The organism is Streptomyces sp. NBC_00210, from assembly GCF_045160975.1.
Taxonomy (GTDB): Bacteria; Actinomycetota; Actinomycetes; order Streptomycetales; family Streptomycetaceae; genus Streptomyces.
Genome location: NZ_CP108120.1, coordinates 5,228,484 through 5,282,500, shown reverse-complemented (window position 1 = coordinate 5,282,500; position 54,017 = coordinate 5,228,484). Strand labels below are relative to the sequence as shown.

Genomic DNA, 54,017 nt, shown 5'->3' with positions numbered 1-54,017 from the left:
CTTGTGGGGCGGTTCTCCGAGCTTGATCTGTCGGGGGTGCCGGACGATCTGTGGCTCGCGATACGTCAGTACCTGACGCGGATGAGGCAGCTGGATCCGGCGGTGAGCTGGTCGATGGCGGGGCGGCTGTCCGGTGATCTGGCGGCGTGCACGGGGGCTCCTGCACCTGCGGGAGTACCGCCGGCCGCGTATCTGGCGGCCGTGGTGAATGAGCGGCAGGCACGCGATGCGCGGAAGGCATTCGGGGCGGGGCACCGCACTCCGCAGGACCGCACTCCGGACGAGCGCACTCAGCAGGACCACACTCAACAGGACCGCGCTCGGCAGGACGGAGCGACTCCGCAGCGCGTGGCTCCGGGCGGAGATGTTCCGGGTGCGTGGGAGGGCGCGGGGGTTACGGGAGTCGGGGTGCCGGGGGCGGCGGTTCAGGGCGCGGCTCAGACACCGCACGCCACGGGGTTCGCGCCTCCCGCGTAGTCGGGCGGACAGACGGCCACCGGGCGATGGCGGGGACAACTGGCGATGGGGGCGCCCGACGGCCGCCCGCCGATGGACTGTCGCCGGGCGATGGACTGTCAGGGGAAGACGGAGGGCGGGGACTCCAGGTCTTCGAGTTCGATGCCGGGTGCTGCCAGGACCACGTCGCCGGCGATGTGCACGATGTGCTGCTCACCCGTGTCCAGGGCGCTGACCTGGTATTCGTCCACCATCAGCGGGCCATTGTCAGTGGCATGCGCTTCACTCTTCATCAGGGCCCAGGACTGATCGAGAGTGCGGGGGGCGAGGACTGGATCCGTGAAGGCGACGAGGCGGACCCGCGTCGCGGGGGAACCGGGGGTGAGACGCAGGAGACGTGCGGTGGCGACGAGGAAAGCGGGGGATGTGCCGGTGAAGGCGTGGGCGCGGACATTGCCTTCGGTGGCATGGGTGCCGGTGGGGTCGGTACGGACCCAGGTGACGCCGTCGAGGGCGGCACCGCGGACCTGCCAGCTCGCGGCGTGAAGTTCGAGACGGATGGGGCGGCCGAGTTCGTCGATGGCCAGGTCGACGGAGCCGGCATGGTCGCCGGAGGGGGCGGTGATCTGCGAGACATAGCGCCAGCCGGAGGGGCCGGGGGCGCACTGGAAGTGTTCTTCGCCGAGGGGGGTGTGATCGTGCGGATCGTGGAGCGAATAGCGGCCGCGTGGCATGGGGGCGTAGGTGTCCTTGTGCGGTGAGGCTCTTGCCGTGGAGCCGGAGCCGTTCGGGGAGGGTATGGGGCAGGCCCCCGACACGGGGGTGCGGGGGCCTGCCTTGTACCGCTGATACCTGTCGCCGAGTGGTTGCCCAGCTGTGTCAGTAGCCGATCAGTAGCGGTAGTGGTCGGACTTGTACGGGCCCTCGACCTCGACGCCGATGTAGGAGGCCTGCTCCGGGCGCAGGGTCGTCAGCTTCACGCCGAGCGAGTCGAGGTGGAGCCGGGCGACCTTCTCGTCCAGGTGCTTGGGCAGCACATAGACGTCGGTCGGGTACTCCTCGGGCTTGGTGAACAGCTCGATCTGGGCCAGCGTCTGGTCCGCGAAGCTGTTCGACATCACGAACGAGGGGTGACCGGTCGCGTTGCCCAGGTTCAGCAGACGGCCCTCGGAGAGCACGATCAGGACCTTGCCGTCGGGGAAGGTCCAGGTGTGCACCTGCGGCTTGACCTCGTCCTTGACGATGCCCGGGATCTGCGCCAGGCCGGCCATGTCGATCTCGTTGTCGAAGTGGCCGATGTTGCCCACGATCGCCTGGTGCTTCATCTTGGCCATGTCCGCGGCCATGATGATGTCCTTGTTGCCGGTGGTCGTGACGAAGATGTCGGCCTTGTCGACGATCTCGTCGAGCGTGGTGACCTGGTAGCCGTCCATCGCCGCCTGCAGCGCGCAGATCGGGTCGATCTCGGTGACGATCACCCGTGCGCCCTGGCCGCGCAGGGACTCCGCGCAGCCCTTGCCCACATCGCCGTAGCCGCAGACGACGGCGGTCTTGCCACCGATCAGCACGTCGGTGGCACGGTTGATGCCGTCGATCAGCGAGTGGCGGCAGCCGTACTTGTTGTCGAACTTCGACTTGGTGACAGCGTCGTTCACGTTGATCGCCGGGAACAGGAGCGTGCCGTCACGGTGCATCTCGTACAGCCGGTGCACACCCGTCGTGGTCTCCTCGGTGACGCCGCGGATCTCGGACGCCAGCTGGGTCCACTTCTGCGGGGACTCACCCAGGGTGCGGTTCAGCAGGGTGAGGATGTGGCCGTACTCCTCGCTGTCCGCCGTCGAGGGGTCCGGGGCCGCGCCCGCCTTCTCGAACTCCACGCCCTTGTGGACGAGGAGGGTGGCGTCGCCACCGTCGTCGAGGATCATGTTCGGGCCGCCGGTGGGGGTGTTGGGCCAGGTCAGCGCCTGCTCCGTGCACCACCAGTACTCCTCCAGCGTCTCGCCCTTCCAGGCGAAGACCGGGACGCCCTGGGGCGCCTCGGGCGTGCCGTTGGGGCCGACGGCGATGGCGGCCGCGGCGTGGTCCTGGGTGGAGAAGATGTTGCAGGACGCCCAGCGCACCTCGGCGCCGAGGGCGACCAGGGTCTCGATCAGCACGGCCGTCTGCACGGTCATGTGCAGCGAACCGGTGATCCGGGCGCCGGCCAGCGGCTTGGTGGCGGCGTACTCCTTGCGGATCGACATCAGGCCGGGCATCTCGTGCTCGGCGAGGGTGATCTCCTTGCGCCCGAAGGCGGCGAGGGAAAGGTCGGAGACCTTGAAGTCCTGTCCAGTGGCGACAGTCGACATTGCGAGCTGCTCCTCGTGGTGTGGGTCGAGGGTGGGTACGGCTGGCTCTGCGGCGGCGGACACAGGAATGCCCGGGCGCTCGCAGTGCAGTCCGTCGGAGGCCCTCTCTCCCTCGGCCGGTCCCGGATAGGGAACCGCCCGACCGCCATCAGCAGCGACGTCTGGCTCTGGTCACGAATCTACACCGGCGGACGGGGTGGGCCCCAGCCCGCCTGTGGCTGGGATCCGGCCACATCCCGTGTCACGGGGAGACCCTGTGAAGTTGGGTCACCTGGGCTATTGATGTCGCATCCCCGTGCTGCACCATGCTCGGGGATCGGGAACATCAGCACGATCTGCGCCACAAGCGTTAGGAGACCCACGTGACAAATCCGGCGAGTGAGCAGCGGCCATTGAAGCTGCTCGCAGTGACCGCCTGTCCCACCGGCATCGCCCACACCTATATGGCGGCGGAGAAGCTGGCGCAGGCTGCACAGTCCCTCGGCATCGAGATGAAGGTGGAGACTCAAGGCTCCATCGGCGCCGAAAATGTGCTCTCTGACAACGATGTCAAAAACGCCGACGGCATCATCATCGCCGCCGACAAGGACGTCGACCGCAGTCGGTTCGTGGGGAAGAAGGTGCTGGCTGTCGGCGTCGCCGAGGGCATCCACCACCCGGAGCGGCTGATCGAGCAGGTGCAGAGCGCGCCGGTGCACGGTGCGGGCGGCGTGGGCGGAGGCGGGGGCGGCGGCGCCACGTCGCTGACCACCGGGGGTGGCGGCAAGGAGCGCAGCGTCGTGTACAAGGCGCTGATGAACGGCGTCTCGTACATGATCCCGTTCGTGGTCGTCGGCGGGTTGCTGATCGCCATCTCGCTCGCGCTGGGCGGCGATGCCACGTCCAAGGGCTATGCGATCCCGGAGGGAACGTTCTGGGCGCGCATCTTTGCCATCGGTGTTGTCGGCTTCACCTTGATGATCCCGATCCTGTCCGGCTATATCGCCTATGCGATAGGCGACCGGCCCGCGCTGGTGCCGGGCATGATCGGTGGCTGGATCGCCAACACCGGTGAGCTGTACGACTCAAAGGCGGGCGCCGGGTTCATCGGAGCCATCGTCACCGGGTTCCTGGCCGGGTATCTGGTGTTGTGGATCAAGAAGGTCAAGGTCCCCAAGTTCGCCCGGCCGATCATGCCGATCATCGTGATCCCGATCGTCGCGACGACCACGCTGGGACTGTTCTTCATCTACGTCATCGGCAAGCCGATCTCGTGGGTCTTCACGCATCTCACCGACTGGCTCAGCGGGATGACCGGGACGAGCGCGATCCTGCTGGGCGCGATTCTCGGGTTGATGATCGCGTTCGACATGGGCGGGCCGGTCAACAAGACCGCCTTCCTCTTCGGCGCCGGGCTCATAGCCACCGGCAACCAGACCGTCATGGGTATGTGCGCGGCCGCGATTCCGGTCATGCCGCTCGGGCAGGGACTCGCCACGCTGCTGAGGCGGCGGCTCTACTCGGAGCAGGAGCGGGAGACCGGTATGGCCGCGCTGTTCATGGGGATGTTCGGCATCTCGGAGGGCGCGATTCCGTTCGCGGCGGCCAGGCCCGCGCAGGTCATTCCGGCGAACATGCTCGGTGGTGCGGTGGCCGGCGCGTGCGCCGGTCTGGCCGGTGTGCAGGACGCGGTTCCGCACGGTGGGCCGATCGTGGCCGTACTCGGTGCGGTGGGCGGCGTGCCGACGTTCTTCCTCGCGGTTGTCATCGGCACCGTCGTCACCGCGATCACCACGAATGCGCTGATCGACATCAAGGAGCGGAGGGAACGCGGGGCGGCCGCGCTTGTGCCTGCGGCCGCCGGCGCGGGTGCGGTGGTTGCCGAGCCGGTGCTCGCTGGAGTCGGGTCCGGGGCCGGTGCCGGTAGCTTCGGGGCCGGTACTGACGTTGCGGGCTCCGGTGCCGTACGTACCGAGACGTCGCCCACTCCCCCGCCTGCGGTGGCCGAGGGCGATGTGCTGTCCGGGTACCTCACCGCGCAGACCGTGAAGGTCCAGCTCGCCGCCGACAGCAAGGACGCCGCCATCCGCGAGATGGCCGCGATGCTCGCCACGACCGGCAAGGTCGCCGACCCCGACGCGCTCGTGGCAGCCGCGTTCGCCCGCGAGGACCAGGGCACCACCGGGCTCGGCGAGGAGATCGCCATCCCGCACGCCAAGACCGACGCCGTCACCGCGCCGATCGTCGGGTTCGCGCGGTCGGCGGAGGGCGTCGAGTGGGGCTCGCTCGACGGTACGAAGGCCAAGTTGATCTTCATGATCACAGTGCCGGAAGTGGCCGCTGGAGATGAGCACCTGCGGATCCTGGCGCTGCTCTCGCGCAAGCTCATGGACACCGGCTTCCGGGAGCGGATCTCGGCCGCGCCGGACGAGGCGGCGATTCTCCAGGTGCTGGGCGAGATTCAGTAGGGAGTACGCGACAGACGGGGGCAGCTGCACCGCTGCCCCCGTTCTCGTACGCGTAGGGCGTCTCGTACGCGTAGGGCGTCTCGTACGCGTAGGGCATGAAAAGAGCCCCCTGCCAGGTGGCGGGGGGCCTTCTTCATGCGGGTCTTCGTGCCGGATACGGGCGGAGGTCAGTGCGCCGCGCTCGGGCCCGGGCCGCCCGGGGACTTTGCCGGGTCGCTGCCTGCCGCGGCCGCCGACTCGCTGTAGATGTCCGGCTCCAGGTAGATCACGCGCGCAATGGGAACGGCGTTACGGATGCGGTCCTCGGCGGCGTTGATCGCATCCGCGACCTCGCTCGCCGTGTTGTCGTGCTTGACCGCGATCTTGGCCGCGACCAGCAGTTCCTCCGGGCCCAGGTGGAGCGTACGCATGTGGATGATGCCGGTGACGGTGTCGCTGTCGACGACCGCCGCCTTGATCTTCTCGACCTCGTCCGGGCCGGCCGACTCGCCCAAGAGCAGCGACTTCGTCTCGGCCGCCAGGATGAGTGCGATCAGGATCAGCAGTACGCCGATGCAGAGCGTGCCGATGCCGTCCCACACTCCGTTGCCCGTGGCCAGGGCGGTGCCCACACCGGCGAGCGCCAGGACCAGACCGATCAGCGCGCCCAGGTCCTCCAGCAGGACGACGGGGAGTTCGGGGGCCTTCGCGCGGCGGACGAACTCCGTCCAGGAGAGACTGCCGCGCGTCTCGTTCGACTCCTTGATGGCCGTACGGAACGAGAAGGACTCGGCGATGATCGCGAAGGCGAGGACGCCGACCGGCCAGTACCAGGCCTCGATCTCGTGCGGGTGCTTGATCTTCTCGTAGCCCTCGTAGATCGCGAACATGCCGCCGACCGAGAAGAGCACGATGGAGACGAGGAAGGCGTAGATGTAGCGCTCGCGGCCGTAGCCGAAGGGGTGCTGAGGGGTCGCCTCGCGCTTGGCCTTCTTGCCGCCGAGGAGCAGCAGCCCCTGGTTGCCGGAGTCGGCGACCGAGTGGACGCTCTCCGCGAGCATCGACGACGAGCCGCTGAACAGGAACGCGACGAACTTCGCTGCCGCGATTGCGAGATTGGCGGCGAGTGCCGCCACGATCGCCTTGGTTCCGCCTGACGCGCTCATGAGTGCCGGATGTCCCTTCGTACCTACGTCGGTCGCCGCTGCCCGGGCTTTGCCCGGTCTTTGCGATGCGCCATTGTTGCAGCCGCCCTTGGTGGCGCTGCGTCAGGCCACCTTCAACGCCTTCGCCAAGCCACCACCACCGCCGCCACCGTCACCGTCAGGCCACCACGGTGGCGCGGAAGACCGTGCCGGGGCCGCCGCTCGCGCCCGAGATCTCCGCCTTGTCCCCTGCCGGTACGAACGCCGACTCGCCGGGAGCGAGCGTCAGGCCGCCCGCCGTCACACTGCCCGCCGTGCAGAGCAGGATCTGCGGGGTGGGTGCGGTCAGGTCGAGGGGAGCCGCGCCGGGGGCCAGGTCATAGCGGGAGAGGCGGAATTCGTCGATCGGGGTGTCGTAGACCTCTTCACCGGAGGGCGAGGCCTCGGGGCGCAGAACGCCCGGGTCGCCCGCCTCGAAGCGGACGATACGCAGCAACTCGGGGACGTCCACATGCTTGGGGGTCAGTCCGCAGCGCAGCACGTTGTCGGAGTTGGCCATGATCTCCACGCCGAGGCCGTTCAGATAGGCGTGCGGGACACCGGCGCCGAGGAACAGGGCCTCGCCGGGCTGCAGTTGGACGTAGTTGAGCAGCATCGCGGCGATGACGCCGGGGTCGCCGGGGAAGTGGTGCGCGACCGAGGCATACGGGCCGTAGGCGCCGCCGAGCCGTTCGCAGGCGGCCGCGGCCTCGGTGACGGTGGCCGCCATCTCCTCGGGGTCGGCCGTCAGCACCGCGGTCAGCACCTCGCGGAGGGCGGCCTCCTCCGGGTGGGCGTGCAGCAGGTCGACGTACGGCTTGAGCGAGTTCACGTTGAGACCCGCGAGGAGATCGGCGGCTTCGAGGGGCGTACGGAAACCGCACAGGCCGTCGAAGGGCGTGAGCGCACAGATCAGTTCGGGCTTGTGGTTGGCGTCCTTGTAGTTGCGGTGCGGGGCGTCGATGGGGACACCCGCGCGCTCCTCCGCTTCGTAACCCTCTTGCGCCTGTGCGAGGTTCGGGTGGACCTGGAGGGAGAGAGGGGCGCCGGCCGCGAGAATCTTGAGGAGGAAGGGGAGGCGGGGGCCGAACTTCTCGACGGTCGCGGGGCCGAGTTCGCGTACGGGGTCGGCGGCAATGAGGTCGGAGAGCGGCTGTGAGTCGGTGTCACGGGTGACACGGGAGGGAGCTCCCGGGTGGGCGCCCATCCACATCTCGGCCTGGGGCTCGCCGGTGGGGGCGATGCCCAGCAGTTCCGGGATGGCGGTCGTGGAGCCCCAGGCGTAGGGGCGCAAGGTGTTGGAGAGGCGGTCCATTGCTCCCTGTTTTCTTCCTGGTCCGTTCTGGTTCTTCCGGTTGCGGCCGGGCCCTTGCCGACTCTTTTCGCGCCGGTTGTGCTTCGCGCCGGGGCTCTGTGCTTCGCCGGGTCTTTGCGTCCCGTGCCGGTGCTTTTGTTACGTCGGGATGCCGGAGGCCGCCAGGGCCAGATAGATGGTCGCGAAGTCGGTCACGGCGAGGAGTTCGGCGATCGACTCCAGCTCGGTGCCGTCCTCCGGTTCGAGCTCGCTGATCGCTGTGTCGTGACTGAGCGCCAGTTCGCGGGCGGCGGGCGCGGCGGTCAGACTGCCGGCAGTCCGGTCACGCAGCAGTACGACACGGGCCCGGAGCGCCTGCTGCTCCTCCACGCGGTCGCGGAAGAAGTCCTCGGGGTCGGCGCCGGCCGCGAAGTCGCCCGCGAGGAGCACGCCGTGGGCGGGGAGCGCCTCGGGGAGCGTGGCGGCGAGGGCGGGGAGGCCGGCCAGCTCGGCCAGTACGGCGGCGAAGCGGCGGCCTGCCGGGGCGGCACCGTCCCCCTCCGTCCAGATGAGCGGAAGGCTGTCGGCGAGCTCGGCGGCGAGGGTCTTGGCCGGATTGCTGTACGTCGCGATGGCCGGGCCGCACCGTTCGGCGGCGAGGTCGAGGCGGTCGGCGACCTTGGCGAGGGCCTCCGGGGGTGCTTCGAGCAGGCCGACCCGGTCGAGGAGGACCAGGAGCGGCGTGAGCAGGGCCCACAGCGCGCCCGGGCTCGCCGACTGCGTCTCCTCGTACATCTCGTGCGGAGCAGCGGCCATGGGGACGACCAGGCCGTGTGTGCCGTCGACGGCCTCGGAGAGCGGGGAGCGTTGGGGGGCGACGGCGACGACGGTGCAGCCGCGGCGGTACGCCTGCTCGGCGAGGAGCGCGAGGCCCGCTTCGCTGCCGTCGATGGTCGCGATGAGGAGGAGGTCCACGGAGCCCGCCCAGCCGGGGAGCGCCCAGCGCAGGGCGCCGGCGGCGGGGGCGACGCCGGTCGGGTGGAGCCGGGTCACCGGGGCGGAGGCGCCGGCCAGGGCGCCGATCAGGTCGGCGACGCCGGTGGCTGCGGTGCCGGGGCCCGCGACGAGGACGGCGCGGGGGCGACCCTCGGGTTTGAGCTCGGCGATACCGGCCTCGGCGGCGTGCCGGGCGGCGGTGCGTACACGCGCCCCGGCCTCGGCGGCGCCTCGGAGCAGTCCTCGGCGATCGGCGCGGGCGAGGGCTTCCGGGGCGTCGAGGAGCGACTCGTCGAGCATGGGGTTTGGCCTCCGATGCCGTGCGGTGGTGGGTCAGGCGGGACGGCGTGCCTCGTCGACGAGGAGGACGGGGATACCGTCCCGTACCGGGTAGGCCAGGCCGCAGTCCTTGCCGGTGCAGATCAGCTCGGGCGTGTCGGCTGCCGTGCGGTCGGTGAGAGGGGCGTGGCAGGCCGGGCAGGCGAGGATCTCGAGGAGGCCGGCTTCGAGCGGCATGTGCGGGGTGTCCCTTCGGGGGCGTGGCGCGTCGTACGTCGCGTGTCGAACGAGGGGTCGCGGCGTGGTGGATTGGGCCACGTCAGCGTACCGCTGGGGGGCGGGGTGCGGCGCGTTCTGGGGGTACGGGGGCGGTTCCCCCACCCCCGTCCCTCCCCGAAACCGTGGCTCCGTCCCGGACCCCGGGAGCTGTGCGGCTCCGCGCCGGGCACCGCGCCGCTCGCCGGCCCGGACCGTCCGGCCGGGTGCCCCGCGCGGCACCCGGATGGCGGCCCCTCACGCTCCCCGTACCAACCCCAGCACCTCGTCCCGCGCCTTCGCCATCGTCGGCTCGTCCCGTGCCTCCACATTCAGGCGCAGCAGCGGTTCCGTGTTCGACGGGCGGAGGTTGAACCACCAGTCCTCGGTCGAGACCGTCAGGCCGTCCAGTTCGTCGATCGTCACGCCCTCGCGCGACGCGAACGCCGCCTTCACCGCCGCCATGCGGCCCGCCTGGTCGTCGACCGTGGAGTTGATCTCGCCCGAGGCCTTGTACCGGTCGTACTGCGCGACCAGCGCCGACAACGGGCCGTCCTGCGAGCCCAGGGCCGCCAGGACGTGGAGGGCCGCGAGCATGCCCGTGTCCGCGTTCCAGAAGTCGCGGAAGTAGTAGTGCGCCGAGTGCTCGCCGCCGAAGATCGCTCCCGTACGGGCCATCTCCTCCTTGATGAAGGAGTGGCCGACCCGGGTACGGACCGGGGTGCCGCCGTTCTCGCGTACGACCTCCGGAACCGACCATGACGTGATCAGGTTGTGGATCACCGTGCCGCCGGGGTGCTTCGCCAGTTCGCGCGCCGCGACCAGCGCCGTGATCGCCGACGGCGAGATGCCCTCGCCCCGCTCGTCCACGACGAAGCAGCGGTCCGCGTCCCCGTCGAACGCCAGGCCCAGGTCCGCGCCCTCGGACCGGACGCGGGCCTGCAGGTCGACGATGTTCGCCGGGTCCAGCGGGTTCGCCTCGTGGTTGGGGAAGGTGCCGTCCAGCTCGAAGTACATCGGTACGAGCGTGACGGGGAGGGACTGGATGACGGTAGGGACGGTGTGGCCGCCCATGCCGTTGCCCGCGTCCACCACGACCTTCAGCGGACGCATCCGCGACAGATCCACCAGGGACAGCAGGTACGCGGCGTAGTCCGTCAGCGTGTCGCGCTCGGTCACCGTGCCCCGCTCGGCCGCGGGCTCCGGCGCCCCCTGCCCGGACCAGGACTCGACCAGCGCGCGGATGTCGGCGAGGCCCGTGTCCTGGCCCACCGGCGCCGCGCCCGCCCGGCACATCTTGATGCCGTTGTACTGCGCCGGGTTGTGCGAGGCCGTGAACATCGCGCCCGGCAGGCCGAAGTGGCCCGACGCGAAGTACAGCTGGTCGGTCGAGCACAGCCCGATCAGCGTCACATCCGCGCCCCTGGCCGCCGCCCCGCGAGCGAACGCGCCCGAGAGCCCCGGCGACGAAGGCCTCATGTCATGGCCGACGACGATCGCCTCGGCCCCCGTCACCTGGACGAACGCCGCCCCGAAAAGCTCGGCCAGCGCCTCGTCCCACTGATCCGGCACCACCCCGCGGACGTCGTACGCCTTCACGATCTGCGACAGATCAGCAGTCACGGGCCCAACCCTCCTGAAGTCTCCTGAGGTCACTGCGGTCACCTCAAAGTACCCGCCCGAACCAAGCGAGCATCACGACCGGTGCCGCTTGTACGGAGTGCGCTGCGGCCACCGCCGACAGCTCGGGCGACAGGCCCACGTCCACCGTGGCCACGAAAGGGCCGATGACTGCCGCCTGGCCGGTCAACGCCGCCCCGATGTCCGCAAGTTGGGCCGAGACATGGTTGGCCGGGAACGCGGTCAGGAGTCCGGGGAACGCAGCACCCGCAGATGGCCGCGGCGCGCGACCTCCCTCGGGTCCGCCCGGCGGCCGTTCTGCGCACCGGCCTCGGCGGTCCGGCCCTGGGGGCGCGCCGCCTCACGTACCGCATTGGCGAGCGCCTCGAGGTCGTCACCACTGGGGCGGGCCGGGGCGGAGCCGTCGGTGAGCCGCACGACCTCCCAGCCGCGCGGGGCGGTCAGCCGCTCACCGTGCTCGGCGCACAGGTCGTAGCAGTGGGGCTCGGCATAGGTGGCGAGGGGGCCGAGGACCGCGGTCGAATCGGCATAGACGTACGTCAGTGTCGCGACGGCAGGGCGGCCGCACGCGGTGCGCGAACAGCGACGTACAGGGCTCACGACGTTGGACGGTACCGCACTCTTGAGCGGGCTGCGACGACTCTCCACCAGGTCACTCCACCGTGTCGTGGTGCGAGGTCCTCTCCGACCGCTCCCCGAGCAACTGCCCTGACCTGCACGGAAAGAGAAGCCCGCAAGCGACGACCGCCAGCGATTCGGTCATGACTTGGCGTAAATGAGGTCATTCACAATGAGATCGGCGATCGCAGTGAGATATGCAATCGGGCCCAAGCTTGGCCGGAATGTTCAATTAACGACAACCTTTCGACCCGGCGCGCGCAGTCGATCGCCACGCCCCCCGGAGAGCTACGCTGCGTCAGTGATGGACAGTCCTGTACCGCCCCCGCCGTCGGGGCCGCGACCCCGCCGCCGAGACCGCCACGGCCGCGGCATGCGCGGGCCCGTCGCGCCTCCCCAGGTACCCCTTGCCGCGAGCCGCGCCGAGTCCTTCCGCGACCTCGTGCAGGACTCGGTGGAGCGACTGGAACGGCGCTGGCCGCAACTGGCAGACGTGGACTTTCTCGTACTGGACGTGCCGGGCGCGCCGGAGGAGACGGTGCCGCTGGGCACCTCGCTCGCCGCGAACAAGGGACGGCCCGCCCAGATCGTGGTCTACCGGCGGCCTGTGGAGATTCGCACGAAGACCCGCGACGAGCGGGCGATGCTGGTGCACGAGGTGGTCGTGGAACAGGTCGCGGAGCTGCTGGGGCTGGCGCCGGAGTCGGTGGATCCGCGGTACGGCCAGGACTGATCGCAGGCCGCAGACCGCAGACCGCACTGAACGACCGACCGGTTACGGCTACGCCTACGGCTGGTGACAGATTGCGGCTGACAGATTTCGGCATCTGTCAGCCGGACGACCACCGCCGTGAGTCGGTCAGGTGGTCAGGCGGTCAGTCGTCCAGTACCGACAGATCCTGCTCGGCCTCCGGCACCGCCACCGTCCCCCGGTCGTCCGGCAGCGTCTGCACCGTGAACATCTGGATGCCGTCCTGCGGCAGCGCCAGCATCCGCGACGCGTGCACCGGGCCGCCCGACTGCGTTTCGACGGTCAGCGCGTACGAACCCTTGAGCCCGGCCGGCACCGGCGGGGTGACGGCCAGCGTCGTACCTGCCTTGACCGTGTACGTCTTGACGACCGGGGTGCCGCCCTCGGTGCCCGCCGACGCCGTGACCTTCACCTGGGCGGCCGCACCCGGCGCCGTCAGCGCGAGCGTCGAGCCCTTGGCCCGGTTGTCGGCCGCGGTCGCCCGCTCCCCCACCGGTGCGGTCGCCGGGATGAAGGCCACCTCCTGCTTGTCGCCCTTGCCGCGTACGACGCGCAGCGCCGCGACCACCGGGGTGGCCCGGCCGCTCTGGGACGGGCTGAGGATCAGGGATCCGGCCTCGCCCTTGGTGACGTCCAGGAGGTCGACGCTCGTGGTCATCCCCGACTTGACGTGCACCGTCTCGTGTCCGGCCGGGGTGATCCTGCCGGTGGCGCCCGCGAGTTGCACCTTCAGATCGGCGTCGTCGTCACCGGGCGCGAAGACCACCAGGCGTACCGAGGTGGCGTCCGCCGGGATGCCCGGCAGCACCGCCGTGCCCGACGGGTCGGCCGATGCGGTCAGCCAGTCGCTGCCCGTCTTGTCCTCGGCGGCCCGCACCACCGCGCCCACGCGGCCCGTACGGGTGGTGACATGGACCGTCACATCCGCGGTCGTCTCGGAGGTCAGCGTGGACAGCAGAACCGGGACGCTGGATCCGGCCGGGACCGGGATGCCCTCGGTCAGCGTGGTCTTGAGGGCCCCGTCCTTGCCGTAGAGCTCGATGTCGGCGACGGCCGCGGTGGCGTCCGGGTTGGTGAGGTGGACATAGTCCTGGCGGTTCTCGGCCGTGGACACGCCGGGGAACCAGAAGTCGGTGTCCGGGCCGGTGCAGCCGACTCCCAGCACGCCGCGCGCGCTGCCCGCGGTCACCGTGGTGGTCTGCTGGGCGGTCCAGCCCGGCGCGAGGCGCCCGGTGGCGGTGCCGACGAGGGCGGGGGCGTCGCCGCCGCCGGCCTCGGCGCCGACGGGCTTGCCGGGCTCCTTCAGCGCGAGCACCGCCTTGTCCGGCGCCGGCTTCTTCGCCCCCTTCGCCGCGTCACCCTTCGCTGCGGCGGTGCCCTTCTTGGCCCCGTCCTTCTTCTTGGTCTCGTCCTTCTTGGGCGTCGCAGAGCCGGGGTCGGTCAACACCGCCGTGGACGCCTTCAGTTCGGCCGTTCCGCCCTTCGCGTCGGCCGACTTCCCGGCCGGGGTGAAGGAGGTGTACTGCGTCTGAGCGAGCTCGGAGCTGCTCGGCGCGGGGCAGAGCAGGCTGGAGCGTTCGACAGGCAGCCGCGCCGGGGCCTTCGCCTCCGTCGCCGCGCCGCCGTCGGGAGCGGTCAGCGCGGCGAGTCCGGTCACGGCGGCGAGTGCGGTGGTGGCGGCGAGCAGGGAGATGGTGGTGCGGTTCACTCTGACTCGCCTCGCGTTGCGTTGCCGGGGTTGCCGTTCGGGTCGGGGTGCTGGTTGGTCTCACCGTAGGCGTAGGGGTCGTACTGCCCGTCCGCGTACGGCGCCGTCTGGTACGGGTCCTGGTACTGGCCGGCCTGATACGGCTGTTGCTGGTACTGCTCACCGCTGTACTGCTCACCGCCGTACTGCTCGGCGCCATGCTGCTCGCCTGCGTACTGCCCATTGCCGTACTGGTACTGCTCGTTGGCGTACGGGGCGGCATATCCGGCATCCGTGTACGACTGTGCGTCCCACTCGCCGTACTGCTGCTGGGGCACAGCCGCGTACGGCGACGCCGGTTCCTGCGGTTGTTGTTGCTGCTGCTGCACGAAGACGTCCTGTTCGGCGGAGAATTGGGCGTACGCATCGGCAGCCACGGCAGCGTCCGCAGCACCCGCCTCCGTTTCCAGCTCCGCCTCCGCCTCCGCCTGAGCGCGCAGCCTGCGTGCCCGGCGCCCCTCGCCCGCCACGGGCTGCGCCGGTACCGCGATCTCCTCTTCCGGCAGGTCGTCGTCGAACTCCCGCCGCCTGCCCGGCAGTGCGAGCACCACCAGCACCAGCGCGAGCCCGCCCTGCGCCCAGATCCAGCCGGTGTGGGTGGCGGGGTCCTCGTACGTCAGGTCCAGCCGGCCGCCCCCGGCGGGGAGTTCGAAGCCCTGGGCCCAGCCGTCGACGACCGTCTTGTTCAGCTCGCGGCCGTCGAGAGTGGCCTGCCAGCCCTCGTCCGCGCGGTCCGCGATGCGCAGCACCCGCCCGGATTCGCCGGCCGGGATCTTGGCGTGCGCCTCGACGGCGTCGGACGCGACGGGCAGCGGATCCCCCTTGCCGGTGACGATGGTGGCCCGGGCGACCTGGCGGTCGACCCGCCACAGTGCGCTGCCGTCGAGCTGACTGAGGCGGCTCAGGCCGGGCGTCGCGTCCAGGACGCGGCTGGTCTGGCGGGGTGCTCCGTCGCGTACGAGTACGTAGCGGATGGCAAAGCCGCTGAGCTGGCTGGTCTGGTCGGCGCCGGAGCCCGCGACGAGGTTCGCGACGATCTTGTCGAGCCGGGCGTCGCTGCCGCCCGCTTCGGCGAGCTCGGCGTCACCGAGGCGGCCGCCGGAGCCGCGTACGAGGGTGTACGAGACCTTGGCCGGGGAGGTGCCGCCGAGCACGAGGGTGCGCGGCTGGTCACGGGTGTCGCTCTCCTCGGCGACGAAGGCGGGGACCTGAACGGGGTCGCGCCGCGACAGGGGGCCCGTCGCACCGTTGAGCATCCAGTTGCCCGCGGCGAGGAGGGGGGCGAGGCCGGCCGCGAGCGCGATGAGCCCGGCGACCGGCTGGCGCCAGCCGAAGCTCTGGGCGGCGACGCGTTCCCGGCCGCCTTCGGCGCCGAGGACGGCCGCGGTGAGGAGGGCGATTCCGTAGACGAGGGTGGCGGGTCCCGCCCATGCCGAGCCGTTCGCGATCACCGCGAAGATCAGCGCGATGAGGGCGACGGCCCAGGCTGCGCGGATCGCGAACTGCCGCTCTCCGCGCAGCAGGGCGGCGAGTGCCGCGAGCACGATGCCGATGAGCAGGATGCCGCCCGCGGCCTTGGGTCCGCCCGGGCTGATGCCGAGGAGGTCGAGCGCGCTCGCCGACCCGGTGCCGAATTCGAGTCCGGCCTCGCGGAAGAAGGCGGACGGACTGGTCAGCAGGGTGAGCGACCAGGGTGCGAGGACGAGCAGCGGGGTGCCGACGGCGGCAACGAAGCGCAGCCCGTACGCCGTGATGTCGTCGCGGCGCAGTACGAGGACGGCGATGCCCAGCACGAGCGCGAGCGGCCACACGATGGGCGTGAACGCCATGGTGAAGGTGAGCAGGAGTGCGTATGCCCAGGTGGCCCGCCAGCTCGGGCGTCCACTGCCGGTGCTGCGCAGACCGTGGGCCGCGGCGCCCGCGCGGGCGATGAGCGGCAGCAGGATCGCGAGGACGGCCGTGCCGAGCCGGCCGCCGGCGAGTGCGCCGGTCGCGGCGGGCAGGAAGGCGTACGCGATGCTCGCCCAGGCCCGCAGCAGCCGGGATTCCACGAGGGGGCGGGATGCGAAGTAGGCGGTGAGCCCGGCGAGCGGCACCGAGCAGACGAGCAGCACAGTGAGCGCGAAGCCGGTGGAGCCGAGGAAGAGCGTGGCCAGGATCGCGAGCACCGCGAGATAGGGGGGTGCGGTCTGGGTGCCGCCGGTGCCGAGGGGGTGCCAGTTGTCGGCGTAGCGGGACCAGAGGTCAAAGACGTCGGCGGGGGCTGGCAGCAGTGCGCCGCCGGCCAGCGATCCGCCGCCGAAGAGGCCACGGCAGGCGACGAGCGAGACGAGGAGCAGTACGGCGAAGAGAAGAGGACCCGGCTTGCGGGCGATCTTCTTCAGCCGTGCGAACTGCTCGATCTCCAGGAAGTCCGCGTCGTCCCCGCCGGGTCCCGATTCCACGGCGCCGTGCCGGGAGCCGCCCGAGTCGGAGTCGGAACCGCCGCCGATGTGGCCGGCGACCTGTTCGACGGTGGCGCGGACGGTCGCGCCGGGCGGCGGGAAGAGCGGTCGCAGTTCGCTCGCCTCGACGGCTCGCTGCGATCGTCTGCGGCGCCCCGCGATGATCCGCTCGGGCCTCAATAGGACGCCGAAGAGCCCCATGACTTCATCGACGGCCTGGCCGGGTGCCTTGCCGACGAGATACGCGAGCGTGCGCAGCAGGGTGCCGAACACGATGCGCAGCAGTACGTAGGGGAAGACGGCGCCACGTGCGTTGGTCAGGAGGGTGTAGACGGCGCCCGCCTTGTCGACGCGGTGCGGGCTGGCGACGGAACGGCCTGCGCAGTCGACTGTGCGGCGTTCGCGGGCGGCGGCCTCGGCGTGCCGCATGACGGCGTCGGGGGCGATGAGGACGCGGTGTCCCGCGGAGTGGGCGCGCCAGCACAGGTCGACGTCGTCGCGCATGAGGGGCAGTCGCCGGTCGAAGCCGCCGAGCTGGTCGAAGACGTCGCGGCGGATGAGCATGCCGGCGGAGGACACGGACAGTACGGAGCGGATCTGGTCGTGCTGTCCCTGGTCCTGTTCGCGGCGGTCGAGTCCGGTCCAGCGGCGTCCGCTGTTGGCGATGGAGACGCCTGCTTCGAGGAGCTGCTTGCGGTCGTACCAGCCGCGGAGTTTGGGTCCGACGATGGCGGCGTACTCGTCGGAGTCGGCGACGCGCAGCAGCTCGGCGAGAGCGTCGGGGGCGGGCGCGCAGTCGTCGTGGAGCAGCCACAGCCACTGGACGGGTTCGCCGTAGGGGAGTTCGGGCATGTCGTACGCGTCGTCGCGCCATGTCCTGCTGACCGGGTCCCAGCCGCTGGGCCGCTTCAGATAGGGCAGGTCGTCGGGGGTGAGGACGCCGGCCGTGCGGGCCGCCTCGTCGACGGCGGCGCCGAAACCGGTGCGGCGGGCGAGGTGCAGTACGCGCTCGGCGCCGAGTGCCTCGGTGATCAGCCGCGCGGAGTCGTCGGCGCTGCCGGTGTCGGCGGCGATGACGTTCTGGACGGGGCGTTCCTGGCCGAGAAGTCCGGCGAGGGCGTCGGGGAGCCAGCGCGCGCCGTCGTGGGAGACGAGCACGGCGGTGACGACATGCCGCGGGAACTCGGGCGGCTGTGCGGGGGCGAACGCGGCTGTGGTGGCGGACATTGAGGTACGGGCCCTCCGGCCGGGGGTCGCCCCGTAGGGGCGTTGGAGCGTCTTTGACGGGGCCCCACACTAACGGCTGGCACGAGAGCGGTCCGCCGACTGCGGTGAGGATGCAGTCGGCGGACCGTGGTTTACGTACGTGGTTGTGGTGTTTGGTCGGGCCGCGGGTGCCGGGTCGGGTTTCAGACGGCGGCCTTCTTCAGCCGGCGGCGTTCGCGCTCGGACAGGCCGCCCCAGATGCCGAATCGCTCGTCGTTGGCGAGGGCGTACTCAAGGCATTCGGAGCGGACTTCGCAGGCGAGGCAGACCTTCTTGGCCTCGCGGGTGGATCCGCCCTTCTCGGGGAAGAAGGACTCGGGATCGGTCTGGGCGCACAACGCGCGCTCCTGCCAGCCGAGTTCCTCGTCCGCGTCCTCGACCAGCAGTTGTTCGAACAGCTCGGTCATGTGCGCCCCTCGTCTGTCTTTTTGCGTCCCCGTGATGTCGCAGCTATCGATTTCGGCCGAACGACACGAGTGAAATTACAAGTGCGTGGATCCGGGCCAGTCAAGCCGAGATCTGCTATTGGGCCCGGTATTCACTCTGTGGAACCAAGGCTATGCGGAAAGTGTTCAAATCACCAAAAACCTGACACATGCCAGCGGCCTGCCCGCGCTCCCTCCCCACCAGCCACTCATGGGCGGCTCACGAGGAAGGACGCCGCAGGGTTCGATCTTGTTGCGATCTGGCCACTGAAGCGATCCGGATCACAATCCGATCACGGGAGCGCGGCGGCGTTTACGAGCGCGGTTGCAGCGCCATGTCTCCGCGACCACCGCCGCACAAACCTTTCTCCGGACGCCGTAACCGGATGAGGTGAAACATTGCCACCAAATCGGTCATTGAGTTGACAAGCAAAGAGGCCAACCGTCACCTTTGATGACATGCCAGCGACCTCAGTGCACTCCGCGACCCCCCTCCGTGGGTTCCGCAGCGCTGTCCAGGCCCGCTGTTGCTGTTCCAGCTGTTGATGCGCCGTAGCGCTCCAGCATCTCTTCGCATGTAGCTCAGCCCGCGAGTCCTGCGACACCCCAGCACTGCACGTTCTCTGCCGAGGAACCACCGCACCCATGAACAGCGACAGCGACCTCCAGATTGCCGGCGACATCCTCGCCGTACAGCACCTTCTCCAGCCCGCCCGCGAGCACCCGGCGACCGTCGCCGACTTCGTCGGGCTGGCCCGCTCCATCGCCGACGACCGTGCGCAGTGGGCCCACCTCGTCCAGTACGACAGCACCACCCGCTGGTACCACCGGCTGCACACCGGCCCCGGCTACGAGGTGTGGCTGCTGTCCTGGGTCCCGGGGCAGGGCAGCGGACTGCACGACCACGGCCTCTCCTCCGGAGTGCTGACCGTCCTCGACGGCGAGCTCACCGAGCGCACCGAGCGGACGTCACGGTCACTCGCGGCAGGCTCGCAGCGCGTGTTCGCGCCGGGCTATGTGCACGAAGTGGTCAACGATTCGCTCGAGCCCGCGGTCAGCCTGCACATCTACTACCCGGGTCTGACCGATATGCCGATGCACAGCTCCCAGTGCTCCCCGGCCGACCGGGACGTCGTACCCGCCTGACAAGCCCGTCGCCGGGCCACCACCCCTCAAACGATCAGGCTGCGCCTGACAGACTGTCTGCATGCGCATTGTGGTTCTGGCCGGCGGCATCGGCGGCGCCCGTTTTCTCCGCGGTCTCAAGCAGGCCGCACCCGAAGCGGACGTCACGGTGATCGGCAACACCGGTGACGACATCCATCTGTTCGGACTCAAGGTCTGCCCCGACCTCGACACCGTGATGTACACCCTCGGCGGTGGCATCAACGAGGATCAGGGCTGGGGACGCACGGACGAGAGCTTCCGCGTCAAGGAGGAGCTCGCGGCGTACGGCGTGGGCCCCGAGTGGTTCGGGCTCGGCGACCGCGACTTCGCCACCCACATCGTCCGAACGCAGATGATCGCCGCGGGCTATCCGCTCAGCGCCGTCACCGAGGCGCTCTGCGCCCGCTGGAACCCGGGCGTGCGGCTGCTGCCGATGTCCGACGACCGCGTCGAGACGCATGTGGCCGTCGAGATCGAGGGCGAGAAGAAGGTCATCCACTTCCAGGAGTACTGGGTGAAGCTTCGGGCGTCGGTGGCCGCCGAGGCCGTCGTGCCCGTAGGCGCGGACCAGGCGAAGCCGGCGCCCGGTGTGCTGGAGGCGATCGCCGCCGCGGACGTCATCCTCTTCCCGCCGTCCAACCCCGTCGTCAGCGTCGGCACGATCCTGGCGGTGCCGGGGATCCGCGAGGCCATCGCCGACGCGGGCGTGCCCGTCGTGGGTCTGTCCCCCATCGTCGGGGACGCTCCCGTGCGCGGCATGGCGGACAAGGTGCTCGCGGCGGTGGGCGTGGAGTCGACGGCCGCGGCCGTCGCCCAGCACTACGGCTCCGGACTGCTGGACGGCTGGCTCGTCGACACCGTCGACGAGGGCGCGGTGGCCGAGGTCGAGGCGGCGGGGATCCGCTGCCGGGCCGTGCCGCTGCTGATGACGGACGTGGACGCGGCCGCCGAGATGGCGCGGCAGGCACTGGCACTGGCCGAAGAGGTACGGGCGTGAGCTCGCCGTCGGCCGTGAACGCGCCCGGCTACCGGGTCTGGGCGCTGCCCGGCCTCGGCGAGGTGCGCCCCGGCGACGACATCGCCAAGCTGATCGCCGCCACCGAGCCGGGCCTGGTCGACGGGGACGTCCTGCTCGTCACCTCGAAGATCGTGAGCAAGGCGGAGGGGCGGGTCGTCGCCGCGACGGACCGTGAGGCGGCCATCGACGCGGAGACGGTACGGGTGGTGGCGCGGCGCGGCGCCCTTCGTATCGTCGAGAACCGGCAGGGCCTGGTGATGGCGGCCGCCGGCGTCGATGCCTCCAACACCCCTGCCGGGACAGTGCTGTTGCTGCCCGCCGACCCCGACGCCTCGGCGCAGGCGATCCGTACGGGGCTGCGGGAGACGCTCGGCGTGGACGTCGGCGTGATCGTCACGGACACCTTCGGGCGGCCCTGGCGCAACGGTCTGACCGATGTGGCGATCGGCGCGGCGGGGGTGCGGGTCCTGGACGATCTGCGCGGCGGCGTCGACGCACACGGCAATCCGCTGAGCGCGACGGTCGTGGCCGTCGCCGACGAACTCGCCGCGGCGGGCGACCTGGTGAAGGGCAAGGCCGAAGGGCTGCCGGTCGCGGTGGTGCGCGGGCTGCCGCAGCTGGTCGGCTCCGGTGACGGCGCCCGGGCGATCGTGCGGGTCGCGGCCGACGACATGTTCCGACTGGGGACCTCCGAGGCGGTACGGGAGGCGGTCACCCAGCGCCGTACCGTGCGGGAGTTCACCGACGAGCCGGTGGATCCGGGCGCTGTGCGGCGTGCGGTCGCGGCCGCCGTGACGGCTCCGGCGCCGCATCACACGACGCCGTGGCGGTTCGTACTGCTCGAATCCGCGGCTTCGCGCACCGGGTTGCTGGACGCGATGCGGGACGCATGGATCTCGGATCTGCGGCGCGACGGCAAGAGCGAGGAGTCCATCGCGAAGCGGGTGCGGCGCGGCGAGGTGCTGCGGCGCGCGCCCTATCTCGTCGTGCCCTGCATGGTGATGGAGGGCTCGCACAGCTACGGCGATCCGCGGCGCGACGGCGCCGAACGCGAGATGTTCGTGGTCGCGGCGGGCGCCGCCGTGCAGAACTTCCTGGTGGCGCTGGCCGGCGAGCGGCTGGGTTCGGCGTGGGTGTCGTCCACGATGTTCTGCCGCGATGTCGTACGGGACGTGCTGGGGCTGCCGGCCGAGTGGGAGCCGATGGGAGCGGTGGCGGTGGGGCATGCGGCCGAGGCGCCGCGGCCGAGGCCGGCGCGGGAGGCTTCCGCGTTCATCGAGGTCCGCTGACGCCTGCGCGCTCAGAGCTTGCCGATGTCGCCGCGAGGCATCTTCGGCTTGCGGCGGGCCGGGGCGTGGCCGCTGAGCAGGATGAAGCGGGCGGCGCGGTGGCGCTGGCCGGCGTAGGGGGCGAGGAGTTCGAGCATCGCCGCGTCGTCGGCGTTGCGGTCGCCCGCGAGGGCGTAGCCGACGATGCCGGGCAGATGGAGGTCGCCGACGGTGATGGCGTCGGGCGCGCCATTGCTGCGCTGGATCGTCTCGGCGGAGGTCCACGGGCCGATGCCGGGGATCAACTCGAGCCGTTTCTGCGCCTGTTCGGGCTCCATGGCCGCGGCCTCCTCCAGCCGGCGGGCGACGCGTACGGCGCGCAGGATGGTGGAGGCGCGCTTGTTGTCGACGCCGGCCCGGTGCCATTCCCAGGAGGGGATCAGGGCCCAGGTGCGGGGGTCGGGCATCACATGCAGGCGGGTGTCCGGCCCCGGGGCGGGCTCTCCGTACTTCCGTACGAGGAGCCGCCAGGCGCGGTATGCCTCATCCGTGGTGACCTTCTGCTCCAGGACCGAGGGGATCAGGGACTCGAGGACGAGTGCGCTACGGGTCAGCCGCAGGCCGGGGCGGCGGTGCTGGGAGGCGGCGACGAGGCGGTGGCGGGGGGTGAAGGCGGCGGGGTCGTCGCCCGCACCGAGCAGCGCGGGGAGCTGCTCCAGCAGCCACTCCGCGCCGGGTCCCCAGGCCTCGGCCTCTGCGGCGCCGCCGCGCATCGCTACGCGAAGGGTGCCGGGGCCGGCGGGGGTGCGGCTGGCGCGCCAGACGGAGCCGTCGGGGGTGATACGGAAGGTGGGATCGGCGGGGCCGCGGCGGAGTGGGCCGAGGACGAGGCCGAGGTCGAGGGGGCCGGGGGGCGTCCACCGCCGCGTCTGGGTGGCGGGCTCGGCGGTGGGCCGGGCGCCGGTCGGAGCGCTGGTCCCGGCGCCGGTCCTCGCGGCGGTGGCCTGCCGTGGGACGCCTGCGGGCACGACGGTCTCGCCGCCGCGGATGGTGGTCCCGGTGGGGCGGGGGGCGAAGCGTGCTGACACGGCGGGGGTCCTTGGGGGTCGGGGTGCGCACTCTGAGGGTAGGCGGTGTTGTTTCCCCTTAAATTCCCGCCGGTCGAGCTGTATTTTTCACGCGGCCGAAGGCCGCGTTCGGGGGAAAGGGGGCGCAGCCCCGCCACGTGGTGAGGGCAACTACTGGTCCGAGGAGAAGCGCACCGACGAGCCCGGCAGTACCGCGTCGCACCACACCCTCGCCCCGTCGCGCAGTTCGTTGTCCGAGCCCACCACCGCGCCGTCGCCGACCACCACCCCCGACAGCACCGTGCGGGCTCCGATCCGTGCGCCCGCGCCGATCAGGGAGGAGGAGATCACCGCGCCCTCCTCCACGATCGCGCCGTCGAGGAGCGCGCTGCCGTCGATACGGGCGCCCGAGGAGACCACCGCGTTCGCGCCGACGACCGTGCCGCCCGAGAGTTTGGCGTCGGCGGCCACCGAGGCCGACGGGAGGATCAGGCGGTCGCCGCAGCGGCCCGGGACTGCCGGGGAGGGCGCGCGGCCCAGCACCAGGTCCGCCGAGCCGCGGACGAAGGCCTGGGGGGTGCCCAGGTCCAGCCAGTAGGTGGAGTCGACCATGCCCTGGAGATGGGCGCCGCAGGCCAGCAGATCGGGAAACGTCTCGCGCTCGACCGAGACCGGGCGGCCCGTCGGGATCGTGTCGATGACCGAGCGGCGGAACACATACGCCCCCGCGTTGATCTGGTCGGTGACGATCTCCTCAGGGGTCTGGGGCTTCTCCAGGAAGGCCCGCACCCGGCCCGTCGCGTCCGTCGGCACCAGGCCGAAGGCCCGCGGGTCCTCGACCCGGGTCAGATGGAGCGACACATCCGCGCCCGACGACCGGTGTGTGGCGACCAGCGCTTCGATGTCCAGGCCGGTCAGGATGTCCCCGTTGAAGATCAGCACCGGGTCCTCGGGGCCCGACCGCAGCCGTGACGCGACGTTGCGGATCGCGCCGCCCGTGCCGAGCGGCTCCTCCTCGGTGACGTACTCCAGGTGCAGGCCGAGCTCGGAACCGTTGCCGAAGTACGGCTCGAAGACCTCGGCCAGATACGACGTCGCGAGCACGATGTGCTCGACCCCCGCCGCCCTGGCCCGCGCCAGTTGATGTGTGAGGAACGGGACGCCCGCCGCCGGGACCATCGGCTTCGGCGTGTTGACGGTGAGCGGACGCAGCCGGGTGCCCTTGCCGCCGACCAGGAGGATCGCTTCTGTCACCTTGTCGTCTCTGCTTCCTGCTGGGGCCGGCGTGGTCGCTCGTCGGGGTCAAGTCGTACGAGACCGGCAGTGTAGGCAGTGGGTCGGTGCATTCCCGGCCACCGGCATCAGCCACGTCCCTGGTACGTGGCCGCGGCGCTCCGGACGGTGCCGAGCTTGCTGTAGAGGCGGCCTCCCGGACAGTCGGTGATATATCCGTCCCGGTGTCCGGAAATGACATTGAAGGAAACCTTCACGCCCTTCGCGTACTTGCCGCTCCCTCCTGACGTCAGCACCACCTTGCCGCTCGGATCGGCTCCGAACAGCCCGAGCTTCCAGGCGGTGAGCTTGGCAATGGCGGTCACAGCTGCCGCCGGCGGGGTGGAGAGACTGTACGTGCCGAGTACTGCGATGCCCATGCTGTCCGTGTTAAATCCCAGCGTGTGTGCGCCGAGCACCGCCTTATCCACGCCTCCTGCGCGCCCTTCGTAGATGTTTCCGCACTTGTCGATGGCGAAGTTGTAGCCGATGTCGCGCCAGCCACTGCTCACGACGTGGTAGCGGTAAATACTGCGCAGGACGGAGGGCGCCTGCGCGCAGGTATAGCTGTTGCCGGTGGCGGTGTGGTGCACGAAGGCGGCCTTCACGGTCGTCGTGTAGGCGAATTCCTTCTCACGCAACGACTCGTCGGCGCCCCATCCCTTGCGCGTGATGATGCTCGGGCGCGGGCCGATGTAGGGCTTCTCGGCCATCTCCGGGTCAGCTGCCTGTGCCTTGGTCTCCTCCTCGGAGAGGGCCGGGAGTACGTCAGGCTCCTCCTCGGAGAGGGCCGGGAGTACGTCAGGCTCCTCCTCGGACAGGCCCGGAAATTCGTCAGGCTCCTCCTCGGACAGGGCCGGAAGTACGTCCCACTCCTCAGGCTCCCCCTCGGGCGTGTCCGCGGCCGTCCGGTTGGCCACGCCCGGCTCATGCCCCTCGGTCGGTTCGGGCGCGGCGCCCGGGTCGACGAGTTCGAGGCGCAAGCCCTTCGGCAGCGGGGCGCGTTCGGCCCGGCCCCCCTTTACCCGTACCTCCACACCGTCCGACTCCCCCACCCACAGTGGCGCCGTCGACCCACGCACCTTCCCCGAGTCGCTCTCCTCGGTGCCGCGGTCGGCCCGGTGCTCATCGTTGTGCGTCTCCACGTCCTGCCAGCCCGACCACCGTGCAGATCCGAGTGCCCGAGTGCGGACCTGGACCGTGCCGTGCAGTTCGGCGTCCACGTCGTCCCAGACGACGCCGACGAGCGAGAAGGGTCTGACGTCACGCTCCGTCAACCCCTGTTCCGCCGACCGCCCGAGGGGCCCGTCCGTGGCTCTCGGCCCGATCGCCTCCAGTGGCAGCGACTGAGTGGAGCCGGGTACATCCGGCACTTGTGAGGACGCGGCGTGCGCGCCGGAGGAAAACGAAAGCGGAAGAACCAGCGCGGCTGTGCACGCGACGCCGGTCGAGTAAGCAAGAAATCCACGCATGAACAAGATCCTGGGCCCCGTCCGTCGACTCTGCTCGACGGAAAACTGACTGCCCATCGGTCCGACCGGTGGAACCCGTCACCGGTACGGACGTAGCGTCCCCACCCCCGCCGCGTACGCTTGCGCGAGTGAACGCCAGCGACCGCACCCCTGCCGACCTGCTGCGATCCGCGCTCGCCGCGGACCCCGCCCGCCCCTTGGTCACTTTCTACGACGACGCCACCGGTGAGCGCGTCGAATTGTCCGTCGCCACCTTCGCCAATTGGGTGGCCAAGACGGCGAATCTGCTCCAGGGCGACCTCGCCGCCGGGCCCGGCGACCGGCTCGCGCTGCTGCTTCCGGCGCACTGGCAGAGCGCGGTCTGGCTGCTCGCCTGCGCCTCGGTCGGGGTGACGGCGGAGGTGGGCGGCGATCCGGCCGATGCGGATCTGGTCGTCGCCGGACCCGGGCAGTTCGACGCCGGGCTCGCCTGCGGCGGCGAGCGGATCGCCCTGTCCCTGGCGCCGCTCGGCCGCCGCTTCCCCGTCCCGCCCGCCGGGTACGCCGACTACGCGGTCGAGGTGCCGAGCCAGGGCGACCGTTTCGCTCCGTACGCGCCGGTGGATCCGGACGCGCCCGCGCTCAGTGTCGGCGGCAACGAACTGACCGGCGCCCAGCTCGTCGAGCGGGCCCGCGCCGACGCCGCCGGACTGGGCCTCACGCCCGGCTCCCGGCTGCTCACGGGGCGCGGATACGACACGTGGGACGGGTTGTCCACCGGTCTGTACGCGCCGCTCGCGGCGGGCGGGTCCGTCGTCCTGTGCCGACATCTCGACAAGCTGTCCCAGGAGGGCCTCGAGAAGCGGATCGAGAGCGAGCGCGTCACCAACACCGCGGTATGACAAGCCTCTGAGGTCCACCCGCTTGGCGCACACCCGGGCCGAGCCCCCCGCCTCCAGCCTCAACTCCGGTGGATGATCGGCGATACGCGTGCTTCAACGCACAACCAAGCGCGAGGTTCAGCCGTCTAGTCCTGCGATCGGCGACCCAGCGCGCCGCCGACGCCATAAGGATGGACGCAAACGTGACGGAAAGTGCCGGGGCCGGCGAAGCCGGCAAGGACGCCGCCGGTACGGATGGTGCCGGGGGCACCGACGCCAGTACGGGCGCGCTCCGGGGCGCCGACGATGCCGCGCCCGCGCCCGCGGACACCGGTACGGGGTCGCGTACGGAGACCGGTACGGCATCGGACACGGATCGCGGTGCGGACTCTTGCGCGGACGCCGGAACGGAGTCGGACACGGAAGTCGGTGCGGGCTCCCGCACGGAGTCGGACCCAGCCTCCTCCGCACCTGACGCGGACACGAAGTCGCGTCCGGTCGCCGAGGCGGACTCCGGCACCGACGCGGACACCGGCGGCGGCCACAACGGCGAAGACGGTAGCGGCGACGGCGACGGCGACGGCGACGGCGACGGCGACGAGGGCAACGGCGACGGTCGGAGCGAGGAGGGCGGCGACGGAGTCAACCGCAAGCACCACTGGCTTCGTTGGGCCGCCCTCGGTACCTCCGTCGTCGTGCTCGCCGCCGCCGGCGTCGGCTGGTGGTTCTACCGCAAGCTCGACGCCAACATCACCACCGACACCACCGCCGCCGCCGAGCTCGAGACGTACGAGAAGGAGCGCCCCACGCCCGTCGCGCTCGGCGCGCAGAACATCCTGCTCCTCGGCTCCGACACCCGCTCCGGCGCGGGCAACAGCAAGTACGGCCGCGACGACGGCGGCAGCCAGCGCTCCGACACCACGATCCTGCTGCATATCGCGGCCAACCGGCAGAGCGCGACGGCGATGTCCATTCCGCGCGATCTGATGGTCGACATCCCGAGCTGCCGCAAGCCCGACCGCACCCGTACGAGAGAGCAGTTCGCGCAGTTCAACTGGGCGTTCGAATTCGGCGGCGCGGCCTGCACGATCCGTACCGTCGAGCGCTTCACCGGCGTCCGCATCGACCACCACATGGTGGTGGACTTCAGCGGCTTCAAGGGCATGGTCGACGCCGTGCACGGGGTCGAGATCTGCCTCAAGGAACCGATCGACGACGCCGACGCGCATCTCAAGCTGCGCGCGGGCAAGCAGACGCTGAGCGGCGAGGAGGCGCTCGGTTACGTTCGGGCCCGGAAGTCCATCGGCAACGGCAGCGACACCGAGCGTATGGAACGCCAGCAACAGTTCCTCGGCGCGCTCGTCAAGAAGGTGCAGAGCAATGGCGTACTCCTCAATCCGACCCGGCTCTACCCGGTGCTCGACGCGGCGACGAAGTCGCTGACCACCGACCCGGGCCTGGATTCTTTGAAAGATCTGTACGACCTGACTCGCTCTATTCGCAGTATCCCGACCGAAAAGGTGCAATTCCTGACGGTTCCGCGACAGCCGTACAGCGCCGATCCGAACCGCGACGAACTCGTCGAACCCGAGGCGAGTCAGCTCTTCAAGCGGCTTCGCGAGGACACGCCTGTTGCGGTCGTCCCCAAGGGCAAGAACGGCAAGGAGGGCAAGTCCGACGAGGAAACGTCGACCGATGAGAAGCCGGACGACACCGGTACCGCGAGCCCGACTCCGGCGCCGACTTTCTCCGGCACGAATGCCGCTGTGGGCACGTGTGAGTAAAGCGATGGCCAAGTCAGGGTCCGCAGACCATGAAGATTGGGCGAATTGCCCGGTTGTAAGGGGCGTGGAATTTGTCACGGACGTCGCTCGACGTTGACCTGGGCGGATAGTGTGACGCGATCCGGTGCTTCCGACCTTGGGTCGCGCACTGCTGCATCGAAAGACCGAGCGCCCTTCGGGGGAGGCGCCTCGCGTGGCACCGACGGAGGACTCAAGCAACCGTGGATGCGCAAAGCCGTGGGCGGGCGGACGAGATCGACCCCGCCGACCAGTGGGTACTCAACCCGCAGACCGGCAATTACGAACTGCGACTGGACCAATCCGCACAGCATTCGTCCCCGCCGAGAAGTACCGCTGCGAGAAGTACCGCTTCGAAAAATGCCGCTTCGGGAACTCCCGCGCCCGGAAGCCGCCAGGGCCGCAGGACCGCGGCCCCGGGCCGCGAGGTGCCGGGCCGCGAGGTGCCGGGGCAGCGGTCCCGCCGCGCGGGCAATGCCTCCGGCGGTACGAATCCCCCCACGGCCGGCCGCCGCAAGCGCAAGCAGCCCGCGTCGCGCAAGAAGAAGGCGCTGCTGTGGACGGGCGGCGTAATGGCCTTCATCGTCGTCGCCGGCTCCGTCGGCGCGTACCTCGTCTACCAGCACTTCGACTCGAACCTGAACACGGTCGACGTCGCGGGCGCGGGCTCCGGCGGGTTCAACAAGGACCAGGCCATCAACATCCTGCTCATCGGCACGGACAAGCGGTCCGGCGAGGGCAATGACGGCTACGGCGACAAGAACAGCGTCGGGCACGCCGACACCACGATCCTCTTCCATGTCTCCAAGGACCGGACGAACGCGACCGCGCTGTCCATACCGCGAGACCTGATCACCGACATCCCCGTCTGCACGACCAAAACGGGGGACGGGGAGAAGGACATCGGCGGTACGCGCAAGACGCGGTTCAACGAGAGCCTCGGCCAGGAGGGCCGCGACCCCGGCTGCACCATGCGTACGGTCGAAGAAATCACCGGCGTCACCGTCGACCACTTCATGATGGCCGACTTCAACGCGGTGAAGTCCATGACGACCGCGGTCGGCGGTGTCGAGGTCTGCCTCGCCAAGGACATCAACGACAAGGACTCCAAACTCAACCTCCCGGCGGGCAAGCACGTCATCAAGGGTGAGCAAGCGCTGGCGTTCGTGCGCACACGGCACTCGGTGGGCTTCGGCGGCGACCTCAGCCGGATCGAGATCCAGCAGCAGTTCCTGAGCTCGCTGATCCGGAAGATGAAGTCGAGCGACACCCTGTCCAGCCCCACCAAGATGTGGGACCTGGCCGAGGCCGCCACCACGGCGCTCACGGTCGACAACGGGATAGGCAAGATCTCCCGGCTACGTGATCTCGGCATGGAGCTGGCGAAGGTGAACCCGAAGAACATCACCTTCGCGACCGTGCCGGTGGTCGACAACACCGACAAGGCGACCGTGCTGCTCAACGAGAGCAAGGCCCAGCCGCTGTTCTCGATGATCCAGAACGACACCTCGCTCACCGAGGTCAAGGAGAAGGAGCAGGACGCCAAGAACAAGCAGTCCGCCCTGCTCAAGGGGCCGCGGGCGGCCGCCTCCGACGTGCGGGTCGCCGTCTTCAACGGCAGCGAGAAGCAAGGGGCGGCGCTGTCGACCCTCACCTGGCTGCAGAACGAGGAAGGCGTACTGAAGTCGAGCAACGAGGGCAACGCGCCCGCCAAGCTCGCCAAAACGACGCTGACATACGCGCCGAACCAGGCCGATCAGGCCCGCAAGCTCGCGGACTTGATGGGTCTGCCTGCCACGGCGCTGAAGCCGGGCACGAAGGACGCCGTGGGACGTGAGGCGATGACGCTGACCCTCGGATCCGATTTCAAGGGCGCAGGGGTGCCCATCACCGGTCCGGCGAAAGCGCCGGAGGGTGTGCAGAAGGTCGAAGCGGACAAACAGGTGTGCGCCAAGTGACCCCGTGACACCGGGTCATGAGGAGCGCCTGAACGACAGGGGGGACCCGGGGTGGGAAAGAACAGCGTGCGGGGAGAGGGGACGCGTGACCGCGTCCCGCACGCCCGCGATCTGGGCTGGGACGATGGTCTGTACGGCGAGGGGGGCGACGACCACGCCGCCCGGGGCCGGCGCGGCGGAACCGGCCGTCAGGCCCGTACGGCGGAGGGTGTCGCGGCCGAGGGGCCAGGGGCCTCCGCGGACGGTCGGGCGCCCGGTCGTCGGCACAGCGGCCCCCACAGACACGGAAAACGCGGCAAGCGCCGCGTCCTGCGCTGGGTCGCGTCCGTACTGTCGCTGCTGATACTCGGCACGGCCGGCGCCGGATATCTGTACTACGAGCACCTCAACAGCAAGCTCAAGAAGGACGACCTGAACCTCGGCGGCAAGATGCGCGACCATCAGGCCAACGCCGCCGGTCAGGTCCCGCTGAACATCCTGCTCATCGGCTCGGACGCGCGGGACTCCAAGAAGAACCAGGAGCTCGGCGGCGCCAAGGACACCTTCGGCGCGCCGCCCCTCGCGGATGTGCAGATGCTGCTGCACGTCTCTGCGGACCGCAGCAATATCTCGGTGATCAGCATGCCGCGCGACACCGTGCTCAAGATCCCCGAGTGCCAGGACAGCAAGGGCAAGACGTTCACGGCCACCGGCTGGACGCTGACGAACGAGTCGCTCGGCCGCGGCGGCCCCGGCTGCACGGTGGCCACCTGGTACAAGCTCACCGGAATCACGATCGACCACTTCATGATGATCGACTTCGCCGGTGTGGTCTCCATGGCGGACGCCATCGGCGGCGTCCCTGTCTGCGTCAAGCAGAACGTCAACTCGCGCGACAGGCAGGGCCATGGCTCCGGACTGAAGCTGGCGGCGGGCACGCACCCGGTCAAGGGCGAGCAGGCACTGCAGTGGCTGCGTACGCGGTACGGCTTCGAGGACGGTACCGACCTTGCCCGTACCCACGCCCAGCACATGTACATGAACTCGATGGTCCGTGAGCTGCGCAAGAACACCAAGCTGACCGACCCGGCCAAGCTGCGCAATCTCGCCGAGGCCGCGATCGACGCGCTCACCGTCGACAAGGGCATCGGCAGCGTCAAGGAGCTCTACGACCTGGGCGAGGAGCTCAAGAGCGTCCCGACCGACCGGATCACCATGACGACCATGCCGAACTTCTACACCCAGCGTCCCGGCTTCAGCGGCAAGGTCGAGCCCAAGCCGGGCGACGCCGAGCAGCTGTTCCGGATGGTCCGTGAGGACATTCCGCTGGACGGCAAGGCGCCGAAGAAGAAGCCGGCCGCTCCGGCCGTCTCCAAGGACCCGGCAGCTGCGCCCGGTGAGATCGCGGTGATGGTGCAGAACGGCACGGGCGGGGACGGCCAGATCGCCCAGAAGGGCCGGGCGACGGCGGTCGCCGGGATCCTCTCCGGCAAGGGCTTCACCCGGGCACAGGCCGATGCCACGACCAACCCGCAGGAGAGCACGGTCATCCGCTTCTCCAACGCCGAGCTGGAGGGCGATGCGCAGGCGGTCGCCAAGTCCCTCGGGATTCCGCTGACTTCGGTGAAGAAGTCGACGGACGTCACCGGCATCACGCTGATCGTGGGCGCGGACTGGCGGCAGGGCGACACCTACCCGAAGACGGCACCGAAGGACGACAACAAGACGCCGACCTCCGCGCGGCCGCTGAACGGCAGCGACGACAAGGAGTGCATGGCGGTCCAGCCCGGTTTCACCTGGTAGTTCACGCGTACGCGAAGGAGCCCCGGTGCGGATGCCCGGGGCTCCTTCGGGTACGCGGCTGGATCAGGCGGTCTTGACGGCCGGGCGGCGGCTCGCGATGACCCTCTTCGCCAGCGCGCGAGGGCTGGTCAGGAAGCCGTACCCCCACGACATGTGCATGGTGGCCAGCGCAACGGGGATCTGCAGGCGCGCCTTGAGCGGCAGGCCCTTGCCCGCGGGGAAGGATCCGGCGACTATCGCGGCCACATAGCCCGCCGGGACGACGAAGCCGACCGGGCTGAGGGCCACGCCGGCCACCAGGCCCGCGACGATGGCGCAGACGGCCGTCGGCGGGGCGAGATAGCGCAGATTGATGGAGCCCTGGTGGTAGCGGGCAACGACATGGCGCCAGCGGCCGTAGTCCTTGTACTGCTTGGCGAGCGCCCTGACGGAGGGCCGCGGCCGGTACTGCACCCTGAGCTCCGGCGAGAACCAGATCTGGCCGCCCGCCTCCCGGATGCGGAAGTTCAGCTCCCAGTCCTGGGCGCGGATGAACTCCTCGTTGTAGCCGCCCTGCTGCTCCAGCGCCGCGCGGCGGAAGACACCCAGATACACGGTTTCGGCCGGGCCCGCCTGACCGCCGGTGTGAAATGCGGCATTGCCCACGCCGATCTTCGACGTCATGGCGGCGGCGACGGCGTGCTCCCAGTCGTTCTCGCCCTCGGCGTGCATGATGCCGCCGACGTTCTGCGCGCCGGTCTCCTCAAGAAGGCGGACAGCGGTGGCGATGTAGTTCGCGGACAGCATGCCGTGGCCGTCGACGCGTACCACGATCGGGTGGCGGGAGGCCTTGATGGCGGCGTTCAGCGCGGCGGGTGTGCGGCCGGTGGGGTTCGGGACGGTGTGGACGCGAGGGTCTTCGCGTACCAGCTCGGCGGCGATCTCGTCGGTGCGGTCCGTGGACGGCCCGAGCGCGATCACCACCTCCATCTCGCCGTCGTATTCCTGTTCGAGGATGTGACGGACCGAGTTGCGCAGATGCCGCTCCTCATTGAGGACCGGCATGATCACGGAGACAGGGGGCGTGGCGTTCATCGGGCGCCACGTTACCGCGAATGGGGGACACGGACGCGCGGCGGCCGGGTCGGTGCCGGTGGCCGCAGATCGTATCGGCCTACGGTGTGCACGATCCCCCCTGTCACTCGCGGAGGTATCCCCTCTGTTACTCGCGGAGGTATCCCCTCGTGCCCACGCCGCCCCGCTCCGCCCGTCCCCGGCCGAATGCCCAGCACCGGACCCGGCGGCCGGTCCAGCGGCCGCGCTGGGGGGTGCGGGTGGCGACGACGCTCTCGGTGCTGGTGCTCGGCGCGGGCGGCATCGGGCACGCGGTGGTGACCAGCCTGGACACCGGCATCAGCCGGGTGGATCCGTTCAAGGACATGAAGAACCGGCCCGAGGCGGGGCACGGCATGAATCTCCTGCTGGTCGGCACGGACGGCCGCGACAAGATCACGCGGGCTCAGAAGCACAAGTACCGGCTGGGGGGCGCGCCCTGCCACTGCACCGACACGATCATGCTGGTGCACATCTCGCAGGACCGGGAGCGGGCGAGTGTGGTGAGCCTGCCGCGGGACAGCTACGCGGAGATCCCTGAGCACACCGACGAGACCACCGGCAATCACCACGGGGCGCATCCGTTGAAGCTCAACGCGGCGTACGCGGAGGGCGGGCCGGCCCTGACGGTGCGGACCGTCGAGCAGATGACGAAGGTCAAGATCGATCACTATCTGGAGGTCGACTTCACCAGCTTCATGAAGACGGTGGACGCGCTGGGCGGGGTGGAGGTGTGCACGGCTCGGCCGATGAAGGACACATACACCGGCCTGAACCTCGGTGTCGGCACCCACAAGCTGGACGGTGGGCACGCGCTGCAGTATGTGCGCTCGCGCCATATCGACGGGGCGGCTGATCTGGGGCGGATGCAGCGCCAGCAGCGCTTCGTCGCGGCACTGATCAACCAGGCGACGAGCAGTGGCGTGCTGCTCAATCCGGTGAAGCTCCGTGAGGTCGCCTCGACGATGCTCAACTCCGTACGGGCGGATCAGGGCTTCGGAACGGAGGAGATGCTCGCCCTGGGGCGGGCGATGCGGGGCTTCACGGCGGCGTCGTCGGAGTTCACGTCCGTGCCGGTGAACAGTGTGGGCTACCCGGTGAAGGGCCTCGGCTCCACCCTGAAGTGGGACGAGCCGAAGTCGACGAAGCTCTTCCGGATGCTCCGCGAGGACAAGCCGCTCGCGCCGCACCGCCCGCAGCAGCCGAAGGCGACGACGGTCGATGTGGCCCCACGGCAGATCCGGGTCCAGATCTACAACGGCACGCGCACGGACGGTCTGGGCCGGAAGGTCGACGACGCGCTGCGGGCGACCGGCTTCAATACGACGCGCACGCCGGAGAGCAGGTCCGGCGCGGAAGTGCGGCGCACCTATGTGAGATACGACCCACGCTGGGACCGCTCGGCGAGATCACTGGCGGCGGCACTGCCGGGCTGCGAACTGCGGGCGGTGAAGGGCCAGGGCCCGACGCTGAAGGTGACGGTGGGGACGAGGTACAGGGGGGTGACGCCGGTCCGCGCGGAGGAGACGCACCAGGGGGAATTCGGAGCGGTGACGGGTGACCAGGTGGTGTGCCCGTAGCTTGCGACTGGGGGCCGGCCCCCAGACCCCCGGGACGCCCTCCGGGCGTGTCCTCAATCGCCGGACGGGTGGGGGTCTCACCACGCCCGCAGGGAGTAGGGGGAGGGTCCGGGGCGGAGCCCCCGGTCCGGATACCGCTAGTCCTCCATGCCCTCCGCCGCGCGCTTTGCGCGCAGCTCCCTGATCGCCCGGCGGCGGGCCAGCCGGTGCGTGCGGCGGATCTGCGCCTCCTGGTAGCGGCGCTTGTCCCGCTCCGTCTCCGGGATCACCGGCGGTACGGGACGCGGCTTGCCGTCCCCGTCGACCGCCGCGAAAACCAGGTACGCGCTGCCGACCTGCGTCGCAGGCGTCGACTCGTTCCAGCGTTCGGCAAGCACCCGCACGCCGACCTCCATCGAGGACCGGCCGGTCCAGTTGACCTGGGCCTTCACATGCACCAGGTCGCCGACTCTGACCGGCTCCAGGAAGGCCATCTCGTCCATGGAGGCGGTGACGGCCGGTCCGCCCGAGTGACGGCCCGCGACCGCGCCCGCCGCGTCGTCGACCAGCTTCATGATCACGCCGCCGTGCACCGTGCCGAGAAGGTTGGTGTCGTGGCCGGTCATGATGTGACTCAAGGTGGTACGGGATGCCGAAGTGGGCTTGCCCGGAATCTCTGACTCCGGTCGCTGGGCCTGGTCTGTCATGCCCTCCACCATATGCCGGGCCCCATTGCATCAGAATCGCAACAGCCCTGGTGCGATTCCTCACCCCCTATGGGAGGCGAGAGCCCCTGCCTGCACACTGGTCCGCATGAATGATTGGCCCGAAGGATACGGACGCGGCAGCCAGGGCGCGCAGCCCGAAAGCGCTCGCGTAATGCGCCATGTGCAGCGACGACCGGTCCCGCAGCAGCAGTCGCAGGGATACGACGACGGTTACGACGCCTCCTACGACAGCGGCTACAACACGGGCCAGGTCTACGGAGGCCAGGGCGGAGGGAACGGGGTCCCGCCGCAGTCCGGCGCGCCGTACGCCCGCCCCGCCCCGAACTGGCGCCGCCGCCTCAAGATCGGCTCGCTGGTCCTGGTGGTCGCGCTGCTCGCCGTCTCCATAGGCACGTACTTCTGGGCCGACTCGAAGCTCAAGCGCGAGGTCGACCTCTCGAAGGTGATCGAGCGCCCGGGCGAGGGCGAGGGCACGAACTATCTGATCGTCGGCTCCGACAGCCGTGAGGGCATGTCGGCCGAGGAGAAGAAGAAGCTCCACACGGGCTCGGCCGAGGGCAAGCGGACCGACTCGATGATGATCCTGCACGACGGCTCCAACGGCCCGACGCTGATCTCGCTGCCTCGTGACTCGGACGTGGAGATACCGTCGTTCAAGGGCTCCCAGTCCGGCAAGCTCTTCCCGGCGAAGGGCCGCCACACCAAGCTGAACGCCGCATACGCGGAGGACGGCCCGGAGCTGCTGGTCCGTACGGTCGAGCACAACACCGGCCTGCACATCGACCACTACGTCGAGATCGGCTTCGCGGGCTTCGCGAACATCGTGGACGCCATCGGCGGCGTGGAGATAGACATCCCGAAGGCCTTCAAGGACAAGAACTCGGGCGCCGACTTCCAGGCGGGCAAGCAGACGCTGGACGGCGAGCAGTCCCTGGCCTTCGTGCGCACGCGGTACGCCTTCGCGCAGAGCGACCTCGACCGTACGAAGAACCAGCAGAAGTTCCTCGCGGCCCTGGCAAGCCAGACGGCGACGCCGGGCACGATCCTCAACCCGTTCAAGCTCTACCCGACGATGAGCGCGGGCCTGGACACACTGATCGTCGACAAGGACATGAGCCTGTGGTCGCTGGGCCAGATGTTCTTCGCGATGAAGGGCGTGACGGGCGGCGAGGGCAAGTCGATGAACATGCCGATCTCGGGCAGCAGGGGCGGGAACCTGGTCTGGGACAAGACGAAGGTGAAGCAGCTCGTCGACCAGCTGAAGAACGACGAGAAGGTCACGGTCACCTCGGACCGCTGACACCAGTCTTCCCGGACACCTTCCCGGACGCTCCACTGAGATCGCGGACTTCGTGAGGCAGCCATAGGCTGCCTCACGAAGCGATCAAGGAACGAGGTGCGCGTCATGGCGGAGGACACCCGGTACTGGGCCTCGGGCAGCTGGCATGTGACCGACGGGAAGGCCGACGAGTTCATCGAGCGATGGACCGAGTTCCTGACCTGGACCAAGCAGGCCAACGAGGGTTTCCTGACGGCCCGGCTCGTCCACGACCTGTCGGACCCGAACCACTTCGTGTCCTTCGCGGCCTGGCGGGACCTCGACTCCCTCAGCGGATGGCGGGAGAAGCCCGAGTTCGAAAGGCTCTTCGGGGGCTGCCGAGCCCTCTGTACGAACATGCACGGCAGCAACTACGAGGTCGCCGTGGTGGTCTGAGGACAAGCTGGCAGAGGCACCCCGGAGGGTGCCTCTGACCTGCGCTTACAGCGTGGTTTTCAGGTTACGGAAGGTTCCTCGCCATCACGATCCGCTGCACCTGATTCGTGCCTTCGTAAATCTGCGTGATCTTGGCGTCGCGCATCATGCGCTCGACCGGGTAGTCACGGGTGTAGCCATAGCCACCGAGCAGTTGGACGGCGTCCGTGGTGACCTCCATGGCCACGTCCGACGCGAAGCACTTCGCGGCGGCGCCCTGGAAGGTCAGGTCCGCGTCCCCGCGCTCCGACTTGGCGGCGGCCGCGTACGTCAGCTGGCGGGCGGCCTCGATCTTCATCGCCATGTCGGCGAGCATGAACTGGATGCCCTGGAACTCCGCGATCGGCTTGCCGAACTGCTTGCGCTCCTGGACGTAGCCCTTGGCGTAGTCGAGCGCGCCCTGGGCGATGCCGAGTGCCTGGGCCGCGATCGTGATGCGGGTGTGGTCCAGGGTCTTCATCGCGGTGGCGAAGCCGGTGCCCTCAGCGCCGATCATGCGGTCGGCGGGGATACGGACGTTGTCGAGGTAGACCTCGCGGGTCGGGGAACCCTTGATGCCGAGCTTCTTCTCCGGGGCGCCGAAGGAGACACCCTCGTCGGACTTCTCGACGACGAAGGCGCTGATGCCCTTGGAGCGCTTCTCGGGGTCGGTGACGGCCATCACCGTGTAGTACTCGGAGACGCCGGCGTTGGTGATCCAGCGCTTCACGCCGTTGAGCACCCAGAAGTCACCGTCGCGGACGGCCTTCGTCTTCATGCCCGCCGCGTCGGAGCCGGCGTCCGGCTCGGAGAGGCAGTACGAGAACATCCCGTCGCCCTTGGCGAGCGGGCTCAGATACTTCTTCTTCAGGTCCTCGGAGCCGGAGAGGATCACCGGGAGCGAGCCGAGCTTGTTCACGGCCGGGATCAGGGATGAAGAGGCGCATACGCGCGCGACCTCTTCGATGACTATCACGGTCGCGAGCGCGTCGGCGCCCGCGCCGCCGTACTCCTCGGGGACGTGGACCGAGTGCAGGTCGGCGGAGACCAGGGCGTCCAGCGCCTCCTGCGGGAAGCGGGCCTCTTCGTCGACCTCGGCCGCGAACGGAGCGATCTTTGCCTCGGAGAGGGAGCGGATGGCGTCGCGCAGCATGTCGTGCTCTTCGGACGGGCGGTACAGGTCAAACGCCGAGCTACCGGTCGATCCGGACAAGGTCTCTCACTCCCCAAGGAACGCTAACTACCGTTAAGTAACGTAATTTTAAAGGGCTCGCTGTCCCCAGGCATACGTGACCTTGGCGACAGCGGAAAAGTGCCCGTGCCGAGGCCCGACTATGCTCAGGCTCGCATTCCCAGCCCGCGATTCACTGGAGCACCGCATGGCCCTCAAGATCACCGTGATCGGCACCGGATATCTCGGCGCCACGCACGCCGCGGCCATGGCGGAACTGGGCTTCGAAGTGCTCGGCCTCGATGTCGTGCCCGAGAAGATCGAGATGCTGTCGGCGGGCAGGGTCCCGATGTACGAGCCGGGGCTCGAGGAGCTGCTCGCCAAGCATGTCGCGGGGATCGAGGGATCGAGCGGGCGGCTGCGTTTCACGACCTCCTGGGAGGAGATCGGGGAATTCGGCGACGTCCATTTTGTGTGCGTGAACACTCCGCAGAAGCACGGCGAGTACGCGTGTGACATGTCGTACGTCGACCGCGCCTTCAGCTCTCTCGCGCCGCAGCTCAAGCGGCCCGCGCTGGTGGTCGGGAAGTCGACCGTGCCGGTCGGCAGCGCGGCCCGGCTGGCGGCGCTGCTCACCGAGCTCGCCCCGGTGGGTGCGGACGCGGAGCTGGCCTGGAACCCCGAGTTCCTGCGCGAGGGCTTCGCCGTGCAGGACACACTGCACCCCGACCGGATCGTCGTGGGCGTGGAGAGCGAGCGCGCGGAGAAGCTGATGCGCGAGGTGTACGCGACGCCGGTCGGCGAAGGGTCGCCGTTCGTCGTGACGGACTTCCCGACGGCGGAGCTCGTGAAGACCTCCGCGAACTCCTTCCTCGCGACGAAGATCTCGTTCATCAACGCGATGGCGGAGGTGTGCGAGGCCGCGGACGGCGATGTCGTCAAGCTCGCCGAGGCCATCGGGTACGACGAGCGGATCGGGGCGAAGTTCCTGCGGGCCGGGATCGGCTTCGGCGGCGGCTGTCTGCCGAAGGACATCCGCGCGTTCATGGCGCGCGCCGGTGAGCTGGGCGCCGACCAGGCGCTGACCTTCCTGCGGGAGGTCGACTCGATCAATATGCGGCGGCGCGGCCACATGGTGGAGCTGGCGCGGGACGCGGTCGGCGGCGATTCCTTCCTGGGCAAGCGGGTTGGCGTACTGGGCGCGACCTTCAAGCCGGACTCCGACGACGTACGGGACTCTCCGGCGCTCAATGTCGCGGGGCAGATCCACCTCCAGGGCGGCCAGGTCACGGTGTACGACCCGAAGGGCATGGGGAACGCGCGGCGGCTGTTCCCGACGCTGGGGTACGCGGACTCGGCGCTGGAGGCGGTGCGGGGTGCGGATGTGGTGCTGCACCTGACGGAGTGGCGTGAGTTCCGCGAGCTGGACCCGGCGGCGCTGGGCGAGGCCACGTCGAGCCGGATAATTCTGGACGGCCGGAACGCGCTGGACGGCGCGAAGTGGCGCGAGGCGGGCTGGACATACCGGGCGATGGGCCGCCCGCGGGCCTGACCCGCCGGGGCAGGCAGGCCTGACCCGCAGGCCTGAGGCCTCAGCCCGTGCCCGTGCTTGTGCGGCGGGCCCGGTACGTACGCATCTTGGCGCGGGCCCCGCACACCGACATCGAGCACCAGCGGCGCCGGCCCGCCGGGCTGCGGTCGTAGTACGCCCACTGGCAGTCCTCCGCCTCGCAGGCCTTCAGCCGCGCCCAGGTCCCGTCGGCGGCCGCGGCCGCGAGTGCGTGTGCGATACGGGAGACGAGAGTGCCCGGGTCCGCGGGGCGGAGCGCGGCGGACCCGTCCTCGGCAACGGTGACATGGAGCGGGGCCCTGGCCAGCAGCTCGTCGAGCGCGGCGGGCGAGCGGCCCGGTGCGCGGTGTCCGGCGTGCGCCAGGCAGGCGGCGCGAAGGGCCTCGCGCAGTTCGCGGGCGGCGGGCACGTCCCGCTCGGCGAGGCCGAAGGGGGCGCGGCCGTCCGTGGTGTCGAGGGAGTCGGCGCCGGTCTCGATGTCCAGCGTGTTCACCAGGGCCTCGACCAGCGCGAGACCGCCGGGTGCGGGTGCCCTGTCATTCATGGTTGGGACCATTCATGGTTGCGACGTTACCGCCGATGGGGGAGCATGAGGTAACAGTTACCTGTTGAATCGCTTTAACGGTAACTCCGGCTCCGGATCGAGGAGGAACCATGGCCATCGCCACCCTGGGGACCGTCGTGCTGGACTGTCCCGACCCCGTCGCACTCGGCCGCTTCTACGCAGATCTGCTGGGTGGTGAGGTCAAGGTCGACGACGGCTGGGTCACGCTGAAGGGCGTGCCGGGCGCCGCGCTGGCGTTCCAGGCCGCGCCCGGCTTCGTACCGCCGCAGTGGCCTGCGCCGGACGCCTCGCAGCAGTTCCATCTGGACCTGACGGTGGAGGACCTGGACACGGCCGAGAAGGGGGTGCTGGCCCTGGGCGCCAAGCCGCTGGACGCGGATGACAGGTCGAGGTCGTGGCGGGTGTACGCGGACCCGGCGGGGCACCCCTTCTGCCTGTGCGCGTGCTGAGGTTCTGCGTGTGCGTGTGCCGAGGTTCTGCCTGTGCGTGTGCCGAGGTTCTGCCTGTGCGTGTGCTGAGGCCGGCGTCGCTCACGCGTCCAGCGGCGTCAGCACCGGGCCGGAGCGGCGGGGCTTCGTCGATCTGGCGGTGAACTCCGCCGCCCGCAGCACCCGCGATACGTTCCCCCACGTCAGCGCCTCGATGTCCGCCTCCGGCCAGCCGCGGTCCAGGAGTTCGGCGATCAGGCGGGGGAAACACGACACATCGCCCAGGCCGGGGGCGTGCGGGGTGCCCGTGTCGTAGGCGCCGGTGAGCGCCACCGACTGAGGGCCCGCCGTGTCGCGGACATGGGTCAGACGGTCCGCCGCCTCGCGGAGGGTGGCCGCCGTGCAGGCGACCATGCAGACGCCGCCGTTGGCACGGAGCCGCTGCAGGACATCGTCCGGGACCTCTTCCGGATGGTGCGAGATGACGACCGGGGCCTTGGCCACCGCCAGCGTCCGGCACATCGTCTCCGGCGTGCAGCCGGACAGGTCGACGAGGACGCCAAGGCGGTTCATTTCGCGGACGACTTCCCAGCCGGCGGAGGTCAGGCCGGTGCGCTGCGTCCAGCGGGTGCCCGCCAGGGTCAGGCTGCGAACGCCCAGCGCGTGATACGCCCGCAGGGTGGCGAGCGAGCCGCCGAGCGCCGGGCCCGAGACCGGGCCGAGCAGCGCGGCCGTCCGCCCGCAGTTGCGCGCGTCGGCCATGTCGTCGGCGCTCAGCGCGAGGCGAAAGCCCTCGGGGCACTCGGCCACCAGGGTGCGGACCAGGTCGAGTTGTTCCAGCGTCGCCGTCACCGCCCGGTCACCCGTGAGCTCGGGCGGCACATGCAGGGACCAGAACTGCGCACCGACGCCACCGACCCGCAGCCGCGGTATGTCCGTCTCCAGCAGCCCCTCACCCTGTTCGATGTCGTACGACGAGATGTCCCGCAGCGCCCCCGCAAGCCCGCTCCGGCCGTCGGCTATGGGGTGCGTGGCGAGGAGCTCCCGGGCGCGCTCCAGGCTCTCGGCCGCGGGCTCGGGCGGCTCCGGCTGCTCGGGCGGCTCTGCCGGCTCCGGCTCAGGCGGCTCCGACTCAGGCAGGTCCGGCTCAGACAGCTCCGATGACGGCTCTCTGCTCGGCGGCGCCGGGCCGTCGAGGTCGCCGACCGCGACGGCGGGGTCGGGGTCGTCCTGCTGCAGATCTGCCATGGCGTCCTCCGAGCTTCGACGGCGGTGCCGTACGCCCACCGTGGCACGGGAGTCGCGAGGGTTCGCGGCAACGTGGTGCGTTCGGGGGTACGGGGGCCTGATCCCCGTACCCCCGAAGCGCACTCAGCCGTATCCAGCCGTAGTCAGCCGTACTCAGCCGTCGAGCTGCCCGATCGTCGCGTTGGACGGACCGCGCCGCGTCTGCAGGTCGCGCGCCACGTCCTCCGCCGCCCGCAGCGCCCGCACCGCGTTCTGCCAGGTCAGCTTCGCCAGATCGGACCCCGACCAGCCGCGCCGCAGCAGCTCCGCGATCAGGTTCGGGTACCCCGCGACGTCGTCGAGGCCGGCCGGGACGAAGGCAGTGCCGTCGAAGTCGCCGCCGATGCCGATGTGGTCGACACCGGCCACCTCGCGCATATGGTCCAGGTGGTCCGCGACCGTCGACACGGTCGCCACCGGCCGCGGGTTCGCCGCCTCGAAGGCCGCATGGACCTTCATCGCCTCCGGCGTGGTGTCCAGGTGGTGCAGGCCGTGCGACTCCATGTTCTCGTCCGCGGCACGGGTCCAGTCGACCGCCGCCGGGAGGATGAACTTCGGCACGAAGGTGGCCATCGCCACCCCGCCGTTGGCGGGCAGCTGCGCCAGCACGTCGTCCGGGATGTTGCGTACGTGGTCGCAGATCGCCCGGGACGAGGAGTGCGAGAAGACCACCGGAGCGACCGACGTGGCGAGCGCGTCCCGCATAGTCGACACCGCGACGTGCGAGAGGTCGACGAGCATGCCGATGCGGTTCATCTCCCGTACGACCTCTTCGCCGAAGGCCGAGAGCCCGCCGACGCCCACCTCGTCGGTCGCCGAGTCCGCCCACGCGATGTTGTCGTTGTGGGTCAGCGTCATATAGCGCACGCCCAGTGCGTACAGCGCGCGCAGCGTGCCCAGGGAGTTGTTGATGGAGTGGCCGCCCTCGGCGCCCATCAACGAGGCGATACGGCTCTCGCCGCGCGCCTTCTCCATGTCGTCCGCGCTCAGCGCGCCGGCCAGTTCCGCCGGGTAGCGCGCCAGCATCTGGCGCACCCCGTCGATCTGCTCCAGTGTCGCGCTGACCGCGTCGTCCCCGGCCATGTCGCTGCGTACGTACACGGACCAGAACTGCGCGCCGACCCCGCCGGAGCGCAGCCGGGGGATGTCGGTGTGCAGCCGGCCGGTCTGGTCGGCGGCGATGTCGAGCCGGTCCAGGTCGTAACGGACGCGCTGGCGCAGCGCCCAGGGCAGGTCGTTGTGTCCGTCGACGACGGGGTGGGACGCAAGGAGCTCGTGTGCCCGGGTGAGGAAGTCCATGTCTGTGTTACTTCCCGGAGGTCACTTCCCGAAGCCGAAGGACTCCGCGCCGCCCACCTTGGCCCGCAGCCGCTTGCCCTTCTCCGTGGCCTGGTCGTTCAGCTCCTGCTGGAACTCCCGCATACGGGCGAGGAGTTCGGTGTCCTGCGTGGCAAGGATGCGGGCCGCGAGCAGGCCCGCGTTGCGCGCACCGCCGACCGAGACCGTGGCGACGGGCACGCCCGCGGGCATCTGCACGATGGACAGCAGCGAGTCCATCCCGTCGAGGTACTTCAGCGGTACGGGAACGCCGATCACCGGCAGCGGGGTGACGGAGGCGAGCATGCCCGGCAGATGGGCCGCTCCCCCGGCGCCCGCGATGATCGCCTTGAGGCCGCGGTCCGCCGCTGCCTCTCCGTACGCGATCATTTCGCGCGGCATCCGGTGCGCGGACACGACGTCGACCTCGAAGGGGATCTCGAACTCGTCGAGCACCTGCGCGGCGGCCTCCATCACAGGCCAGTCGGAGTCCGAGCCCATGACGATGCCGACGAGGGGGCGCTGTGCGGGGCTGGTCATTCGGTGATCGTTCCTCTGAGGTAGCCGGCTGCGTGACGGGCGCGCTCCAGCACGTCGTCCAGATCGTCGCCGTAGGTGTTGACGTGACCCACCTTGCGGCCGGGCTTTACGTCCTTGCCATACATATGGATCTTCAGCTGCGGGTCGCGGGCCATGCAGTGCAGATACGCCGCGTACATGTCGGGGTAGTCGCCGCCGAGCACATTCGCCATGACCGTCCACTTCGCGCGCGGGCGCGGGTCCCCGAGGGGGAGGTCGAGCACGGCGCGTACGTGATTGGCGAACTGGGAGGTCACGGCCCCGTCCTGGGTCCAGTGGCCGGAGTTGTGCGGGCGCATGGCGAGCTCGTTGACGAGGATGCGGCCGTCGGCCGTCTCGAAGAGTTCGACCGCGAGATGGCCGACGACGCCGAGTTCCTTGGCGATCCGCAGGGCGAGCTGCTGGGCCTGGCCGGCCACTTCCTCGTCCAGACCGGGCGCGGGCGCGATCACCGTGTCGCAGACGCCGTCGACCTGCTGCGACTCGACGACGGGGTAGGCGACGGCCTGGCCGTGCGGGGAGCGGACGATGTTGGCCGCGAGTTCGCGGATGAAGTCGACCTTCTCCTCGGCGAGGACGGGGACGCCGGCCTTGAACGGGGCCTCGGCGTCCGCCTGCGTACGCACGAACCAGACGCCCTTGCCGTCGTAGCCGCCCCGGACCGTCTTGAGGATGACGGGGAAGCCGTCCCCTTCCTCGGCGAAGGCCGTCACATCGGCGGGGTCCGTCACGATGCGGTGGCGCGGGCAGGGCGCGCCGAGCTCGTCGAGCTTGGCGCGCATCACGCCCTTGTCCTGCGCATGCACCAGGGCGTCCGGCCCCGGGCGGACGGGAATGCCGTCCGCCTCCAGGGCACGCAGGTGCTCGAAAGGGACATGCTCATGATCGAAAGTGAGCACGTCGCAGCCCCGCGCGAACTCACGCAGCGTGTCCAGGTCGCGATAGTCGCCGATGACGACATCGCTGACCACCTGGGCCGCGGAGTCCTGCGGGGTGTCACTGAGGAGCTTGAATCTGATGCCGAGGGGGATGCCCGCCTCGTGGGTCATACGGGCGAGCTGGCCGCCGCCGACCATGCCGACTACCGGGAACGTCACCCACCTAGGGTATCCGCCGCCCCGGCACCCCCTGTCGCCCGCGGGCACCCGGCCGCCGTCGCCCTGGTCACAGCCTCGCCACACCATTGTTCGATGCCGCCGGGCACGTGGGCGGCTCACTGGTTAGCATGAGCGGGTTGACGCTGCCGAAACGATGGGGCTGAACTCTCACTATGAGTTACCGAGGCGGAGCGCTGCGCGGACAGCTCGACCAGCTCATGCGTGAGGTCGCCAAATTCGGAGCCGTGGGGGGCATGGGCCTGCTCGTCAATCTGGCGGTGTTCAACCTCGTCCGGCACACCACCGAGGTCCCCGTGGTCCGGGCGTCCATCCTGGCCACCGTCATCGCGATCGCCTTCAACTATGTGGGCTTCCGCTACTTCACCTACCGGGACCGCGACAAGAGCGGCCGGACCAAGGAGCTCACGCTCTTTCTGCTGTTCAGCGTGATCGGCCTGGTGATCGAGAACGGGATTCTGTACGCGGCGACGTACGGCTACGGCTGGGACAGCCCGCTGCAGAGCAATGTCTTCAAGTTCCTCGGCATCGGCATCGCGACGCTGTTCCGCTTCTGGTCCTACCGGACCTGGGTGTTCCGGGCGCTCCCTGCGCGGGAGGCCGTGCACACTGCGGAATCGTTCCTGGGCCCGCGGCGTGCGGAGCGTACGGAGCGTGCGGAGCCGGACCGGGTGAGCCGCTGAGCCTCATCTGACGGTTGGCGGGTCGCTCTTGCGGCCGCGCGCGACGCGGCTCAGGAACAGCGCGAAGACCGGTGGATGCTGTTGGAGCAGCTCGAGGCGGCCGCCGTCCGCCTCCGCGAGATCGCGGGCCACGGCCAGTCCGATACCGGTGGAGTTGCGGCCGCTGATGGTCCGCTCGAAGATCCGCGCGCCGAGGTCGGCCGGTACGCCCGGGCCCTCGTCGGTCACCTCGACCACGGCCTGATTGCCGGTGACGCGGGTGCGCAGGGCGACGGTGCCGCCGCCGTGCATCAGGGAGTTCTCGATCAGCGCGGCAAGCACCTGGGCGACCGCGCCCGGGGTGCCGACGGCCTGCATGCCCTGCCGTCCCGAGCAGACGATGGCGCGGCCCGCGCTGCGGTAGGCCGGGCGCCACTCCTCCAGCTGCTGCTTGACGACCTCGTCCAGGTCGAAGACCACGGCGGAACCGGTGCGGGGGTCGCGGGAGTTGGTGAGCAGCCGCTGCACGACGTCGGTGAGCCGCTCAACCTGGGCGAGTGCGATGCTCGCCTCCTCCTTCACCGTGTCCAGGTCGTCGGTGACGGTGATCTCCTCCAGCCGCATGGAGAGCGCGGTCAGCGGTGTACGGAGCTGATGCGAGGCGTCCGCGGCGAGCCTGCGCTCGGCGGTGAGCATCCGCGCGATGCGCTCGGCACTGGCGTCGAGGACGTCCGCGACCCGGTCGAGCTCGGGCACGCCGTACCGCTTGTGGCGGGGGCGCGGGTCACCGGAGCCGAGGCGTTCGGCGGTCTCGGCGAGGTCGGTGAGCGGGGAGCCGAGGCGGTTCGCCTGGCGCACGGCGAGCAGGACGGCGGCGACGACCGCGAGCAGGGCGACGGCACCGATGATCATCAAGGTCCGGCCGAGCTCACGGGTGACGGACGAGCGGGACTCCTCGACGGTGACGGTCTCCTTGCGCTCGCCGTGCGCGACACCGCGGATGACGTCGTCGGAGGGGCGCCTGCCGATCTCGATGGGGTCGCGGCCGGGGATCTCGATGAGGGCGTACCGCTTGGCCCCGATCTGCTCGGCGAGGATGTCGGGATTGACGGGCTCACCGCCGACGAGGCGGCTGTCGACGATGCTGACGAGCCGGAGGGCTTCGGAGTCGACGCTTTCCTGGGCGGAATTGGAGATGGTGCGGGACTCGACGAGGACGAGGGAGACACCGAAGACGGCGATGACGACGAGCACGACGGCGAGGGTTGAACTGATCAGTCGTCGACGCAAGGTCGCCTCCGGCGGGGGGTGCGTTTCTGGTGCGGGGTGCCGTTGCGCGGGCCGGGCGGCGGTCCGCGGTGCGGGCGTCCGCGGGTTCCATTGTGCGACCTGCGCGGGGGTCCGGCTGCGGGGTCTGCGGTGCGGGCGTCAGCAGGGTGCGGGTTCCGGGTCCCCTCCGGGATCGACTCCTCGGGGTCGGCGGCCTACGGCGGTGCGCATTGATCACCGGGTCCCGCCGCCGATCCCCTGCGGGGACGACCCTGCACGGCCCCTCCCCACGGTAACGACATCCGGGGCCGGGCCGCGCCGCCGCGCGGGAAAAGGCGGGGCAGCGGGAGCTCGACCGGACACGAACCCGGGCCCTTTGGCGGTTCGCCCGCGAAGCCCACCACCGGGCAGCAACCGCCAACGCCCCCTGGCCCACGGCAACCACGAACCTGGTGACTTCCACCAACGTCCCCCGGCCCACGGCAACCACGGACCCGGGTGGCTCAGCTCTTTTCGAAGCGGAAGCCGACCCCGCGCACCGTCGCGATGTACCGCGGGTTCGCCGCGTCGTCACCCAGCTTTTTCCGCAGCCATGAGATGTGCATGTCCAGCGTCTTCGTGGACGACCACCACGTCGTGTCCCACACCTCGCGCATCAGCTGGTCCCGTGTGACCACCCGTCCCGCGTCCCGGACCAGGACCCGCAGCAGGTCGAACTCCTTCGCCGTGAGCTGCAGTTCCTCGTCGCCCATCCACGCGCGGTGCGACTCGACATCGATCCGCACCCCGTGCGTGGCCGGCGCCGCCGCCGGTTCCGTCGCGCCGCGGCGGAGCAGCGCCCGCACCCGGGCGAGCAGTTCGGCGAGTCGGAACGGCTTGGTCACATAGTCGTCCGCGCCGGCGTCGAGACCGACCACGGTGTCCACCTCGTCCGCGCGCGCGGTCAGCACCAGGATCGGCACGGTGTGGCCCTCGGCGCGCAGCCGTCTCGCCACCTCCAGGCCGTCCATACCGGGCAGCCCCAGGTCGAGCACGACGAGGTCCACGCCACCGGCCAGTCCCGCGTCGAGCGCGGTCGGGCCGTCCTCTCGCACCTCCACCTCGTAACCCTCCCGGCGCAGGGCGCGGGCCAGCGGTTCCGAGATGGACGCGTCGTCCTCGGCGAGCAGTACACGGGTCATGGGGTGATGGTAGTCCGCAAGACGTACGCGCTGGTGCTTGATCGTCAAGCCCTGTGCCTTTGGGATGCGATCATGATTACGACCTTCGATTCAGGGCAGTCGGTTCCAAGGAAACCTGTGATCCATCTCTCAAGTCCTTCCATATCCGGCAGTGTCGTGTCGTATGGTGGCGAGACGCCTGTAGCACGACACGGGACCTTTGGCCTGCACACGAGCCAAGGGTCTCTTTTCTGTGCGAGGTTGGCTTGCCCAGCCTCGACGACAGTGAATGACCTGTGGGCCGGGCCCTGAGCGCGACATAGCGCGAGGGGCGTGGATCCCGGTGTGGACTGTCCCCCTCTGCAGACCGCGGAGCGACCCCTCAGGCGTGGGGTGGGGCACGTCCCTTGCCGGTGCCGGCCTCCCCCCGCAGGGCGCGTACCCCGCTCACGAAGCACCGCGTCCCGAGCTAGCAAGGATCGACATGGCGTCCAGCCTGACGAAGGACTCGGTTGTCACCGAGAAGACCTTCCTCGGCCACCCCCGCGGCCTGGCCACTCTCTTCATGACCGAGATGTGGGAGCGCTTCAGCTACTACGGCATGCGCGCCCTTCTCGTGCTCTACCTGGTCTCCGGTGGCGCCGACGCGGCAACCGGCTCCCAGGGCGGCGGCCTCGCCATGACCGCGGCCACGGCGTCGGCGATCTACGCCGTCTACGTCTCGATGGTCTACCTCATGGCCCTGCCCGGCGGCTGGTTCGGCGACCGCGTCTGGGGCGCTCGCAAGACCGTCACCATCGCCGGTTTCGTGATCATGGCAGGCCACCTCTCGCTCGCGGTCCCGGGCCAGGCGATGTTCTTCGTCGGCCTGATCCTCGTCGCCGTCGGCTCCGGCCTGCTGAAGGCCAACATCTCCACGATGGTGGGCCACCTCTACGACGGTCCGGACGACCCGCGCCGTGACGGTGGCTTCACGGTCTTCTACATGGGCATCAACCTCGGTGCGTTCGCCGCGCCGTTGGTGATCGGCACCGTCGGTGAGAAGCACAACTGGCACCTCGGCTTCGCGCTTGCCGCGGTCGGTATGGCCCTGGGTCTGGCCCAGTTCCTGATCGGCACCCGGAACCTGAGCGAGAAGAGCAGCGTCGTCCCGAACCCGCTCTCCGTCGAGGAGCGCACCGGCATTCTGGTCAAGGTCGCCATCGGCGCCGTCGTGATCGCCGGCTTCTACGGTGCCGTGGTCACTGCAGGCATGTACACCCTGAACTGGGCGCTGGTGCCGCTCACCCTGGCCGGTCTGATCATCCCGATCGCCGTGCTCGTCCGCATCAAGCTCGACAAGGGCCTGGACAGGGCAGAGCAGTCGAAGATGAGCGGCTACATCTGGTTCTTCGTGGCCGCGGCCGTGTTCTGGATGATCTACGACCAGGGCGGCTCCACGCTGTCCCTGTTCGCGGACAGCAAGACCGGCGACAGCCTGCTCGGCTTCGACTTCCCGGCCACCTGGTTCCAGTCGCTGAACCCGCTGTTCGTCATGGCGCTCGCCCCGGTCTTCGCCTGGATGTGGCTGTGGCTGGCCCGCAAGAACCAGGAGCCCAGCACCATCGTGAAGTTCGCGATGGCTCTGGTCCTCGTCGGCGGTTCGTTCTTCGTCTTCGTCGTGCCGATGGGCATGGCCGGTGACGGCACGAAGGTCAGCCCGATGTGGCTGGTCTCGATCTACATGATCCAGACGATCGCCGAGCTGTGCCTCTCCCCGGTCGGTCTCTCGGTCACCACGAAGATGGCGCCCAAGAAGTACGCCAGCCAGATGATGGGTGTCTGGTTCCTCTCCGTCACCGCGGGTGACTGTGTCACGGGTCTGCTCTCGCTCGCGGGTGTCGACCTGAACGGAACCGCGATCATCGCCATGCAGGCCCTGCTCGCCGCCGTGGCCGGCTTCGCGATCTACATGTACCGCAAGAAGGTCGAGACGCTGATGGGCGACGTCCACTGACGTAGCTCCTGGGCATACGCTTCTGCGCATACGAAGGGCCGTCGCACCGGATTCGGTGCGACGGCCCTTCGCGCGTACCGGGACCGCTAGCGCGTGCCGCGCAGCCGGCGCCACGGGGTGAACGTGAACACCGCGCCGCCCAGCAGGATCACGGTGCCCGCGACCAGGGCGAGGGCACGCAGGGCGCCGTTGTCCTCGGCTCCGGTCTGGGCGAGGCCGCCGCTGGTGCTCGCCGAGCCGCCGGAAGACGCGCCGCCGGTGCCGGAGCCGCCCGACGCGCCGCCCGGCTGGGCCGAGGTGTCGAGCTCCAGGGAGACAGGCGCCGTGCCCTTGACCGTGCACGGGATGCTGATCTTCTGGCCGCCCAGGGTGACGTCGATCGTCAGCGTGCCCGGGCTGAGCGTGGACTTGCCGCTGGCGCCCGGCTTGTAGGTACCGGCCATGTCGGGCAGGTCCACCGGCTTGCCCTGCTCCAGCGGATCCTTGTTGGCGGGGCCCGTGACGGGCACGGTGCCCTTGTCCGCGCCGCCGAGAAGGACGGCCATGGAGGGCTTGAGCGCGCCCGCGGGGAGCGCCGCCGGGCTGTTCATGACGCCCTTGGCCGTCTTGACGACGAGGTCGTAACTGCCGCCGTTCTTCTTGGCGTTGATCGTCACCTTGGAGCTGATGCTCGCCGGTCCCGGCGACTTGCACTCGAAGGTGACTGCGACCTCCTTGCCCGGGAAGTCGCTCTGGCCGCCGTCGCCCCCGCCCGAGGCGGTGCCGCCGGAGGTGGTCCCGCCCGAGGTGGTCCCGCCCGCGGTCGTCCCACCGGAGGTGGTCGTGCCGCCGGACGTGGTCGTACCGCCCGACGTGCCGCCGCCGTCCGACACCTTGATCGTCACCGCGGCCTTGACCGTCTCCTTCGGCGTGCACTTGGTGTCGGTGGACATCGGCTTGGAGACGTTGATGTTGTACGCGTCGGGCGTGAGCGTGACCTCGCCCGCCTTGGTGAGCTTGATCCTGCCCTTCATGTCGGACAGCTTCATCGGGCTGTTCTTGGGGATCGGCGGGTTCGTCCGCGGCCCCTCCATCGCGATGTCCGCGCTCTGCGCACCGGCCGCCTTGAGCGTGCCGGTCGGCTTCACCGTGTCCTTCTCCAGGTCGATGATGTCGGGGTTCTTGGAAGCCGCCTCGACGAACTTCCACACCACTTCGACCTCGTCGCCGACCTTGGCCTCGGCGGGCGCGGTGATCTGCACCTTGGTGGTGCCCTGCACGGGTGGCAGACCCGAGATCGGCGGCGGGATGCACTCCGTCTTGTACGAGACCTCGGCTGCCTGGGCGGGGCTTGCGGCCAGCAGGATCCCCGCACCGCCGAGCATCAGCGCGACTCCGGCCGCGCTCATCCTCCGTTGCGTGCTCACGAATGTCCCTTCGTCGTGGATCGGTTCTCTGACGGTGCGGAGTCAGGCGTGAACCACGGCAGAGCCGTGGTGGTCGCGGTGCGCTTGGGCGCGGACGGTTCCGTAGCGGACGGGCGTGGGCCACGGCTGCGGAAGGCGGGGAGCCGGACCGTACGGTGGCGGCCGTTGCCGCGGAGGCGGGCGCCGGGCCGGATGCGGTCCACGATCGCCATGCCGATGCGGAACACCGCGGCGGGCACGACGATCGCCAGCAGGATCCAGAAGATCGTGACGCCCCAGGGGCGGCCGACGCCCCACGGCTGTTCGGCCAGCACCCTGGTGCCGTACTTCACGGAGACCTGATAGTCGCCGTGCGCCCCGGCCGAGAGCTGGACGGGCAGCTTGACCAGCACCTTCTGGCCGGGCGCAATAGTGCCGCGCCACTGCTGCTCCTCCCACTGCGGGGCGAACACGCCGTGTGCGGTGCCGATCTGGAAGACGGGGTCCTTGACGGGCGCGGCGCCGAGGTTGCCGACGGTGAATTCGAGGCGGCGGGACGGCGGGGCGCCGAAGAAGACGAGGATGCCGGAGTCGCCTTCGAGCCGGGTGGCGGCGAGCACGGCAAGCTTGCCGCCGGTGGGCTCCGGGAGGGGAGCGGTGGGGTGCCCGGCAACCGTGAACGGGGCGTCCACGACTGCCTGTTCACCGGTGACGGTCGCAACGTGCACAACGCAGGGGCAGGGTCTGGGCGGCTCGGCGACCGGCAACTTCTTGCTGAAGGCGCCCTTGGCGTCGGTGGTGACGGCACGGCCGTCGGAGTTGGCGCAGGAGTTGGTGCCGCCGATCACGCCTCGCTCGGGCACGGCCTGCCCGCAGATGAGCATCATCAGGAGTGCGCCCGGCCGCCACCCGGTGCCGCTGACGGTGATGTCGCCGCCCTTGCCGGCCTGCGCCTGGGAGAGCTTGACCTGGGGTTTCGGGTCGGCTGCGGCGGCGGGGGAGGCGGGGAGGAGAAGGAAGAGGGGGAGCAGGGCGAGGAGGAGAGCGAGGGGGTGGGGGCGGCGGGCTGTGCAGTCTCCCCCACCCCGCCCTTTCCCGTAACCGGGGGGAAGCCCCCGGACCCCCAGGCGGTGGAGGGCACGCGGGGGCTGACGCCCCTCGACCCCTACGGCGTCAGCTTCGCGACGCCCGACAACCCCTACGTCGTCGGCTTCGCCACGCCCCTCGAACCCCACGCCGTGGGCTTCGCGACGCCCGACGACCCCGCCGTCGGCTTCGCCATGCCGACCGGGCCGGTCGGCTCCGGGCACTCCGGCTCCGTGCATCGTCATGCTCCTGCCCTCGCCAAGTGCGGGTCGCCGCCAGGCCGTTCAGAGCGCGGACCGGGATCCGGAGGATGCCGTCGGCGGCGTACGAACCACAGCGCCGCGCCACCCGCGGCCAGCAGCCCCGCGGCCGCGGCCGCCACCGTCCGCCAGGGGACGAAGACCGCCGACGCCGCGGCCTCGGCCCTCGCGTCGCCCTGGGCCGTCGCTTCGATGTGGACCGTCACCGAGTCCAGCGAGGGAGGATCGGGCCACTTCTCGGCGAGGCCGACGCGCTGGGCCGGGAGCAGTTCCACCGGCAGGCTCCGCGGCGCCCGGCGCAGCGCCTGCCCGAACAGGCCGTCCACGCGGAACGCGACCCGCGGGGTCAGGACCGTGTTGCCGCGGTTGACCAGCGTGTAGTGGATGGCCCCGGCAAAGATCCGTACGTCCTCGACCGTGAACGCCGCCAACGTCGGGCCGCTGACCCGCAGATGGATCCGTACGCCCGACTCGCGGCCGTCCGACGCCGCCATGATCGCGCCCGGATGGTCGCCCGGAAGTGCCCCGGCCGGCACCGTGACCGAGAAGGGGATCTCGGCGCGGGTGCGCGGCGGGACCGTCAGGGTCGTGGAGGCGAGGGTGATCCACGTGCCCGCGCCCGTGGACGTGCGGGCGCCGCGCACCGCGAGAGCGCCCGAGCGGCTGTTGTACGCATCCGCCGGGCGCAGCCGTACGGTGAGCGGCTTCGCGCCCGGGTTCGTCAGGGACACCTTGTCCTCGAGCACCGTGCCGGGCACGCCCTCCAGATAGACGTACGCTCTGCCGCCGCCCGCCTCGACCGTCCAGGTCGCCGAGGCCGCTCGCGCCGCGGGGAGGCTCAGAGCGGACAGCAGCGCGGCGACGACGAGCGTGCGGAGCGGACGCATCCGCACTGGTCAGCTCGCGGTCCGCTGACCGCGCCGGGTCAGCCAGAGCACCCCGGCGGCCCCGGCCAGCAGCACGGTGCCGCCGAGTGTGCCGAGCGCCGTCGCCGAGTCGAGCGGGCCGGTCCTGGGCAGTTCGCCTCCGCCGGACGGCATGTTCTGGGAGCCCGTCGCCCCTGTGACGTCCAGTTCCAGTGACGGCTTCGGGTTGTTCTTGGGTGTGCAGGTCGTCGTCGTACCAAGGGCTTTGATGGTCAGCACTCCGGCGGTGAAGGTGACCTTGCCGTTCTTCTTGGGGGTGTACGTACCCGTCAAGTCATTGATCTTGATGGGGGTGTTGGCGGGGATCGCCGCCGAGTTGGGCGGCCCGGACACC

Annotated in this window: 45 protein-coding genes (2 of these 45 cut by a window edge); 17 read left to right on the top strand and 28 right to left on the bottom strand. The window is 70.1% G+C overall.

Annotation, left to right across the window (positions count from 1 at the left end):
* A protein-coding gene (locus OG729_RS23945; protein WP_405808043.1) for an RDD family protein crosses the window boundary here: on the top strand, positions 1–477 show its 3' portion. It extends 498 nt beyond the left edge of the window; only the last 477 of its 975 coding nucleotides appear in the window; the start codon falls outside the window, past its left edge; the stop codon is at positions 475–477.
* Positions 478–575: 98 nt separating this feature from the next.
* Here OG729_RS23945 and OG729_RS23940 read toward each other — a convergent pair whose 3' ends face one another.
* Positions 576–1,190, bottom strand: a complete 615-nt coding sequence (locus tag OG729_RS23940; RefSeq protein WP_360885432.1) for a hypothetical protein — start codon at positions 1,188–1,190, stop codon at positions 576–578.
* 156 nt (positions 1,191–1,346) lie between these two features.
* Positions 1,347–2,804, bottom strand: a complete 1,458-nt coding sequence (gene ahcY / locus OG729_RS23935; RefSeq protein ID WP_405808042.1) for an adenosylhomocysteinase — start codon at positions 2,802–2,804, stop codon at positions 1,347–1,349.
* 362 nt (positions 2,805–3,166) lie between these two features.
* Between ahcY and OG729_RS23930 the strand changes: the two genes are divergently transcribed.
* The gene (locus tag OG729_RS23930; RefSeq protein WP_405808041.1) at positions 3,167–5,251 is read left to right on the top strand and encodes a fructose-specific PTS transporter subunit EIIC; all 2,085 of its coding nucleotides are present in this window, start codon (positions 3,167–3,169) and stop codon (positions 5,249–5,251) included.
* A 167-nt stretch (positions 5,252–5,418) separates the two neighbouring features.
* Here OG729_RS23930 and OG729_RS23925 read toward each other — a convergent pair whose 3' ends face one another.
* The 6 genes from OG729_RS23925 to OG729_RS23900 form a co-directional block, all read right to left on the bottom strand.
* Positions 5,419–6,396 carry a cation diffusion facilitator family transporter gene (locus tag OG729_RS23925; RefSeq protein WP_405808040.1) on the bottom strand — a complete coding sequence of 326 codons (978 nt, stop codon included), beginning with the start codon at positions 6,394–6,396 and terminating at the stop codon, positions 5,419–5,421.
* Between the two features lie 157 nt (positions 6,397–6,553).
* A complete protein-coding gene (gene manA / locus OG729_RS23920) occupies positions 6,554–7,729 on the bottom strand; it encodes a mannose-6-phosphate isomerase, class I (RefSeq protein WP_405808039.1) in 1,176 nt (391 codons plus the stop codon).
* A 138-nt stretch (positions 7,730–7,867) separates the two neighbouring features.
* Positions 7,868–9,004, bottom strand: coding sequence for an SIS domain-containing protein (locus OG729_RS23915; protein ID WP_405808038.1), 1,137 nt, complete (start codon positions 9,002–9,004; stop codon positions 7,868–7,870).
* A 33-nt stretch (positions 9,005–9,037) separates the two neighbouring features.
* Positions 9,038–9,220 carry a Trm112 family protein gene (locus OG729_RS23910; protein ID WP_360882018.1) on the bottom strand — a complete coding sequence of 61 codons (183 nt, stop codon included), beginning with the start codon at positions 9,218–9,220 and terminating at the stop codon, positions 9,038–9,040.
* Between the two features lie 276 nt (positions 9,221–9,496).
* On the bottom strand, positions 9,497–10,861 hold the full coding sequence (locus OG729_RS23905; protein ID WP_405808037.1) for a phosphomannomutase/phosphoglucomutase: 1,365 nt from the start codon (positions 10,859–10,861) through the stop codon (positions 9,497–9,499).
* A gap of 240 nt (positions 10,862–11,101) precedes the next feature.
* Positions 11,102–11,527: a DUF3499 domain-containing protein gene (locus OG729_RS23900; protein ID WP_360882022.1), complete on the bottom strand. Its 426-nt coding sequence runs from the start codon at positions 11,525–11,527 to the stop codon at positions 11,102–11,104.
* Between the two features lie 274 nt (positions 11,528–11,801).
* Between OG729_RS23900 and OG729_RS23895 the strand changes: the two genes are divergently transcribed.
* The gene (locus tag OG729_RS23895; protein ID WP_360882024.1) at positions 11,802–12,230 is read left to right on the top strand and encodes a metallopeptidase family protein; all 429 of its coding nucleotides are present in this window, start codon (positions 11,802–11,804) and stop codon (positions 12,228–12,230) included.
* A 142-nt stretch (positions 12,231–12,372) separates the two neighbouring features.
* On the opposite strand, the gene OG729_RS23890 is transcribed toward OG729_RS23895, so the two are convergent.
* The 3 genes from OG729_RS23890 to OG729_RS23880 all read right to left on the bottom strand — a co-directional run bounded on the left by OG729_RS23890 (position 12,373) and on the right by OG729_RS23880 (position 18,112).
* Positions 12,373–13,956 (bottom strand): DUF5719 family protein, encoded by a 1,584-nt coding sequence (locus tag OG729_RS23890; protein WP_405808036.1) that lies wholly within the window; start codon positions 13,954–13,956, stop codon positions 12,373–12,375.
* Entirely contained in the window at positions 13,953–17,666 is a 3,714-nt protein-coding gene (locus OG729_RS23885) for a glycosyltransferase (RefSeq protein WP_405808035.1), read from the bottom strand. Before OG729_RS23885 ends, OG729_RS23890 begins: the two co-directional genes overlap by 4 nt.
* A gap of 182 nt (positions 17,667–17,848) precedes the next feature.
* A complete protein-coding gene (locus OG729_RS23880) occupies positions 17,849–18,112 on the bottom strand; it encodes a WhiB family transcriptional regulator (protein ID WP_023541320.1) in 264 nt (87 codons plus the stop codon).
* A gap of 663 nt (positions 18,113–18,775) precedes the next feature.
* On the opposite strand from OG729_RS23880, the gene OG729_RS23875 reads away from it, so the two are divergent.
* The 3 genes from OG729_RS23875 to OG729_RS23865 all read left to right on the top strand — a co-directional run bounded on the left by OG729_RS23875 (position 18,776) and on the right by OG729_RS23865 (position 21,604).
* Positions 18,776–19,276, top strand: coding sequence for a cysteine dioxygenase (locus tag OG729_RS23875; protein ID WP_405808034.1), 501 nt, complete (start codon positions 18,776–18,778; stop codon positions 19,274–19,276).
* Between the two features lie 61 nt (positions 19,277–19,337).
* Entirely contained in the window at positions 19,338–20,294 is a 957-nt protein-coding gene (cofD, locus tag OG729_RS23870; protein ID WP_405808033.1) for a 2-phospho-L-lactate transferase, read from the top strand.
* Positions 20,291–21,604, top strand: coding sequence for a coenzyme F420-0:L-glutamate ligase (locus OG729_RS23865; RefSeq protein WP_405808032.1), 1,314 nt, complete (start codon positions 20,291–20,293; stop codon positions 21,602–21,604). The genes cofD and OG729_RS23865 overlap by 4 nt, the downstream gene beginning before the upstream one ends.
* 11 nt (positions 21,605–21,615) lie before the next feature.
* On the opposite strand, the gene OG729_RS23860 is transcribed toward OG729_RS23865, so the two are convergent.
* The 3 genes from OG729_RS23860 to OG729_RS23850 form a co-directional block, all read right to left on the bottom strand.
* Complete coding sequence (locus OG729_RS23860) at positions 21,616–22,671, bottom strand: DNA-3-methyladenine glycosylase family protein (RefSeq protein ID WP_405808031.1); 1,056 nt, start codon at positions 22,669–22,671, stop codon at positions 21,616–21,618.
* 150 nt (positions 22,672–22,821) lie between these two features.
* The gene (locus OG729_RS23855; RefSeq protein ID WP_360882038.1) at positions 22,822–23,904 is read right to left on the bottom strand and encodes an NDP-sugar synthase; all 1,083 of its coding nucleotides are present in this window, start codon (positions 23,902–23,904) and stop codon (positions 22,822–22,824) included.
* 107 nt (positions 23,905–24,011) lie between these two features.
* Positions 24,012–25,394, bottom strand: coding sequence for an N-acetylmuramoyl-L-alanine amidase (locus tag OG729_RS23850; protein WP_405808030.1), 1,383 nt, complete (start codon positions 25,392–25,394; stop codon positions 24,012–24,014).
* 128 nt (positions 25,395–25,522) lie between these two features.
* Between OG729_RS23850 and OG729_RS23845 the strand changes: the two genes are divergently transcribed.
* The 4 genes from OG729_RS23845 to OG729_RS23830 all read left to right on the top strand — a co-directional run bounded on the left by OG729_RS23845 (position 25,523) and on the right by OG729_RS23830 (position 31,796).
* The gene (locus tag OG729_RS23845; RefSeq protein ID WP_360882042.1) at positions 25,523–26,275 is read left to right on the top strand and encodes a TIGR03089 family protein; all 753 of its coding nucleotides are present in this window, start codon (positions 25,523–25,525) and stop codon (positions 26,273–26,275) included.
* Positions 26,276–26,445: 170 nt separating this feature from the next.
* On the top strand, positions 26,446–28,038 hold the full coding sequence (locus OG729_RS23840; protein ID WP_405808029.1) for an LCP family protein: 1,593 nt from the start codon (positions 26,446–26,448) through the stop codon (positions 28,036–28,038).
* Between the two features lie 221 nt (positions 28,039–28,259).
* The gene (locus OG729_RS23835) at positions 28,260–30,014 is read left to right on the top strand and encodes an LCP family protein (protein ID WP_360882046.1); all 1,755 of its coding nucleotides are present in this window, start codon (positions 28,260–28,262) and stop codon (positions 30,012–30,014) included.
* Positions 30,015–30,065: 51 nt separating this feature from the next.
* Positions 30,066–31,796, top strand: coding sequence for an LCP family protein (locus tag OG729_RS23830; RefSeq protein WP_405808028.1), 1,731 nt, complete (start codon positions 30,066–30,068; stop codon positions 31,794–31,796).
* 63 nt (positions 31,797–31,859) lie between these two features.
* Here OG729_RS23830 and OG729_RS23825 read toward each other — a convergent pair whose 3' ends face one another.
* A complete protein-coding gene (locus tag OG729_RS23825) occupies positions 31,860–32,870 on the bottom strand; it encodes a glycosyltransferase family 2 protein (RefSeq protein ID WP_360882050.1) in 1,011 nt (336 codons plus the stop codon).
* A 233-nt stretch (positions 32,871–33,103) separates the two neighbouring features.
* On the opposite strand from OG729_RS23825, the gene OG729_RS23820 reads away from it, so the two are divergent.
* Positions 33,104–34,468 (top strand): LCP family protein, encoded by a 1,365-nt coding sequence (locus OG729_RS23820; protein WP_405811258.1) that lies wholly within the window; start codon positions 33,104–33,106, stop codon positions 34,466–34,468.
* Positions 34,469–34,605: 137 nt separating this feature from the next.
* Here the strand turns inward: OG729_RS23820 and OG729_RS23815 are convergent, their stop codons facing one another.
* Complete coding sequence (locus OG729_RS23815) at positions 34,606–35,154, bottom strand: acyl-CoA thioesterase (RefSeq protein ID WP_360882054.1); 549 nt, start codon at positions 35,152–35,154, stop codon at positions 34,606–34,608.
* Positions 35,155–35,260: 106 nt separating this feature from the next.
* On the opposite strand from OG729_RS23815, the gene OG729_RS23810 reads away from it, so the two are divergent.
* Positions 35,261–36,475 carry an LCP family protein gene (locus OG729_RS23810; RefSeq protein WP_405808027.1) on the top strand — a complete coding sequence of 405 codons (1,215 nt, stop codon included), beginning with the start codon at positions 35,261–35,263 and terminating at the stop codon, positions 36,473–36,475.
* 105 nt (positions 36,476–36,580) lie between these two features.
* Positions 36,581–36,889: an antibiotic biosynthesis monooxygenase family protein gene (locus OG729_RS23805; RefSeq protein WP_405808026.1), complete on the top strand. Its 309-nt coding sequence runs from the start codon at positions 36,581–36,583 to the stop codon at positions 36,887–36,889.
* A gap of 64 nt (positions 36,890–36,953) precedes the next feature.
* Here OG729_RS23805 and OG729_RS23800 read toward each other — a convergent pair whose 3' ends face one another.
* A complete protein-coding gene (locus OG729_RS23800) occupies positions 36,954–38,120 on the bottom strand; it encodes an acyl-CoA dehydrogenase (RefSeq protein WP_360882060.1) in 1,167 nt (388 codons plus the stop codon).
* Between the two features lie 166 nt (positions 38,121–38,286).
* Between OG729_RS23800 and OG729_RS23795 the strand changes: the two genes are divergently transcribed.
* A complete protein-coding gene (locus tag OG729_RS23795; RefSeq protein WP_405808025.1) occupies positions 38,287–39,630 on the top strand; it encodes a UDP-glucose dehydrogenase family protein in 1,344 nt (447 codons plus the stop codon).
* A gap of 40 nt (positions 39,631–39,670) precedes the next feature.
* Here the strand turns inward: OG729_RS23795 and OG729_RS23790 are convergent, their stop codons facing one another.
* A complete protein-coding gene (locus OG729_RS23790) occupies positions 39,671–40,192 on the bottom strand; it encodes a CGNR zinc finger domain-containing protein (RefSeq protein WP_405808024.1) in 522 nt (173 codons plus the stop codon).
* A 110-nt stretch (positions 40,193–40,302) separates the two neighbouring features.
* Between OG729_RS23790 and OG729_RS23785 the strand changes: the two genes are divergently transcribed.
* Entirely contained in the window at positions 40,303–40,662 is a 360-nt protein-coding gene (locus tag OG729_RS23785; protein WP_360882066.1) for a VOC family protein, read from the top strand.
* Positions 40,663–40,743: 81 nt separating this feature from the next.
* Here OG729_RS23785 and OG729_RS23780 read toward each other — a convergent pair whose 3' ends face one another.
* From OG729_RS23780 to OG729_RS23765, 4 genes are all read right to left on the bottom strand, one after another.
* Complete coding sequence (locus OG729_RS23780) at positions 40,744–41,889, bottom strand: dipeptidase (RefSeq protein WP_405808023.1); 1,146 nt, start codon at positions 41,887–41,889, stop codon at positions 40,744–40,746.
* A gap of 153 nt (positions 41,890–42,042) precedes the next feature.
* Positions 42,043–43,227 (bottom strand): dipeptidase, encoded by a 1,185-nt coding sequence (locus OG729_RS23775; protein WP_360882070.1) that lies wholly within the window; start codon positions 43,225–43,227, stop codon positions 42,043–42,045.
* A gap of 21 nt (positions 43,228–43,248) precedes the next feature.
* Complete coding sequence (gene purE / locus OG729_RS23770; RefSeq protein ID WP_405808022.1) at positions 43,249–43,785, bottom strand: 5-(carboxyamino)imidazole ribonucleotide mutase; 537 nt, start codon at positions 43,783–43,785, stop codon at positions 43,249–43,251.
* Positions 43,782–44,900, bottom strand: coding sequence for a 5-(carboxyamino)imidazole ribonucleotide synthase (locus OG729_RS23765; protein WP_405811256.1), 1,119 nt, complete (start codon positions 44,898–44,900; stop codon positions 43,782–43,784). The genes purE and OG729_RS23765 overlap by 4 nt, the downstream gene beginning before the upstream one ends.
* A 194-nt stretch (positions 44,901–45,094) precedes the next feature.
* Between OG729_RS23765 and OG729_RS23760 the strand changes: the two genes are divergently transcribed.
* Positions 45,095–45,622, top strand: coding sequence for a GtrA family protein (locus OG729_RS23760; RefSeq protein WP_405808021.1), 528 nt, complete (start codon positions 45,095–45,097; stop codon positions 45,620–45,622).
* 3 nt (positions 45,623–45,625) lie between these two features.
* On the opposite strand, the gene OG729_RS23755 is transcribed toward OG729_RS23760, so the two are convergent.
* Both OG729_RS23755 and OG729_RS23750 read right to left on the bottom strand, forming a co-directional pair.
* On the bottom strand, positions 45,626–46,891 hold the full coding sequence (locus OG729_RS23755) for an ATP-binding protein (RefSeq protein WP_405808020.1): 1,266 nt from the start codon (positions 46,889–46,891) through the stop codon (positions 45,626–45,628).
* A 482-nt stretch (positions 46,892–47,373) separates the two neighbouring features.
* Positions 47,374–48,051: a response regulator transcription factor gene (locus OG729_RS23750; RefSeq protein WP_360882079.1), complete on the bottom strand. Its 678-nt coding sequence runs from the start codon at positions 48,049–48,051 to the stop codon at positions 47,374–47,376.
* Positions 48,052–48,514: 463 nt separating this feature from the next.
* Here OG729_RS23750 and OG729_RS23745 point away from each other — a divergent pair, with 463 nt between their 5' ends.
* Entirely contained in the window at positions 48,515–50,026 is a 1,512-nt protein-coding gene (locus OG729_RS23745) for an oligopeptide:H+ symporter (RefSeq protein WP_360882081.1), read from the top strand.
* 86 nt (positions 50,027–50,112) lie between these two features.
* Here the strand turns inward: OG729_RS23745 and OG729_RS23740 are convergent, their stop codons facing one another.
* The 4 genes in view from OG729_RS23740 to OG729_RS23725 are tightly spaced (at most 14 nt apart) and all read right to left on the bottom strand, a layout consistent with a single transcriptional unit that may run on beyond the window.
* Entirely contained in the window at positions 50,113–51,414 is a 1,302-nt protein-coding gene (locus tag OG729_RS23740) for a hypothetical protein (RefSeq protein ID WP_405811254.1), read from the bottom strand.
* Positions 51,415–51,428: 14 nt separating this feature from the next.
* The gene (locus tag OG729_RS23735) at positions 51,429–52,742 is read right to left on the bottom strand and encodes a hypothetical protein (protein WP_405808019.1); all 1,314 of its coding nucleotides are present in this window, start codon (positions 52,740–52,742) and stop codon (positions 51,429–51,431) included.
* Positions 52,739–53,644 carry a hypothetical protein gene (locus OG729_RS23730; RefSeq protein ID WP_405808018.1) on the bottom strand — a complete coding sequence of 302 codons (906 nt, stop codon included), beginning with the start codon at positions 53,642–53,644 and terminating at the stop codon, positions 52,739–52,741. The genes OG729_RS23735 and OG729_RS23730 overlap by 4 nt, the downstream gene beginning before the upstream one ends.
* A 9-nt stretch (positions 53,645–53,653) precedes the next feature.
* Positions 53,654–54,017, bottom strand: the 3' portion of a protein-coding gene (locus tag OG729_RS23725) for a peptidase (protein ID WP_405808017.1). The gene runs 302 nt beyond the window's last position; only the last 364 of its 666 coding nucleotides appear in the window; its start codon lies off the right edge, out of view; its stop codon occupies positions 53,654–53,656.

Bases quoted from the DNA above. Each gene is read 5' to 3' on its own strand.
- OG729_RS23795 (WP_405808025.1), top strand. From the start codon at position 38,287: ATGGCCCTCAAGATCACCGTGATCGGCACCGGATATCTCGGCGCCACG.
- OG729_RS23750 (WP_360882079.1), bottom strand. From the start codon at position 48,051: ATGACCCGTGTACTGCTCGCCGAGGACGACGCGTCCATCTCGGAACCG.
- OG729_RS23840 (WP_405808029.1), top strand. From the start codon at position 26,446: ATGGACGCAAACGTGACGGAAAGTGCCGGGGCCGGCGAAGCCGGCAAG.
- OG729_RS23850 (WP_405808030.1), bottom strand. From the start codon at position 25,394: ATGCGTGGATTTCTTGCTTACTCGACCGGCGTCGCGTGCACAGCCGCG.
- OG729_RS23765 (WP_405811256.1), bottom strand. From the start codon at position 44,900: ATGGTCGGCGGCGGCCAGCTCGCCCGTATGACCCACGAGGCGGGCATC.
- OG729_RS23735 (WP_405808019.1), bottom strand. From the start codon at position 52,742: ATGACGATGCACGGAGCCGGAGTGCCCGGAGCCGACCGGCCCGGTCGG.
- OG729_RS23915 (WP_405808038.1), bottom strand. From the start codon at position 9,004: ATGCTCGACGAGTCGCTCCTCGACGCCCCGGAAGCCCTCGCCCGCGCC.
- OG729_RS23730 (WP_405808018.1), bottom strand. From the start codon at position 53,644: ATGCGTCCGCTCCGCACGCTCGTCGTCGCCGCGCTGCTGTCCGCTCTG.
- OG729_RS23815 (WP_360882054.1), bottom strand. From the start codon at position 35,154: ATGACAGACCAGGCCCAGCGACCGGAGTCAGAGATTCCGGGCAAGCCC.
- manA (WP_405808039.1), bottom strand. From the start codon at position 7,729: ATGGACCGCCTCTCCAACACCTTGCGCCCCTACGCCTGGGGCTCCACG.
- OG729_RS23805 (WP_405808026.1), top strand. From the start codon at position 36,581: ATGGCGGAGGACACCCGGTACTGGGCCTCGGGCAGCTGGCATGTGACC.
- OG729_RS23785 (WP_360882066.1), top strand. From the start codon at position 40,303: ATGGCCATCGCCACCCTGGGGACCGTCGTGCTGGACTGTCCCGACCCC.
- OG729_RS23940 (WP_360885432.1), bottom strand. From the start codon at position 1,190: ATGCCACGCGGCCGCTATTCGCTCCACGATCCGCACGATCACACCCCC.
- OG729_RS23790 (WP_405808024.1), bottom strand. From the start codon at position 40,192: ATGAATGACAGGGCACCCGCACCCGGCGGTCTCGCGCTGGTCGAGGCC.
- OG729_RS23925 (WP_405808040.1), bottom strand. From the start codon at position 6,396: ATGAGCGCGTCAGGCGGAACCAAGGCGATCGTGGCGGCACTCGCCGCC.
- OG729_RS23875 (WP_405808034.1), top strand. From the start codon at position 18,776: ATGAACAGCGACAGCGACCTCCAGATTGCCGGCGACATCCTCGCCGTA.
- OG729_RS23910 (WP_360882018.1), bottom strand. From the start codon at position 9,220: ATGCCGCTCGAAGCCGGCCTCCTCGAGATCCTCGCCTGCCCGGCCTGC.
- cofD (WP_405808033.1), top strand. From the start codon at position 19,338: ATGCGCATTGTGGTTCTGGCCGGCGGCATCGGCGGCGCCCGTTTTCTC.
- OG729_RS23825 (WP_360882050.1), bottom strand. From the start codon at position 32,870: ATGAACGCCACGCCCCCTGTCTCCGTGATCATGCCGGTCCTCAATGAG.
- OG729_RS23760 (WP_405808021.1), top strand. From the start codon at position 45,095: ATGAGTTACCGAGGCGGAGCGCTGCGCGGACAGCTCGACCAGCTCATG.
- OG729_RS23745 (WP_360882081.1), top strand. From the start codon at position 48,515: ATGGCGTCCAGCCTGACGAAGGACTCGGTTGTCACCGAGAAGACCTTC.
- OG729_RS23895 (WP_360882024.1), top strand. From the start codon at position 11,802: ATGGACAGTCCTGTACCGCCCCCGCCGTCGGGGCCGCGACCCCGCCGC.
- ahcY (WP_405808042.1), bottom strand. From the start codon at position 2,804: ATGTCGACTGTCGCCACTGGACAGGACTTCAAGGTCTCCGACCTTTCC.
- OG729_RS23780 (WP_405808023.1), bottom strand. From the start codon at position 41,889: ATGGCAGATCTGCAGCAGGACGACCCCGACCCCGCCGTCGCGGTCGGC.
- OG729_RS23775 (WP_360882070.1), bottom strand. From the start codon at position 43,227: ATGGACTTCCTCACCCGGGCACACGAGCTCCTTGCGTCCCACCCCGTC.
- OG729_RS23740 (WP_405811254.1), bottom strand. From the start codon at position 51,414: ATGAGCGCGGCCGGAGTCGCGCTGATGCTCGGCGGTGCGGGGATCCTG.
- OG729_RS23810 (WP_405808027.1), top strand. From the start codon at position 35,261: ATGAATGATTGGCCCGAAGGATACGGACGCGGCAGCCAGGGCGCGCAG.
- OG729_RS23885 (WP_405808035.1), bottom strand. From the start codon at position 17,666: ATGTCCGCCACCACAGCCGCGTTCGCCCCCGCACAGCCGCCCGAGTTC.
- OG729_RS23880 (WP_023541320.1), bottom strand. From the start codon at position 18,112: ATGACCGAGCTGTTCGAACAACTGCTGGTCGAGGACGCGGACGAGGAA.
- purE (WP_405808022.1), bottom strand. From the start codon at position 43,785: ATGACCAGCCCCGCACAGCGCCCCCTCGTCGGCATCGTCATGGGCTCG.